General features: G+C 65.9%; 48 protein-coding genes, 3 rRNA genes and 1 pseudogene (2 of these 52 running past the window's edge). 33 read left to right on the plus strand and 19 right to left on the minus strand.

Features of this window, described 5'->3' with window-relative positions; genetic code table 11:
* From ACZLIB_RS01825 to rrf (ACZLIB_RS01835), 3 genes are all read left to right on the plus strand, one after another.
* Positions 1-2562: ribosomal RNA gene (locus ACZLIB_RS01825) — 23S ribosomal RNA — on the plus strand (it extends 318 nt beyond the left edge of the window).
* A 127-nt stretch (positions 2563-2689) separates the two neighbouring features.
* Positions 2690-2804: ribosomal RNA gene (rrf, locus tag ACZLIB_RS01830) — 5S ribosomal RNA — on the plus strand.
* Between the two features lie 135 nt (positions 2805-2939).
* Positions 2940-3054 (plus strand): 5S ribosomal RNA (gene rrf, locus ACZLIB_RS01835).
* Positions 3055-3667: 613 nt separating this feature from the next.
* On the opposite strand, the gene ACZLIB_RS01840 is transcribed toward rrf (ACZLIB_RS01835), so the two are convergent.
* Together ACZLIB_RS01840 and ACZLIB_RS01845 are read right to left on the minus strand one after the other, a co-directional pair.
* Positions 3668-5383, minus strand: coding sequence for a M28 family metallopeptidase (locus ACZLIB_RS01840; protein ID WP_478468995.1), 1716 nt, complete (start codon positions 5381-5383; stop codon positions 3668-3670).
* Between the two features lie 86 nt (positions 5384-5469).
* Positions 5470-6132, minus strand: coding sequence for a DUF4097 family beta strand repeat-containing protein (locus ACZLIB_RS01845; protein WP_032129713.1), 663 nt, complete (start codon positions 6130-6132; stop codon positions 5470-5472).
* A gap of 95 nt (positions 6133-6227) precedes the next feature.
* On the opposite strand from ACZLIB_RS01845, the gene ACZLIB_RS01850 reads away from it, so the two are divergent.
* Together ACZLIB_RS01850 and ACZLIB_RS01855 are read left to right on the plus strand one after the other, a co-directional pair.
* The gene (locus ACZLIB_RS01850; protein WP_478468997.1) at positions 6228-7526 is read left to right on the plus strand and encodes a murein hydrolase activator EnvC family protein; all 1299 of its coding nucleotides are present in this window, start codon (positions 6228-6230) and stop codon (positions 7524-7526) included.
* A 108-nt stretch (positions 7527-7634) separates the two neighbouring features.
* Complete coding sequence (locus ACZLIB_RS01855) at positions 7635-9155, plus strand: S41 family peptidase (protein ID WP_478468998.1); 1521 nt, start codon at positions 7635-7637, stop codon at positions 9153-9155.
* Between the two features lie 83 nt (positions 9156-9238).
* Here ACZLIB_RS01855 and ACZLIB_RS01860 read toward each other — a convergent pair whose 3' ends face one another.
* The gene (locus tag ACZLIB_RS01860; protein ID WP_019662230.1) at positions 9239-9931 is read right to left on the minus strand and encodes a rhomboid family intramembrane serine protease; all 693 of its coding nucleotides are present in this window, start codon (positions 9929-9931) and stop codon (positions 9239-9241) included.
* A 226-nt stretch (positions 9932-10157) separates the two neighbouring features.
* Here ACZLIB_RS01860 and ACZLIB_RS01865 point away from each other — a divergent pair, with 226 nt between their 5' ends.
* Together ACZLIB_RS01865 and pnuC are read left to right on the plus strand one after the other, a co-directional pair.
* On the plus strand, positions 10158-11507 hold the full coding sequence (locus ACZLIB_RS01865; RefSeq protein WP_032129717.1) for an outer membrane protein transport protein: 1350 nt from the start codon (positions 10158-10160) through the stop codon (positions 11505-11507).
* A 142-nt stretch (positions 11508-11649) separates the two neighbouring features.
* Positions 11650-12222, plus strand: a complete 573-nt coding sequence (gene pnuC, locus ACZLIB_RS01870; protein WP_032129718.1) for a nicotinamide riboside transporter PnuC — start codon at positions 11650-11652, stop codon at positions 12220-12222.
* A gap of 118 nt (positions 12223-12340) precedes the next feature.
* Here pnuC and putA read toward each other — a convergent pair whose 3' ends face one another.
* A complete protein-coding gene (gene putA / locus ACZLIB_RS01875; RefSeq protein ID WP_478468999.1) occupies positions 12341-15559 on the minus strand; it encodes a bifunctional proline dehydrogenase/L-glutamate gamma-semialdehyde dehydrogenase PutA in 3219 nt (1072 codons plus the stop codon).
* A 274-nt stretch (positions 15560-15833) separates the two neighbouring features.
* On the opposite strand from putA, the gene ACZLIB_RS01880 reads away from it, so the two are divergent.
* Genes ACZLIB_RS01880 through ACZLIB_RS01905 form a run of 6 tightly spaced genes read left to right on the plus strand, consistent with a single transcriptional unit; the run spans position 15834 to position 20664 of the window.
* A complete protein-coding gene (locus ACZLIB_RS01880) occupies positions 15834-16310 on the plus strand; it encodes a DUF2244 domain-containing protein (RefSeq protein WP_004153894.1) in 477 nt (158 codons plus the stop codon).
* 11 nt (positions 16311-16321) lie between these two features.
* The gene (gene coxB, locus ACZLIB_RS01885; RefSeq protein ID WP_032129720.1) at positions 16322-17275 is read left to right on the plus strand and encodes a cytochrome c oxidase subunit II; all 954 of its coding nucleotides are present in this window, start codon (positions 16322-16324) and stop codon (positions 17273-17275) included.
* Positions 17276-17334: 59 nt separating this feature from the next.
* On the plus strand, positions 17335-18942 hold the full coding sequence (gene ctaD / locus ACZLIB_RS01890) for a cytochrome c oxidase subunit I (RefSeq protein WP_004153896.1): 1608 nt from the start codon (positions 17335-17337) through the stop codon (positions 18940-18942).
* A gap of 8 nt (positions 18943-18950) precedes the next feature.
* Positions 18951-19187 carry a hypothetical protein gene (locus ACZLIB_RS01895; RefSeq protein WP_285302888.1) on the plus strand — a complete coding sequence of 79 codons (237 nt, stop codon included), beginning with the start codon at positions 18951-18953 and terminating at the stop codon, positions 19185-19187.
* Entirely contained in the window at positions 19184-19774 is a 591-nt protein-coding gene (locus ACZLIB_RS01900; protein WP_180868821.1) for a cytochrome c oxidase assembly protein, read from the plus strand. The genes ACZLIB_RS01895 and ACZLIB_RS01900 overlap by 4 nt, the downstream gene beginning before the upstream one ends.
* Positions 19775-19788: 14 nt before the next feature.
* A complete protein-coding gene (locus tag ACZLIB_RS01905) occupies positions 19789-20664 on the plus strand; it encodes a cytochrome c oxidase subunit 3 (protein WP_005412024.1) in 876 nt (291 codons plus the stop codon).
* Positions 20665-20684: 20 nt separating this feature from the next.
* Here ACZLIB_RS01905 and ACZLIB_RS01910 read toward each other — a convergent pair whose 3' ends face one another.
* Entirely contained in the window at positions 20685-20903 is a 219-nt protein-coding gene (locus tag ACZLIB_RS01910; RefSeq protein ID WP_005412025.1) for a twin transmembrane helix small protein, read from the minus strand.
* Positions 20904-20960: 57 nt separating this feature from the next.
* Between ACZLIB_RS01910 and ACZLIB_RS01915 the strand changes: the two genes are divergently transcribed.
* The 5 genes from ACZLIB_RS01915 (at position 20961) to ACZLIB_RS01935 (ending at position 25387) form a co-directional block, all read left to right on the plus strand.
* Complete coding sequence (locus tag ACZLIB_RS01915) at positions 20961-21677, plus strand: SURF1 family protein (protein WP_478469001.1); 717 nt, start codon at positions 20961-20963, stop codon at positions 21675-21677.
* 109 nt (positions 21678-21786) lie between these two features.
* On the plus strand, positions 21787-22356 hold the full coding sequence (locus tag ACZLIB_RS01920; protein ID WP_032129724.1) for a hypothetical protein: 570 nt from the start codon (positions 21787-21789) through the stop codon (positions 22354-22356).
* A gap of 10 nt (positions 22357-22366) precedes the next feature.
* Positions 22367-23530, plus strand: coding sequence for a COX15/CtaA family protein (locus ACZLIB_RS01925; protein ID WP_032129725.1), 1164 nt, complete (start codon positions 22367-22369; stop codon positions 23528-23530).
* 4 nt (positions 23531-23534) lie between these two features.
* Positions 23535-24428 (plus strand): heme o synthase, encoded by an 894-nt coding sequence (gene cyoE / locus ACZLIB_RS01930; RefSeq protein ID WP_010484229.1) that lies wholly within the window; start codon positions 23535-23537, stop codon positions 24426-24428.
* A gap of 152 nt (positions 24429-24580) precedes the next feature.
* Complete coding sequence (locus ACZLIB_RS01935) at positions 24581-25387, plus strand: calcium-binding protein (protein ID WP_478469002.1); 807 nt, start codon at positions 24581-24583, stop codon at positions 25385-25387.
* A gap of 81 nt (positions 25388-25468) precedes the next feature.
* Here ACZLIB_RS01935 and ACZLIB_RS01940 read toward each other — a convergent pair whose 3' ends face one another.
* The 6 genes from ACZLIB_RS01940 to rpsU all read right to left on the minus strand — a co-directional run bounded on the left by ACZLIB_RS01940 (position 25469) and on the right by rpsU (position 30640).
* Complete coding sequence (locus ACZLIB_RS01940; protein WP_049449416.1) at positions 25469-26440, minus strand: bile acid:sodium symporter family protein; 972 nt, start codon at positions 26438-26440, stop codon at positions 25469-25471.
* 31 nt (positions 26441-26471) lie between these two features.
* A complete protein-coding gene (locus ACZLIB_RS01945; protein WP_478469004.1) occupies positions 26472-26972 on the minus strand; it encodes a protein tyrosine phosphatase family protein in 501 nt (166 codons plus the stop codon).
* Positions 26973-27000: 28 nt separating this feature from the next.
* A complete protein-coding gene (dnaG, locus tag ACZLIB_RS01950; protein ID WP_012509841.1) occupies positions 27001-28740 on the minus strand; it encodes a DNA primase in 1740 nt (579 codons plus the stop codon).
* 59 nt (positions 28741-28799) lie between these two features.
* Entirely contained in the window at positions 28800-29744 is a 945-nt protein-coding gene (locus ACZLIB_RS01955; RefSeq protein ID WP_050509858.1) for a YihY/virulence factor BrkB family protein, read from the minus strand.
* A gap of 103 nt (positions 29745-29847) precedes the next feature.
* A complete protein-coding gene (locus ACZLIB_RS01960; RefSeq protein ID WP_004153909.1) occupies positions 29848-30291 on the minus strand; it encodes a GatB/YqeY domain-containing protein in 444 nt (147 codons plus the stop codon).
* Between the two features lie 133 nt (positions 30292-30424).
* Positions 30425-30640, minus strand: a complete 216-nt coding sequence (rpsU, locus tag ACZLIB_RS01965; protein ID WP_002808376.1) for a 30S ribosomal protein S21 — start codon at positions 30638-30640, stop codon at positions 30425-30427.
* A 166-nt stretch (positions 30641-30806) separates the two neighbouring features.
* On the opposite strand from rpsU, the pseudogene tsaD reads away from it, so the two are divergent.
* Positions 30807-31833 (plus strand): annotated as a pseudogene (tsaD, locus tag ACZLIB_RS01970) (tRNA (adenosine(37)-N6)-threonylcarbamoyltransferase complex transferase subunit TsaD).
* A 142-nt stretch (positions 31834-31975) separates the two neighbouring features.
* Here the strand turns inward: tsaD and ACZLIB_RS01975 are convergent.
* Positions 31976-32686 carry a hypothetical protein gene (locus ACZLIB_RS01975; protein ID WP_478469005.1) on the minus strand — a complete coding sequence of 237 codons (711 nt, stop codon included), beginning with the start codon at positions 32684-32686 and terminating at the stop codon, positions 31976-31978.
* A 308-nt stretch (positions 32687-32994) separates the two neighbouring features.
* On the opposite strand from ACZLIB_RS01975, the gene folB reads away from it, so the two are divergent.
* The 4 genes from folB to ACZLIB_RS01995 all read left to right on the plus strand — a co-directional run bounded on the left by folB (position 32995) and on the right by ACZLIB_RS01995 (position 37659).
* Positions 32995-33348 carry a dihydroneopterin aldolase gene (gene folB / locus ACZLIB_RS01980; RefSeq protein ID WP_025878255.1) on the plus strand — a complete coding sequence of 118 codons (354 nt, stop codon included), beginning with the start codon at positions 32995-32997 and terminating at the stop codon, positions 33346-33348.
* Positions 33349-33410: 62 nt separating this feature from the next.
* Complete coding sequence (locus ACZLIB_RS01985; RefSeq protein ID WP_149909062.1) at positions 33411-34682, plus strand: mechanosensitive ion channel family protein; 1272 nt, start codon at positions 33411-33413, stop codon at positions 34680-34682.
* 128 nt (positions 34683-34810) lie between these two features.
* Positions 34811-36985 carry a glycoside hydrolase family 3 N-terminal domain-containing protein gene (locus ACZLIB_RS01990; protein WP_478469006.1) on the plus strand — a complete coding sequence of 725 codons (2175 nt, stop codon included), beginning with the start codon at positions 34811-34813 and terminating at the stop codon, positions 36983-36985.
* Positions 36986-37116: 131 nt separating this feature from the next.
* On the plus strand, positions 37117-37659 hold the full coding sequence (locus ACZLIB_RS01995; RefSeq protein WP_049421185.1) for a hypothetical protein: 543 nt from the start codon (positions 37117-37119) through the stop codon (positions 37657-37659).
* Between the two features lie 70 nt (positions 37660-37729).
* On the opposite strand, the gene ACZLIB_RS02000 is transcribed toward ACZLIB_RS01995, so the two are convergent.
* A complete protein-coding gene (locus tag ACZLIB_RS02000) occupies positions 37730-38896 on the minus strand; it encodes a PQQ-dependent sugar dehydrogenase (protein ID WP_478469008.1) in 1167 nt (388 codons plus the stop codon).
* A 170-nt stretch (positions 38897-39066) separates the two neighbouring features.
* Here ACZLIB_RS02000 and yiaA point away from each other — a divergent pair, with 170 nt between their 5' ends.
* On the plus strand, positions 39067-39519 hold the full coding sequence (yiaA, locus tag ACZLIB_RS02005) for an inner membrane protein YiaA (RefSeq protein WP_285302899.1): 453 nt from the start codon (positions 39067-39069) through the stop codon (positions 39517-39519).
* Between the two features lie 52 nt (positions 39520-39571).
* On the opposite strand, the gene ACZLIB_RS02010 is transcribed toward yiaA, so the two are convergent.
* The 6 genes from ACZLIB_RS02010 to ACZLIB_RS02035 all read right to left on the minus strand — a co-directional run bounded on the left by ACZLIB_RS02010 (position 39572) and on the right by ACZLIB_RS02035 (position 46108).
* Positions 39572-39901 (minus strand): hypothetical protein, encoded by a 330-nt coding sequence (locus ACZLIB_RS02010; RefSeq protein ID WP_032130379.1) that lies wholly within the window; start codon positions 39899-39901, stop codon positions 39572-39574.
* Positions 39902-40042: 141 nt separating this feature from the next.
* On the minus strand, positions 40043-41338 hold the full coding sequence (locus ACZLIB_RS02015) for an APC family permease (RefSeq protein ID WP_032130380.1): 1296 nt from the start codon (positions 41336-41338) through the stop codon (positions 40043-40045).
* A complete protein-coding gene (locus ACZLIB_RS02020) occupies positions 41335-42096 on the minus strand; it encodes a L,D-transpeptidase family protein (protein WP_478469010.1) in 762 nt (253 codons plus the stop codon). The genes ACZLIB_RS02015 and ACZLIB_RS02020 overlap by 4 nt, the downstream gene beginning before the upstream one ends.
* 15 nt (positions 42097-42111) lie before the next feature.
* Positions 42112-42960 (minus strand): MurR/RpiR family transcriptional regulator, encoded by an 849-nt coding sequence (locus ACZLIB_RS02025; RefSeq protein WP_478469011.1) that lies wholly within the window; start codon positions 42958-42960, stop codon positions 42112-42114.
* A 616-nt stretch (positions 42961-43576) separates the two neighbouring features.
* Complete coding sequence (locus tag ACZLIB_RS02030) at positions 43577-44671, minus strand: dipeptide epimerase (RefSeq protein WP_032130035.1); 1095 nt, start codon at positions 44669-44671, stop codon at positions 43577-43579.
* On the minus strand, positions 44672-46108 hold the full coding sequence (locus ACZLIB_RS02035; protein ID WP_478469013.1) for an SH3 domain-containing protein: 1437 nt from the start codon (positions 46106-46108) through the stop codon (positions 44672-44674).
* Between the two features lie 132 nt (positions 46109-46240).
* On the opposite strand from ACZLIB_RS02035, the gene ACZLIB_RS02040 reads away from it, so the two are divergent.
* The 9 genes from ACZLIB_RS02040 to hglS form a co-directional block, all read left to right on the plus strand.
* Entirely contained in the window at positions 46241-47731 is a 1491-nt protein-coding gene (locus tag ACZLIB_RS02040; RefSeq protein ID WP_478469015.1) for a transglutaminase-like domain-containing protein, read from the plus strand.
* Between the two features lie 51 nt (positions 47732-47782).
* The gene (locus tag ACZLIB_RS02045; RefSeq protein WP_478469016.1) at positions 47783-50782 is read left to right on the plus strand and encodes a TonB-dependent receptor; all 3000 of its coding nucleotides are present in this window, start codon (positions 47783-47785) and stop codon (positions 50780-50782) included.
* A gap of 23 nt (positions 50783-50805) precedes the next feature.
* Positions 50806-52356 (plus strand): serine hydrolase domain-containing protein, encoded by a 1551-nt coding sequence (locus ACZLIB_RS02050; RefSeq protein ID WP_478469900.1) that lies wholly within the window; start codon positions 50806-50808, stop codon positions 52354-52356.
* Positions 52289-53002 carry a M15 family metallopeptidase gene (locus ACZLIB_RS02055; protein WP_164079975.1) on the plus strand — a complete coding sequence of 238 codons (714 nt, stop codon included), beginning with the start codon at positions 52289-52291 and terminating at the stop codon, positions 53000-53002. Before ACZLIB_RS02050 ends, ACZLIB_RS02055 begins: the two co-directional genes overlap by 68 nt.
* Positions 53003-53212: 210 nt before the next feature.
* Positions 53213-53584, plus strand: coding sequence for a hypothetical protein (locus tag ACZLIB_RS02060; protein WP_032968343.1), 372 nt, complete (start codon positions 53213-53215; stop codon positions 53582-53584).
* A gap of 232 nt (positions 53585-53816) precedes the next feature.
* Positions 53817-54227 (plus strand): EF-hand domain-containing protein, encoded by a 411-nt coding sequence (locus ACZLIB_RS02065; protein WP_004139214.1) that lies wholly within the window; start codon positions 53817-53819, stop codon positions 54225-54227.
* 95 nt (positions 54228-54322) lie between these two features.
* Positions 54323-55075 carry an HAD family hydrolase gene (locus tag ACZLIB_RS02070; RefSeq protein ID WP_032130030.1) on the plus strand — a complete coding sequence of 251 codons (753 nt, stop codon included), beginning with the start codon at positions 54323-54325 and terminating at the stop codon, positions 55073-55075.
* Positions 55076-55106: 31 nt separating this feature from the next.
* Positions 55107-55595 carry a hypothetical protein gene (locus tag ACZLIB_RS02075; RefSeq protein ID WP_049400073.1) on the plus strand — a complete coding sequence of 163 codons (489 nt, stop codon included), beginning with the start codon at positions 55107-55109 and terminating at the stop codon, positions 55593-55595.
* Between the two features lie 165 nt (positions 55596-55760).
* Positions 55761-57018, plus strand: the 5' portion of a protein-coding gene (gene hglS, locus ACZLIB_RS02080) for a 2-oxoadipate dioxygenase/decarboxylase HglS (RefSeq protein WP_478469018.1). Its footprint extends 107 nt past the window's final position; only the first 1258 of its 1365 coding nucleotides appear in the window; its start codon is at positions 55761-55763; its stop codon lies beyond the right edge, outside the window.

Below are 57018 nucleotides of genomic sequence, written 5' to 3' on the forward strand. Positions count from 1 at the left end.
ATAGCCCTGTATCTGAAAGGGCCATTTCAGTGAAGACGAGTAGGGCGGGGCACGTGAAACCCTGTCTGAACATGGGGGGACCATCCTCCAAGGCTAAATACTACTGACCGACCGATAGTGAACCAGTACCGTGAGGGAAAGGCGAAAAGAACCCCGGAGAGGGGAGTGAAATAGAACCTGAAACCGTGTGCGTACAAGCAGTAGGAGCTCCGCAAGGAGTGACTGCGTACCTTTTGTATAATGGGTCAGCGACTTACTGTTCGTGGCAAGCTTAACCGTATAGGGGAGGCGAAGGGAAACCGAGTCTGATAAGGGCGCATAGTCGCGGGCAGTAGACCCGAAACCGGGTGATCTAGTCATGCCCAGGGTGAAGGTGCGGTAACACGCACTGGAGGCCCGAACCCACTCCCGTTGCAAAGGTAGGGGATGAGGTGTGATTAGGAGTGAAAAGCTAATCGAACCCGGAGATAGCTGGTTCTCCTCGAAAGCTATTTAGGTAGCGCCTCATATGTATCCTCTCGGGGGTAGAGCACTGTTATGGCTAGGGGGTCATCGCGACTTACCAAACCATTGCAAACTCCGAATACCGAGACGGACTGTATGGGAGACACACGGCGGGTGCTAACGTCCGTCGTGAAAAGGGAAACAACCCAGACCCACAGCTAAGGTCCCAAATTCACTGCTAAGTGGAAAACCATGTGGAAAGGCACAGACAGCCAGGAGGTTGGCTTAGAAGCAGCCACCCTTTAAAGAAAGCGTAATAGCTCACTGGTCGAGTCGGTCTGCGGGGAAGATTTAACGGGGCTAAGCAGTGAACCGAAGCTTGGGGTGCATAACTTTGTTATGCGCGGTAGAGGAGCGTTCCGTAAGCCGTTGAAGGTGGATTGAGAAGTCTGCTGGAGGTATCGGAAGTGCGAATGCTGACATGAGTAACGATAATGCGGGTGAAAAACCCGCACGCCGAAAGCCCAAGGTTTCCTTGCGCAACGTTAATCGGCGCAGGGTGAGTCGGCCCCTAAGGCGAGGACGAAAGTCGTAGTCGATGGGAAGCAGGTTAATATTCCTGCACCTCGCGTAAGTGCGATGGAGGGACGGAGAAGGTTAGGTGTACCAGGCGTTGGTTGTCCTGGGGAAAGGCGGTAGGTTTGGATCTTTGGCAAATCCGGGATCCTTCAAGACCGAGCACCGAGACGAGCCTTTAAGGCGAAGTCACTGATACCACGCTTCCAGGAAAAGCTCCTAAGCTTCAGCTTACGCAGACCGTACCGTAAACCGACACAGGTGGGTAGGATGAGAATTCTCAGGCGCTTGAGAGAACTCGGGTGAAGGAACTAGGCAACATGGCACCGTAACTTCGGGAGAAGGTGCACCCTTTTTGGTGGCTCGTGCGAGCTATAGCTGAAGAGGGTCGCAGTAACCAGGCCGCTGCGACTGTTTATCAAAAACACAGCACTCTGCAAACACGAAAGTGGACGTATAGGGTGTGACGCCTGCCCGGTGCTGGAAGGTTAATTGATGGGGTCAGCCGCAAGGCGAAGCTCTTGATCGAAGCCCCAGTAAACGGCGGCCGTAACTATAACGGTCCTAAGGTAGCGAAATTCCTTGTCGGGTAAGTTCCGACCTGCACGAATGGCGTAACGACAGCGGCGCTGTCTCCACCCGAGACTCAGTGAAATTGAAATCGCTGTGAAGATGCAGCGTTCCCGTGGCAAGACGGAAAGACCCCGTGAACCTTTACTATAGCTTTACACTGAACGTTGAGTTCGTCTGTGTAGGATAGGTGGGAGGCTATGAAACTGTGGCGCTAGCTGCAGTGGAGCCATCCTTGAAATACCACCCTGTCGTGCTTGACGTTCTAACCTGGGCCCATTATCTGGGTCGGGGACCGTGTATGGTGGGTAGTTTGACTGGGGCGGTCTCCTCCTAAAGAGTAACGGAGGAGCTCGAAGGTACGCTCAGCGCGGTCGGACATCGCGCACTGTGTGCAAAGGCATAAGCGTGCTTGACTGCAAGATCGACGGATCAAGCAGGTAGGAAACTAGGACTTAGTGATCCGGTGGTTCTGTATGGAAGGGCCATCGCTCAACGGATAAAAGGTACTCCGGGGATAACAGGCTGATACCGCCCAAGAGTTCATATCGACGGCGGTGTTTGGCACCTCGATGTCGGCTCATCACATCCTGGGGCTGTAGTCGGTCCCAAGGGTATGGCTGTTCGCCATTTAAAGTGGTACGCGAGCTGGGTTCAGAACGTCGTGAGACAGTTCGGTCCCTATCTGCCATGGGCGTTGGAGATTTGAGAGGGGCTGCTCCTAGTACGAGAGGACCGGAGTGGACGAACCTCTGGTGTTCCGGTTGTCACGCCAGTGGCATTGCCGGGTAGCTATGTTCGGAAGCGATAACCGCTGAAAGCATCTAAGCGGGAAGCGCGCCTCAAGATGAGATCTCCCGGGGCACAAGCCCCCTGAAGGAACCATGTAGACTACGTGGTTGATAGGTCAGGTGTGTAAGTACAGCAATGTATTGAGCTAACTGATACTAATGATCCGAGAGGCTTGACCATATAACCTCAAGTTGCCTTGGCTTTACGACAGCGTCGTAAGAGCATCCAAGTGCACGCTACGTCACAAGAACTACGAGAGGCAGGCGCCTTATCCGGCTGTATCGGATGGCGACGCTCCAACCGCCTCCCTGGTGAAATTAGCGCTGTGGAACCACCCGATCCCATCCCGAACTCGGAAGTGAAACGCAGCTGCGCCGATGGTAGTGTGGCTCAAGCCATGCGAGAGTAGGTCATCGCCAGGGTTTATACCCAAAAAATCCCGCTGCTTACGCAGCGGGGTTTTTCTTATTAAGTGAAGGCACTGCATTTCCCGGGTGCCTTCCGCCCCAAGGGCAAGATCGCGAAGCTGGCGCTGCAAGCGCTGCTGCAACCGTCTCCCTGGTGAAATTAGCGCTGTGGAACCACCCGATCCCATCCCGAACTCGGAAGTGAAACGCAGCTGCGCCGATGGTAGTGTGGCTCAAGCCATGCGAGAGTAGGTCATCGCCAGGGTTTACACCCAAAACCCCGCTGCTTACGCAGCGGGGTTTTTCTTTGTGCGCGCGAAATGCGGGTAGTGCCGGCCGCTGGCCGGCACTGCCGTGGCTGCACACCGGCCGGTAGATCCACGCCATGCGTGGATGGCTGTCCCTGCGAAGAGCGGTGCCAACCCCCCGCAGCAGGTCCAGACAGTGCGCGTCGCTGTGATTGCCGGCCAGCGGCCGGCACTACCGGTAGATCCACGCCATGCGTGGATGCCCTCCGTGAGGAACCACGGCGCCAACCAAGGTTGGCAGCTACCAACAGCAGGCCCACACAGCGATCGTTTGCCGGCCAGCGGCCGACACTACAAGTAGATCCACGCCATGCGTGGAGGCCCTCTGCGAGGAACCATGGCGCCAACCAAGGTTGGCAGCTACCAACAGCAGGCCCACACGGCGATCGTTTGCCGGCCAGCGGCAGGCACTACAAGTAGATCCACGCCATGCGTGGATGCTCTCTGCATGGAACCACGGCGCCAACCAAGGTTGGCATCTACAACTGCAGGGCGATCACACACAAAAAAGCGGCGCCCTTGCGGGCGCCGCCTTGGCTTGCTTCAGTACTCAGTCGAGCAGGCTCGACGCTACTTCGCCGCAGCCGGGGCCTTGTCCTTCATCATCGCGTCGCGGGCTGCCTTGAACGGGTTGCCTTCGTACCAGTTCGGCCAGCGATCGCCGCCGGCCAGTTCCTTGCCGACGCCGTACATCAGCTGCAGGTCTTCGACAGTACCGTCCAGCTTCCAGGTGGCCGCATCGAACTCATCCTTCGGGCCGTGGTAGCGGTTGGCGCCGTAGTCGGCTGCAGCCTTGCGGCCCGCGTCCACGCCACCCTCGCGCAGGTCTTCGCCGCCATCGGCGTACAGGGCCGGCACACCGGCCTTGGCGAAGTTGAAGTGATCGGAACGGAAGTAGAAGCCACTCTGCACCGAGGTCTCGCCGTGCAGGGTACGGTCCTGGGCCGCGGCCAGCGGCTTGAGGATGTCTTCCAGCTCCGAGCTGCCGAAGCCGGTGACGGTAACGTCCTTGGCACGGCCAGCCACCGACATCGCATCGATGTTGATCACGCCGGCGATCTTGTCCAGCGGGAAGGTCGGATGGGCAACGTAGTACTTCGAACCCAGCAGGCCGGATTCTTCCAGGGTCACCGCCAGGAACACCACCGAACGTTCCGGCTTCGGATCCTGGTGGGCCATTGCTTCAGCCACCTCGAGGATGCCGGCCACGCCGGTCGCGTTGTCGACCGCGCCGTTGTAGATGTTGTCGCCGGTCTCGCCCTCGTGCTTGCCCAGGTGATCCCAGTGCGCCATGTACAGCACGGCCTCGTCGGCACGCTTGCTGCCCGGCAGTACGCCCACCACGTTGCGCGATTGCTTCTGCGCGATCTGGCTCTTCAGATCGACCGCAGCGGTGGCCTTCAGCGGCACCGGCTTGAAGCCGCGCTTGCTGGCGTCCTTGTAGGCCTGCGCCAGGTCCAGGCCGGCACCGGCGAACAGCGCCTTGGCAGCGTCGGCACTCAGCCAGCCCTGCACCGGAATGCGGGCTTCCGGGTCATCCTTGGCCGGCAGGTCGTACTGCGGGCCTGCCCAGGAGTTCTTCACCACATCCCAGCCGTAGGAAGCGCCGGCGGTGTCGTGCACGATCAGCGCGGCAGCGGCGCCCTTTCGCGCAGCCTCCTCGAACTTGTAGGTCCAGCGCCCGTAATAGGTCATGCGCTTGCCGTCGAACAGCTTCGCGTCATCGACATGGAAACCCGGGTCGTTGACGAACATGACGACCGTTTTGCCCTTCCAGTCCTGGCCGGCGTAGTCGTTCCACTTCTGCTCCGGCGCATCGACACCATAGCCGACGAACACCAGGTCGCTGGCATCGACCTTCACCTCGGCCTGGCCGGTACGGGTACCCACCACCATGTCGGTGCCGAACTTCAGCTCGGTGGTCTTGCCGCCCTGGGTGATCTTCAGCACGGTCGATTCGTCGGCCGTGGTCTCGGTCATCGGCACATCCTGGAACCAGCTGTCGCCGTTGCCGGGCTGCAGGCCGATGCGCTGCATCTGGTCGCGGATGTAGTTGACCGTCAGTTCCTCGCCCTTGCTGCCCGGGGCGCGGCCTTCGAATTCATCCGAAGCCAGCGTCTTGACCATCTCGGCGAAGTCGCCGGCGTTGATCTCCGGCGAGAACGCATGGGCCGCCGGCTTGGCAGTGGCGGTGTCGGTGGCCGGCGCGGGCGCCGGAGTGTCTTCGCCTTTGCAGGCACTGAGCGCGGCCGCAGCGGCCAGGCACAGGAGGAGTTTGCGGGGCATCGTCGATTCCTGGAAAACAAAGGGCGGCCGCACCACGTGTACGACCGGTAACAGCGAGTATCACCGAACCGATGGGCGCGGTGTGCTCAGTCCGCCGGAGCGGTTTCGGTGTCGAACGGGATCGGCTCGGCGCCGGTGACCGGGCCGATGCGGGCCGTGCGGTGCACGTACAGCACCACCTCGCGTTCGAACTGCAACGGGCCGTCCACCACGGCATTCGGACCGATGATCACGCGTGGCTTGCGGCTGGCGGTCAGCGAGACGCTGAAGTTCGGCTTGCGCACGTGCACACCGCCCTTGACCTGCGAACCGATGCCCACAGTGATGTCACCGTTGACGGTTTCCACGTCGTTGCCGACGCGGCTTTCGACCAGCCCGATGCCACCGTTCACGGTTTCAACGCCGCCTTCGATCTGGCTGCCGCGATCGCTGAAGATGCTGCCGTTGACGGTGCTGACGCTGCCGTGTGCGATCACTTCGCGGCCCAGGCGTACGCCGCCGTTGACCGTTTCGATCTTGCCGGTGCGCGCGCGATCGGCGACCTTGACCCCGCCGTTGACGGTGTCGATGCTGCCGGTCTCGACACCTTCGCCGACACGGATGCCGCCGTTGACGGTGTCCAGCTTGCCGTAGCGCTGGCCGGGTTCGGCGCTGATGCTGCCGTTGACCTTGCTGATGTTTTCCTGCGCTGCCACTGGCCCGGTGACCAGCAGTACGCCCAACAGCAGCGGAATGGAGAGAGCTTTCATGGGGACCTCGATGGATGTGCGGCTGGCAGGCCGCGTGCGGAGATGTCACCATTCCCCGGTACCCCCTGCAACTGCCTGAAGTCACTGGAAAGCCCTTGCGCAACAACGCCTTCCCATCACGCCGACATCACATCGCCGCCGCTCGCGGCGGGCGCTGCCTGCTGTTGGGGCTGGCCTTGGCACTGGCGTTGCCGCTGCCGGGGGCCGCGCAGACCACGCGCGAGACCGAGCGCAAGCTGCAGAAACTGCGCAGTGAACTGAAGGGCGTGGCGCAGGAGCGCCGGCAGATCGAGGGCCAGCGTGGCCAGGCCTCGCAGCAGCTGCGTGAGGCCGACGAGAAGGTGGCCCGCACCGGCCGCGCGCTTGCGCAGACGGAAACCGCGCTGCGCGAGCAGGGCCACGCCCTGGCCGAGGCCGAACAACGCCGCAGCACGCTGCAGGTCAACCTCGCCCAGCAGCATCGCGAGCTGGCCGGCCTGCTGCGTGCGGCCTACCAGCTGGGCAACCACGCACCATTGAAGCTGCTGCTGTCGCAGGACACGGTGGCCGATGCCAATCGCGCCCTGGCCTACCACCGCTACCTGCAGCGTGAGCGGGCCCAGCGCATCACTACGCTGACCGCCGACCTGAAGGAACTGGAAGCGCTGCAGGCGCAGATTGCCGAGCGCAAGCAGAAGCTGCAGGGGGCGCAGCAGGACCAGAAGCAGCAGGCAGCGGCGCTGGAAGCCGACCGCCGCGATCGTGCAAAGACCGTGGCCTCGCTGGACGAGCGCTTCAAGGACCAGCGCGAGAAGGAACAGGCGCTGGGCCAGGACGCCAAGGCGCTGGAAACACTGCTGGCCAATCTGCGTGCGGCCGCCGCCCGTGCCGAGGCCGAGCGTCGCGCGGCTGCACGTCGAGCTGCCGCCGAAAAGGCCGCTGCCGAACGAGCCGCACGCCAGGCTGCCGCGCAGGGCCGCCCGCCGCCGCCGACCAAGGTTCCGCCGGCGGTGGCGTCGGCACCGGCCCCGAAGGTAGGGGGCCTGGGATGGCCGTTGTCCGGCAACCTGCTGGCCCGCTACGGCAGCAAGCTGCCTGACGGGCGTACCAGCAGCGGCGTGCTGATCGGCGCACCGGCCGGCAGCACCGTCACCGCTGTGGCCGACGGTACCGTGGTGTTCTCCGACTGGATGACCGGCTACGGCATGATCCTGATCGTCGACCACGGCAATGGCTACATGAGCCTGTACGCCCACAACGACACCCTGCTCAAGGACGCCGGTGCACGGGTCAGCCGTGGCGATGCGGTGGCCAAGGTCGGCAACTCGGGGGGCCAAGGGGTCACCGCGCTGTACTTCGAGCTGCGTCGTGGCGGGCAACCGGTGAATCCGGACAGCTGGCTGCAGCGGCGCTGAATCCCGGCTCGCCACGTGCGGGCTGGATTCAACGGGAATTTAGCTGTGCTTCGCGCATAATCGGTGCATGTGCCTTGGGCACCATGCCACCGTCGACAGGAGTGATCCATGCGCGCAGCCCGTACCGCCACCCTCTTGCTGGCCCTGTTGCCAGCGCTGTCCTGGGCGCAGCAGACCGCGCCCGCCCCGAGCCAGGAAACCGGCGGGCAGGCAGCGAGCAGCGAGGAGGCGGTGACCTCGAAGGTGCCGCTGGAGGACATCCGCCGCTTCGTGGCCGTCTACAACGCAGTGCGGGCCGCCTACGTCGATCCGGTCGATGACAAGAAGCTGATGCAGGCAGCGGTGCGTGGCCTGCTGCTCGACCTCGACCCGCACAGCACCTACTTCAACAAGGAAGACGCGCAGGCCTTCGACGAACAGGCCAGCGGCGCCTACGAAGGCATCGGCGTGGAGCTGCAGCAGCAGCCAGACAACGCCAGCATGAAGGTGATCTCGCCGATCGACGACACGCCGGCGGCCAAGGCCGGCATCCTCGCCGGTGACCTGATCATCGCCATCGACGGCAAGCCGATCAGCGCGATCGATGCCAGCGAACCGCTGCGCGGCCCGGCCGGCAGCAAGGTGGTGCTGACCATCGTGCGCGAAGGCAAGCCCAAGCCGTTCGATGTCAACCTCACCCGCCAGACCATCCGCGTGACCAGCGTGCGCAGCCGCCTGCTGGAACCGGGCTATGGCTACATCCGCCTGAGTACGTTCCAGGCCGACACCGGTTCGGACTTCCAGAAGCACGTGCAGCAGCTGCAGAAGCAGTCCGGTGGCCAGCTCAAGGGCCTGGTGCTGGATCTGCGCAGCAACCCGGGTGGCTTGCTGACTGCTGCCGTGCAGGTGGCCGACGACCTGCTCGACAAGGGCAACATCGTCAGTACCCGCGGCCGCATCAGCATCAGCGATGCACGTTTCGATGCAACGCCGGGCGATCTGTTGAAGGGCGCACCGGTGGTGGTGCTGGTCGACGCCGGTTCGGCCAGTGCCTCGGAAGTGCTGGCCGGCGCACTGCGCGACAACAAGCGCGCCCGGGTGGTTGGCAGCCGCACCTTCGGCAAGGGCTCGGTGCAGACCGTGCTGCCGCTGGACAACGGTGACTCGGTGAAGCTGACCACCGCGCGCTATTACACGCCCAGCGGCAAGTCGATCCAGGCCACGGGCATCGTGCCGGAGGTCGAACTGAAGCCGGCCGCTACGCCGGCCGAGGATGCACTGCCGGCCAGCCTGAGCGATTACAGCGAAGCGACCCTGCCGGGTCATCTGCGCGGTGACGACGAGGGCACCGAGGGCTATCACGCCGGTGCGGTACTGCCGGGCGATGGCCCGATCAACGACGCGCTGGCCGAGCTGAAGAACCCGGGTTCGGTGGCTGCACGCTTGAAGGCCGAAGCGGCAAAAGCGGATGCGGCCAAGGCTGCGAAGGCCGCTGCCGCGAAGCCGGAGGCGAAGGTAGAAGCGAAGCCAGAAGCGAAGCCAGAAGCGAAGCCAGAAGCGAAGCCAGAAGCGAAGCCAGAAGCGAAGCCAGAAGCGAAGCCAGAAGCGAAGCCGGAAGCGAAGCCCGCACCCGTCCCGGCCAAGCCCTGATTCTGTAGAGTCGAGCCGTGCTCGACTGATCCACGAACGAGCGGGTGCGCATGGAGCCGGCCAGCGGCCGGCACTACCAGGGGTCAGAAGCCGTGGCGCTTGCGCAGGCGGCGGGCGATGGCCGCCCGCACGTAGACCCCGTACACCACGCCGAACACGAAGCCGCCGATGTGCGCCCACCAGGCCACCATGCCGAAGCTTGGGCCGATATGGGCGAACACCACCTGCAGGGCGGCCCAGACGCCGATCAGCAGGTAGGCCGGGGCGCGCACGAACTCCAGGAACAGGCCGAGCGGAATGACCACGCCCAGCCGGGCGCCCGGGAACAGGGCCAGATAGGCGCCGATCAGTGCGGACACCGCGCCGCTGGCACCGATGATGATCTGGTCGGGGCTGCCCATGGTGTAGATCGCCACCAGGTTGGACACCGCGCCTCCGACCAGGAACAGCAGCAGCAGCCGCCACGGGCCCAGCACCCGCTCAGCAGGCAGGCCGAAGATCAGCAGGAATACCAGGTTGCCCAGCAGGTGTGACCAGTCCGCGTGCAGGAACAGGGCCGTGAACAGCCGCAGCACGCTGCCGTCCTGCAGGGTCGCCCACCAGTCCAGCGGGTGGGTCAGGCCGGTGGACAGGGCGCCCCAGTCCAGCCAGAGGCTGCCCCGGGCGTCGTCCGGACGCGAGATCGACCACAGGAACGCCAGCCACAGTGCCGCAAACAGCACGGGCGTGGCCCAGCGCAGGGCCGCCTTCTTGCGCGACGGGAGGGAGACGAACATGGGCAATAGCCTAGCGTGCGGGCGCTTACGGCGGGGATTGTCCTGTTCAGCTTCTGGGACGAAAAAAGCGCCTGCGCTGTTATTGTTTCATTAACAGCTCTGGGTAATACTCGCATACGGCGTCGTATGTCGGGAGGGGAATCCGGCGCGCTCCGAAGGGCCCCAAGGCCTGCCGGGCGCAGGCGCACTCAGAGCACCATCACCGCTTACCGGAGAGAGAACTACGATGCAAACCGCTTCCACCATTGCCCGTCTGACCCTGCTGGCCGTCGGCGTTGCCGGTGCGCTGGCCGCCGCCGACGCCAACGCTGCTGCCTTCCAGCTGAAGGAAAACAGCGCCAAGGGCCTCGGCCGCGCGTTCGCCGGTTCCGGCAGCGCCGAAGGCGACGCCTCCATCATCGCCGTCAACCCGGCCGGCATGCGCCAGCTGGAAGGCACGATGGTCCAGGGCGACCTGAGCGCCATCAGCTTCAAGGCCGAGTTCAAGGGCCAGGGCCGCAATGCGGCAGGCCGCCCGCAGACCGGTGGTGACGGCGGCGACGCCGGCATGATCGCTCCGGTCCCGGCTGCGTACTTCCACATGCCGATCGGCGAGAAGGCCCACTTCGGTGTGTCGCTGACCGCACCGTTCGGCTTCAAGACTGAATACGACAACGGTTGGGTCGGTCGTTACAGCGGCCTCAAGACCGATCTGAAGGCCATCGACCTTGGCTTCGCCGCGTCGTATGACGTCAACCCGTACGTGTCGTTCGGCGCGTCGGTGTTCGTCGAGCACCTGACCATCGAGCTGAGCAACGCCGTCGACTACGGCAGCATCCTGGCCGGCGCCGGCGCTCCGGGCTTCGCCCCGGGCAGCGCGGATGGCACCCTGAAGATCGAGGGTGACAACAATGCCGTGGGCTGGACCGTCGGTGGCCTGTTCTCGATCGACGAGAACACCCACATCGGCCTGAGCTACCGTTCGAAGGTCGAGCACAAGATCACCGGTGGTGATGCGACCTTCAGCGGCGCCGACCGCGCACGTTCACTGCTGACCAACTCGCCGCGTACCCGCGGTTGGTTCATGGACACCAGCGGCAAGGCCACGGTGACCATGCCGGCCTCGGCCACCCTGAGCGTGACCCACAAGGTCAACGACCGCTGGACCGTGATGGGCGACGTGACCCGTACCGCCTGGTCGACCGCCTTTGACAGCGTCACCGTCGACTACGCGTCGCCGCAGGCGGACTCGGTCCTGGAGTTCGGCTACCGTGACACCACCTTCGTGTCGCTGGGCGCCGACTACAAGCTGAGCGACACCGTCACCCTGCGCGGTGGTGTTGCGCTGGACCAGACCCCGACCACCGACGCCCACCGCGACGTGCGCGTGCCGGATACCAGCCGCAAGTGGCTGTCGCTGGGCGTGGGCTGGACCCCGTCGGCAAACACCGAGTACAACTTTGGCTACACCCACCTGTTCACCAGCGATCCGAACGTGAACGTGCGTGCGACCACTGCCAACCAGGGCAACTCGCTGTCGGGCAAGTACAAGGTCCGTGGCGACGTGCTGGCGGCTTCGTTCCAGTACAAGTTCTGATTCGGGCCTCGGCCTGACGCAGCACACGGAAGGCCCCGCGCAAGCGGGGCTTTCTTTTTCTGTGGCCACGGGCCATCCACGCGTGGCGTGGATCTACTGAAGAGCGCAGCCATCCACGGCGTGGATCCACGACAATAGCGCCATGAACCTGTCCGATCCGAACTTCCAGCTGGAGCTGGCTGCCAACATCGCCGTCGCCGGCTCGATCCTGCTGGCCGGCCGCAACAACGTGCACACCTGGTGGCTGGGCATCGTCGGCTGTGCGCTGTTTGCCGCGGTGTTCGAGCGCTCGCATCTGTACGCGGACATGGTGCTGCAGTTCTTCTTCATTGCCATCAGCGTGCTGGGCTGGTGGCAGTGGCTGCGTGGCGATCACGGCGCGCCGCTGCCGATCACCTCATTGCGACCGCGTGCATGGGCCTGGCTGGCGCCGCTGGCGGTGGTGGCCACGTTCGGCTACGGCTGGATGCTGACCCGCCTGACCAACGCCTACGCGCCCTACATCGATTCGGCGGTACTGGTGCTGAGCGTGATCGCGCAGATCCTGATGATGCGGCGCAAGCTGGAATCGTGGTGGGTGTGGCTGTTGGTGAACACCGTGGCAGTGCCGCTGTACTACAGCCGTGGCCTGCACCTGACCTCGATCCTGTATGTGGGCTTCTGGATCAACGCGCTGGTGGCGTTGCGTCATTGGCGCGGCCTGATGCGGGTGTAGCGCCGAGCCCACGCTCGGCTGCACCGTGCAAGCCGAGCATGGGCTCGGCACTACAGGAAAAAAGGCACAAAAAACCCCGCTTTCGCGGGGTTTTTCGTTCACCGCATCAACCGGGCGATCAGTCGCCCAGGGTCAGCAGCGAGGCGTTGCCGCCGGCAGCGGTGGTGTTCACCGTCACCGTCTTTTCGGTGGCAAAGCGCAGCAGGTAGTGCGGGCCGCCGGCCTTCGGACCGGTGCCGGACAGGCCCTGGCCGCCGAACGGCTGCACGCCGACCACCGCACCGATCTGGTTGCGGTTGACGTAGACGTTGCCGACGTGGACGCCGTTGCTGATGCGGTCGACGGTCTCGTCAATGCGCGAATGCACGCCCAGGGTCAGGCCGTAGCCGGTGGCGTTGATCTGGTCGATCACCGCGTCGAGCTGGTCGCCCTTCCAGCGGATCACGTGCAGGACCGGACCGAACACTTCCTTCTGCAGCTGGCCCAGGTCCTTCAGTTCGTACGCACGCGGTGCGAAGAAGGTGCCATTGACGGCTTCGGTGGACAGTTCGGCGGCAGCAATCAGGCGCGCTTCGCGGTCCATGCGCTCAGCGTGGTCCTGCAGGATCTTCAGCGCATCGGCGTCGATCACCGGGCCGACGTCGGTGGACAGCAAGCCGGGGTTGCCGACCTTCAGTTCCTTCATCGCACCGGCCAGCATGGTCATCACCTTGTCGGCGATGTCGTCCTGCACGAACAGCACGCGCGCGGCCGAGCAACGCTGGCCGGCGGAGGTGAAGGCCGAACCGATCGCGTCCTTGACCAGCTGTTCCGGCAGTGCCGAGGAGTCGGCGATGAAGGCGTTCTGGCCACCGGTCTCGGCAATCAGCACGCCGATGGCCGCGTCACGTGCGGCCATGGCGCGGTTGATCGCACGGGCGGTGTCGGTGGAGCCGGTGAAGGCCACGCCGGCCACGCGCGGGTCGGCGGTCAGTGCGGCACCGACGGTGGCACCGCCGCCCGGCAGGAACTGCACCACCTCGGCCGGCACGCCGGCGTCGTGCAGCAGCTTCACCGCGTAGTAGCCAATCAGGTTGGTCTGCTCGGCCGGCTTGGCGATGACGCTGTTGCCGGCGGCCAGGGCGGCAGCGACCTGGCCCAGGAAGATCGCCAGCGGGAAGTTCCACGGGCTGATGCAGACGAACACGCCACGGCCGTGCAGTTGCAGCTCGTTGGACTCACCGGTCGGGCTCGGCAGCTTCTCGGCGTGGCTGAACTGCTCGCGTGCCTGCTTGGCGTAGTAGCGCAGGAAATCCACGGCTTCGCGCACTTCGGCGATGCTGTCGGGCAGGCTCTTGCCGGCTTCCTTCACGCACAGCGCCATGAACTCCGGCATGCGCGCTTCCAGCTGGTCGGCGGCGTGCTCGAGGATGGCGGCGCGGCTGGCGGCCGGGGTGCGGTTCCAGGCCGGCTGCGCGGCCACGGCGTTGGCCAGGGCCTTCTGCACGGTGGCGGCATCGGCGGCCAGCCACTGGCCGACCACTTCGCGGGTGTCGGCCGGGTTGGTCACCGGCAGCGCGGCGCCGGCAGGGTTCGCACCCGGCACCAGCGGGGCGGCCTGCCACGGCTTCACTGCAGCGTTGATCTGCTCGGCGAGGGCGCGCAGTTCGTTGTCGTTGGCGAGGTTGGCGCCCATGGAGTTCTTCCTGTCGTGGTTCTGGCTGCGCAGCAGGTCAACCGGCAGCGGGATCTTGGGATGCGGAATCGATTCGAACGAAGCAACCATCTCGACCGGATCGCGGATCAGGTCGGCGATCGGCACGCGCTCGTCGGTGATGCGGTTGACGAAGCTGGAGTTGGCGCCGTTTTCCAGCAGGCGGCGCACCAGGTACGGCAGCAGGTCTTCATGCGAACCGACCGGCGCATACACGCGGCAGGGCAGGTTCAAGCGATCGGCCGGCACTACTTCGGCGTACAGGTCGTCGCCCATGCCGTGCAGCTTCTGGTGCTCGTACACGCCGCCATTGGCGATGCTGCGCACGGCCGCGATGGTGTGCGCGTTGTGCGTGGCGAACATCGGGTAGATCGCGTCGGCATGCGTGAACAGGCGCTTGGCGCAGGCCAGGTAGGAGACATCGGTGTTCTGCTTGCGGGTGAACACCGGGTAGCCCGGGTAGCCTTCGATCTGCGCGCGTTTGATCTCGGCGTCCCAGTAGGCGCCCTTGACCAGGCGCACCTGCAGGCGGCGACCGGCGCGGCGCGCCATGTCGGCCAGGTGGTCGATCGTGTACGGCGTGCGCTTCTGGTAGGCCTGCACGACCACACCAAAGCCATCCCAGCCGGCCAGCGAGGCGTCGGAGAAGACCTGCTCGATGATGTCCAGCGACAGTTCCAGGCGGTCGGACTCTTCGGCGTCGACGGTGCAGCCGATGCCGTAGCTCTTGGCCAGTTGTGCCAGTTCCAGCACGCCCGGCACCAGGTCCTTCAGCACGCGCTCGCGCTTGGCGTGCTCGTAGCGCGGGTACAGCGCCGACAGCTTGATCGAGATGCCCGGCGCGTTGTTGACGTCGCCGTCCGGACGGCCGCCGCGTGCCTTGTGGTCGCCGCCGATGGCGTGGATCGCACGACGGTAGTCTTCCAGGTAGCGCAGCGCGTCCTTCATGGTCAGCGCGCCTTCGCCCAGCATGTCGAACGAGTAGCGGTAATTCGCGTTGTCGCCCTTGTGCGAGCGCGACAGCGCTTCGCTGATGGTGCGGCCCATGACGAACTGGTGGCCCATGATCTTCATCGCCTGGCGCACGGCCAGGCGCACCACCGGCTCACCCACGCGGCCGACCAGGCGCTTGAACGCGCTGGGCGCATCGGCACGGGTGGCGTCGTTCATCTGCACCAGCTTGCCGGTCAGCATCAGGCCCCAGGTGGAGGCGTTGACCAGCACGGAGTCGCTGCCGCCCAGGTGCTTTTCCCAGTCGGCATCGGCCAGCTTGTCGCGGATCAGCTTGTCGGCGGTGTCCTGGTCCGGAATGCGCAGCAGCGCCTCGGCCACGCACATCAGCAGCACGCCTTCCTCGCTGCCCAGGTCGTACTGGCGCATGAAGGCTTCGATCGCGCCCTGGTCCTTGGCACGCACGCGCACGCGGCCGACCAGGTCGGCGGCCAGCGCCTGCACCTTGGCCTGCTCTTCGGCGGGCAGGCGGGCCTGCGCCAGCAGCTCGCGCACGTGGCTGGCCTCGTCCTTCAACCAGCCATCGGTGATGGCCTGGCGGAACGGGTTGGGGGGCGCCGGCAGTTCCGGCGACAGCAGCGCGCCGGGACGCGGAGCGTCGTGGGCGGCAGGGGAGGAGGAAGGTGCGTTCATGCCGGTCCGGCCAGTGGAAAACTTGGCGATTTTAATCATTTTTGCGGGTTGCGGAAGTGCCCATCAGCCACCTTCGTGAAGCGCTGATAGCCCGTAGCTGCGGTGGATTCAGCGTGTTCAGCAAGCTCGGCAGAGTTTGTGCTGAATTCGTCATTCGTGCCGCCGACCTCATGCTGTGTTGCAGCATGGTAAAAAGTGTGAATGCACCCTTGCTACCGGCGAGAGGGCGGGGCTACCATCGAGACGTTTCCCGCGGCAGGAACGCGGTTGCGACATGATCGAGGTGCTTCCAGCTCCGGATGGGTCAGGTACGCAGCTGCGGCTGCGTCCCCCACGGGCGCTCGATGCCCGGCAGTTCGTCCTGTTGTTCACCGTGTTGTCGGGTGCGATGTGGCTGGTGTCCGCCCTCGGGTGGTTGGCCGGCAATGCATTCGCCCCCCTGTTCGCGCTGCTGTACAGCCTGGTGCTGGCGGCGGCACTGCGTGCCTTGTGGCGCAGTGGTGAACGGCAGGAGGAGATCCGGGTAGTGCCGGCGTACGTGGAGGTCATCCCCGTACCCGGTGGATCGCCGGTGTTCCGGGCCCACCCCCACTGGGTGCGCCTGCTCACCGACGACGAGAGGGTCCGGCTGGCATCCAGCGGCCGGCAGGTGGAGGTGGGGAGTTTCCTCGCGCCGGCCGAACGTCAGACGCTCGCAGAGACACTTGAAAGCTTGCTCGCCGCCAGCGATGGCGGCAACCGACGACGCTAAGGGTCTAGGCAATGAAGCAAAGCAGCAGGTGGGGCACGAAGTGCGTTGCAGCGGTCGCCGCCATGGTGGCCGGGGGACTGATGCCGGCGTTGGCCTGGGCCCAGGCGGCCGATCCCAAGCCGTGGCAGCTGAACATGGGCAAGGGGGTGACCCAGACCTCGCGCCTGGCCTGGGAATCGAACAATCTCTCGTTGATCATCTGCACGGTGATCGGCGTCATCGTGTTCGGGGCGATGGCCTACGCCATCTTCAAGTTCCGCAAATCCAAGGGCGCGGTCGCCGCCACCTTCAGCCACAACACCAAGGCCGAGATCATCTGGACGGTGATCCCGGTGATCATCCTGATCGTGATGGCATGGCCGGCCACGGCCAACCTGATCAAGATGTACGACACCCGCGATGCCGAGATGACGGTGAAGGTCACCGGCTACCAGTGGATGTGGAAGTACGAATATCTCGGCGAGAACGTCACCTTCACCAGCCGCCTGGACCGCGAGTCCGACCGCGTGCGGCAAAGTGGCATCGTGCCGACCCGCGAGACTCACCCGCATTACCTGCTGGATGTCGACAACCGCCTGGTGCTGCCGGTCGATACCAAGGTGCGCTTCGTCATCACCTCCGACGACGTGATCCACGCCTGGTGGGTGCCGGCGCTGGGCTGGAAGCAGGACGCCATCCCCGGTTTCATCAATGAAGCCTGGACCAGCATCGAGCAGCCCGGCGTCTACCGCGGCCAGTGCGCCGAGCTGTGCGGCAAGGACCATGGCTTCATGCCGATCGTGGTCGAGGCGGTGTCCAAGGAAGAGTTCAAGCAGTGGCTGGCGCAGCGCAAGCCGGCGCCGCCCGCCGAGCCGGCAACGCCGGCGGCACCTGCCGAACCGACTGCACCGACGGGAGAGGCACCTGCAGCGCCTGCCGCTGCTGAAGCCGGCAGCGCGCCTGCCACCGCGGCCAGCGGAGCGTGATGTAAAGCCCGCGGCCGTTCGCGGCCGTGGTGACAACCGATTCTGAGAGGTGTTTTGCAATGGCGCACTCGGCAGTTGGGCACGACGATCACCATCACCAGCAGAGTTTCTTCGAGCGTTGGTTCTTCTCGACCAACCACAAGGACATCGGCACGCTGTACCTGGGTTTCAGCTTCATCATGTTCATCATCGGTGCGGCGATGAGCGTGGTGATCCGCGCCGAGCTGGCACAGCCGGGCCTGCAGTTCGTCAAGCCCGAGTTCTTCAACCAGATGACCACCGTGCATGCGCTGGTGATGATCTTCGGCGGCGTGATGCCGGCCTTCGTCGGCCTGGCCAACTGGATGATCCCGCTGCAGATCGGCGCGCCGGACATGGCGCTGCCGCGCATGAACAACTGGTCGTTCTGGCTGCTGCCGGTGGCCTTCAGCCTGCTGCTGCTGACCCTGTTCCTGCCCGGTGGTGCGCCGGCCGGTGGCTGGACGTTGTACCCGCCGCTGTCGCTGCAGGGCGGCTACAACGTCGCCTTCAGCGTGTTCGCGATCCACGTGGCCGGCATCAGTTCGATCATGGGCGCGATCAACATCATCGCCACCGTGCTCAACATGCGCGCGCCGGGTATCGACCTGCTGAAGATGCCGATCTTCTGCTGGGCCTGGCTCATCACTGCCTTCCTGCTGATCGCGGTGATGCCGGTGCTGGCCGGTGCGGTGACCATGCTGCTGACCGACAAGTTCTTCGGCACCAGCTTCTTCAACGCCGCCGGTGGCGGTGACCCGGTGATGTACCAGCACATCTTCTGGTTCTTCGGGCACCCCGAGGTCTACATCATGATCCTGCCCGCCTTCGGCGTGGTCAGCGAGATCATCCCGACCTTCAGCCGCAAGCCGCTGTTCGGCTACCAGGCGATGGTGTACGCCACCGCCGCGATCGCGTTCCTGTCGTTCATCGTCTGGGCCCACCACATGTTCACCGTGGGCATGCCGCTGGGCGGCGAGATCTACTTCATGTTCGCCACCATGCTGATCTCGATCCCGACCGGGGTGAAGGTGTTCAACTGGGTCAGCACCATGTGGCGTGGCTCGCTGACGTTCGAGGCGCCGATGCTGTGGTCGGTGGCCTTCGTCATCCTGTTCACCATCGGTGGCTTCTCCGGCCTGATGCTGGCCATCGTGGCGGCTGACTTCCAGTACCACGACACCTACTTCGTGGTCGCGCACTTCCACTACGTGCTGGTGACCGGCGCGGTGTTCGCGCTGATCGCGGCGGTGTACTACTGGTGGCCGAAGTGGACCGGGCGGATGTACAGCGAGAAGTGGGCCAAGGTGCACTTCTGGTGGTCGATCGTGTTCGTCAACCTGCTGTTCTTCCCGCAGCACTTCCTCGGCCTGGCCGGCATGCCGCGCCGCATTCCCGATTACAGCGTGGCCTTCGCCGACTGGAACCTGATCAGCTCGATCGGCGCGTTCGGCATGTTCGTCACCCCGTTCATGATGGCCGCGATCCTGCTGTCCTCGCTGCGCAACGGCGAGAAGGCCGAGGCCCGATCGTGGGAAGGTGCGCGCGGCCTGGAATGGACGCTGCCGTCGCCGGCACCGGCGCATACGTTCACCACGCCGCCGACCATCCGCCCGGGGGATCTGGCGCATGACGACATCACGCATTGAGGTGGGGCATGCATAACGAAAGCCCGCTCCCGATCGGTAGAGTCGAGCCATGCTCGACTGACGAAAAGCAGCCGACCAACGGTCGGCTCTACAACAGCGAAGCGCAGCCGACCAGCGGTCGGCTCTACCAGGGTGGAAGCATCGACCAGCAACGCCAGCGCGCCAGGCGCACGGCGATGTGGGTCGGCGCCATCGCCGTGCTGGTCTACGTCGGTTTCATCCTCAGCGGGGTGATCGGCCGATGAGCGAGGCGCCGGCCAGCACACCGTCACGCAGTGCGGGGCTGCCGCGCCTGATCGGCGTGGCGGTGGCGGTGTTCCTGCTCACGTTCTCGCTGGTACCGCTGTACCGCATCGCCTGCGAAAAGGTGTTCGGCGTGCGCCTGGAACGCGGTCCCGGCAGCGAGGCCAGTACCGGCGCGGCGGCCGGCAAGCGCACCGTGCGCGTGGAATTCGATGGCGGGGTCAACTCACGGCTGCCATGGTCGTTCCATCCCGAGCAGCTGACCATGGACGTGGTGCCCGGCGAACTCAACGAAGCGCTGTACTTCGCCCGCAATGACAGCCAGCAGGCAGTGGTCGGCAGCGCGGTGCCTTCGGTGGCACCGGCGCGTGCGTCGGGCTTCTTCAGCAAGACCGAGTGCTTCTGTTTCACCGCGCAGACGCTGCAGGCCGGCGAGAAGCGCGACATGCCGGTGCGCTTCATCGTCGATCCGGACCTGCCACCGGAGATCAAGACGATCACGCTGTCCTACACCTTCTACCGCAACGACGCGCTGTCCGATCGGCTGGCTCCGGCCGCCACCTCGGAAGGCGCGCACGCTGCACCCTGACCCCGGATACCGACATGGCCCAGACACCGACCGACGCCAACGTGTACTTCGTCCCGGCCCAGAGCAAATGGCCGTTCGTGGGTTCCATCGCGATGATGGTGACCATGGTCGGTGTGGCCAGCTGGCTCAACGATGCCAGCTGGGGACGCTGGACGTTCTACATCGGCATCGCGATGCTGGTGCTGACCCTGTTCTGGTGGTTCAGCGACGTGGTGCGCGAATCGCAGGCCGGCAACTACAACCATCAGGTCGATGGCTCGTTCCGGATGGGGATGATCTGGTTCATCTTCTCCGAAGTGATGTTCTTCGGTGCGTTCTTCGGCGCGCTGTTCTACACCCGCAACCTGGGCCTGTCGTGGCTCAGCGGCGAAGGCCGCGGGGTGATGACCAACGAGCTGCTCTGGCAGGGCTATTCCGCCGGATGGCCGACCAATGGCCCGGCGGCGATCGGTGGTGCGTTCCAGACCATTCCGGCCTGGGGCCTGCCGCTGATCAACACGCTGATCCTGTTGACCTCAGGCGTGACCCTGACCATCGCCCATCACGCGCTGAAGGCCGGCAACCGCCGCCAGCTGCTGATCTGGCTGGGCCTGACCGTGGTGCTCGGCCTCGGCTTCCTGACCCTGCAGGCGGAGGAGTACATCCACGCCTACAAGGAACTGAACCTGACGCTCGGTTCGGGCATCTACGGTTCAACGTTCTTCATGCTGACCGGCTTCCACGGCGCGCACGTGCTGCTGGGCACGATCATGCTGATCGTGATGTGGCTGCGATCGGCCAAGGGGCACTTCACCCGCGACAACCATTTCGGTTTCGAAGCCGCCGCGTGGTACTGGCACTTCGTCGACGTGGTGTGGCTGATGCTCTTCATGTTCGTCTACGTGCTTTGACCGCGCACGTATCGGTGGCCTCAGCCGCCGATGCCGTGCGGTTTGATCCAGCCCATGTAGATGCTCACGATCACCAGCAGGATCAACGCCACCGACACCGCGATGCGGCGGGTCAGTGCGTTGACCGTGCGCTTGGTCTGGCCGCGGTCGACCAGCAGGTAATACAGGCCGGCGCCCAGATTCCAGACGATGACGATCAGAAACGCGATTACCAGCAGGGTCTTCAGCGAATCACTCATGCGCGGCTCGAGGGCAGGGTGGATGTGCCTATCTGACCGCGTTTGCGCGGACTTGTCATGATGCGCCAGCACACGCGCCTGATCGGCTGGCTGTTGGCGCTGCTGGCGATGGCTGCTTTCACCGCGTTGGGGCTGTGGCAGCTGCAGCGCATGCATGCCAAACAGGCAATGTTGGATGCACAAGGTCCAGCCGTGGCACAGGCGCTGCCACTGGCGCAGGCTCTGGCGGCGCCCGGCGCGTTGCACGGCGTGGCCGACCACGGCCGCTTCCTGCCCGGCGTGGTGCTGCTGGACAACCAGACCCGGCATGGTCGCGCCGGGGTGAAGATCTATCGTCCGTTCCGCAGTGACGGAGGCAGCGTGCTGCTGGTCGACCTCGGCTGGCGCGCGCTGCCGCCGGATCGCACGCTGCCGGATGTGCCGGCGCCGCCTTCGCCGGTGGCGGTGCGTGGGTTGTTGGCGCCGCCGCCGTCGGCGGGACTGGCACTGGGCGCGGCGTTCTCCGCTACCGATGAGGCCGGGCGTTGGCTGGCCAGCCGTTTGCCCGCCGAAGGCCTGGCGCGCGCGCTGGGGCTGCAGGCGTTACCCGAACGCGTCCTGCGCCTGGACCCGGCACTGCCATTCGGCGACGAACGCGATCTGGACCTGCTGCCGAACACGCTGCCGCCGCAGCGTCACCTGGGCTACGCCGTGCAGTGGTTCGGCCTGGCCCTGACCGTGCTGGTGGTCGCGCTGGTGCTGGAGTGGCGCAGGAGACGTGCCGTGGCCCGGTAGTGCCGGCCGCTGGCCGGCATCCCCTCGGATTCCTGGATGCCGGCCAGCGGCCGGCACTACCGGGGCACCACACCCGCATCCCTTACCCAACCATGAGAAAATGCCCCGCATGAACACTGCTACGTCCCCGCAGGCGCGCGGCTCCGGCCGCCGGACCCTGGTGCTGCTGTTTGCCGTGTTCTTCGGTGCGATGGCACTGGCCGCCGTGCTGCGCTTCTCCGGCTGGCAACCGACCGGGCACCGCAATGCCGGCCAGCTGCTGAAGCCGCCGGTGGACCTGCGCCAGCAGGCGCCGACCCTGGCCAGCGGCCAGCCCTACGCCTGGAACCCCGAGGCCCGTACCTGGCGCCTGCTGGTGGCGCCGGCCGGAGCCTGCGACGCGCAGTGCGTCACTTTGTCGCAGGGACTGGGCAAGGTGTGGCAGCTGTTCGGCCATAACGCCGATAATGTCGAAATCCTGTGGCTGGGAACGCCACCGGCGTCGATCGCCTCGCTGCCCGCGCTGCGGCCGCTGGCTCCGTCGCCAGCACTGCGCGCGGCCCTGCCCGGCGTCGACGATCCGGCTGGCCTGCCGGTCTACGTGATCGATCCGAACGGCTTCGTGATCATGCGTCATGCCCCGGGCACCGACCTGGGTGGCCTGCGCAAGGACATGGCCACGTTGCTGAAACTGAAGTGAGTCCCGTTTGATGAGCCTTTCCGCGCGTCCGGCGCTGCACCGCAATTTCCACCGCCTGGCGTGGTTCGCCATGATCATGACCGCGAGCACGATCATGTTCGGCGCGTTCGTGCGCCTGTCCGATGCCGGCCTGAGCTGCCCGGACTGGCCGACCTGCTATGGCCAGGCCACCTGGCCGCAGCACGTGGAAGAGACCATCGGCCACCCGGCGGCGGAGATCCGCCCGCTGGAGACCCACAAGGCCTGGCGTGAGCAGGTGCACCGCTTCCTGGCTGGCGCGCTGGGCATCGAGATCCTGACCCTGGCCCTGTTGGCCACGCGCAAGCGGCGATTCGGAAGCACGGCGGTGGTGACCGCCTGCGTGCTGGTGGCCGCCGGCATACCGCTGTACATGATGGGCTGGCATGGCACGGCCAGCGTGCTGGCGTTGATCGGTGAGGCGATCCTGCTGATCGCCGCGCTGCGCTGGAGCAACATCGACCTGGCGCGCGCTGCATTGCTGACCCTGGCGGTGGTGATCTTCCAGGCCTTGCTGGGCATGTGGACGGTGACCCTGCTGCTCAAACCCATCGTAGTGATGGGCCATCTGCTCGGTGGCATGCTGATGTTCGGCCTGCTGGTGTGGATGGCCTGGCGCGCGACGCACATGCCGATCACGCTGGCCGAGGCGCCGAAGCTGAAGTGGCTGCTGCGCATCGGCGTAGCGGTGCTGGTCACCCAGATCGCGCTGGGGGGCTGGGTCAGCGCCAATTACGCGGCGCTGGCCTGCGGCGGTGGCAGCGCCTCGCTGGACAACTTCCCGCGCTGCGCCAACCAGTGGTGGCCGCAGCACAACTTCGTCGAAGGCTTCACCCTGTGGCGTGGCATCGGCGTGGACTACGAAGGCGGCGTGCTGGATGGCGCCTCGCGTATCGCCATCCAGATGGCGCACCGCCTGTTCGCGGTGGTGGTGGCTGTCTACCTGCTGTGGCTGGGCGTGCGCCTGTTCCGGTTGCCGAGCATGCGTGGCTGGGCCAGCGCGTTGATCGCGCTGCTGGTGCTGCAGGTCACCCTCGGCATCCTCAATGTGAAGCTGGCGCTGCCGCTGGAAGTGGCGGTGGCCCACAACGGCGTGGCCGTTGCCCTGTTGTTCGTGCTGGTCAGCCTGCTGGCCCGCCTGCGTGCCCCGGACTGATTCCATGTTTTCCAATTACCGCCAGTACTGGGACCTGACCAAGCCCAAGGTCGTTGCCCTCATTGTCTTCACCGCCCTGGTCGGCATGGTCCTGGCCATCCCCGGCGTGCCCAGCTGGGAGCAGGTGCGCGCAGGCGTGCTCGGCTTCCTCGGTATCTGGCTGGCCGCTTCGGCCGCCGCCGCGATCAACCAGTTGCTGGATGCGCACATCGATGCGCAGATGGCGCGCACATCGTGGCGTCCGCTGGTGGTGGGCAAGGTCAAGCCGTGGCAGGTGCTGGTGTTCGCCGGCGTGCTGATCGTGTTGTCGATGGTCATCCTGGTGCTGTGGGTGAACCTGATCACCGCCGTGCTGACCTTTGCCTCGCTGATCGGCTACGCGGTGATCTACACCGTGTACCTCAAGCGTGCGACCTCGCAGAACATCGTCATCGGTGGCCTGGCCGGCGCAATGCCGCCGATGCTGGGCTGGGCCGCGGTGACCGGCATGCAGGGCTCGTCGGACTGGGCGTACTCGTCGCTGCTGGTGCTGATCATCTTCATCTGGACCCCGCCGCACTTCTGGGCGCTGGCGATCTTCCGCCGCGAGGATTACGCCAAGGCGGAGATCCCGATGCTGCCGGTGACCCATGGCGTGGTGCACACCCGCAAGCAGATCATGGTGTATTCGGTGGTGCTGGCGCTGGTCTGCCTGCTGCCGTACCTGGTGGGCATGAGCGGTGCGTTCTACCTGGGCGGCGCGATCGTGCTCAACGCCGTGTTCCTCTGGTACGCCTGGCGCATGCTCAATCCGCCGGACGAACTGTTCTCGATGAAGATGTTCTATTACTCCATCGTCTACCTGATGGCGCTGTTCGCCTTCCTGCTGGTGGACCATTGGATCCTGCCCTGGCTGTAGAGTCGAGCCATGCTCGACTCGGGGGCGGATCCCCGTCGGGGCTCTGACCCGGTCTGATGGTGGGCGCATCCACGCATGGCGTGGATCTACTTGAACCGCGGTTGCTGTGTCGCCATTGCTGTTCCTGACCTCAAGGAAAGGAAGGCGCAGGGATGCATTCGATCTTCCGCTGGACTGCGGCGCTGCTGCTGACGCTGGGCATGGCCCTTAGTGCGCATGCCGACGACACCGCCGTGCAGATCCGCCAGCACGCCGGTGAGCATCGCCTGCTGGTGCTGGGTGAATTTCACGGTACCCGCGAGACACCGCTGCTGGTACGCCAGCTGGTGGACGACTACAGCCGCACCGGCCCGGTCGTGCTGGCGCTGGAACTGCCATGCGGCGAAACCCCCACGTTACGCGATTACCTGGCTTCCGATGGCGGCGAGCAGGCGCGCCAGCAGCTGCGCAGGCGTGCCTTCTGGAGCGTGCGCGACGACCAGCACGATGGCCGTCGCAGCCGCGACATGCTGGCGATGATCGAAAGCCTGCGCGTGCTGAAGTCGCAGGGGCGTGTGATCGAAGTCGTTGGCTATGACGTCAATGCCAGCAAGGGCGGCAACCAGGCACGCGATGACCGCATGGCTACCGAGTTGCGGCGCCTGTACCGGCGCCTGCCGGCTGACGCACGCATGCTGGTGCTGACCGGTAACGTGCACGCCATGCTGCAGCGGCCGGGCGGTGCGCCGCCGGAAATGCAGACCCGGCCGATGGCATCGGCGTTGCGTGATCTGGACATCTACAGTGTGCGGCTGGGAGCACAGCGTGGTGAGACTTGGGCGTGCCTTGACCGATGCTCGGCCAGGCCATTGCCGGAACAGGCGGCGCGAGGGCCGCGGGTGGATACTCATGCGGGCCGGCAATACGACCTGTGGGTGTGGATGCCGCAGCTGAGCGTCGGCACGCTGGCAGAACCGTGAATCCACGCGTGGCCAATCATCAGCCGAGCTTGGGCGGCTCTACAGTAGATCCACGCCATGCGTGGATGATTTCCCCGATGGTCAGGGCTTGCGCCGCGCGTAACGCTGCGCGATCACACCGCAGACGATCAGCTGGATCTGGTGGTAGATCATCACCGGCAGCACGATCGCGCCGAGGCTTCCACCGGCGAACAGCACCTTGGCGATCGGCACACCGGTGGCCAGGCTCTTCTTCGAGCCGCAGAAGACGATGGCGATCTCGTCCTCGCGGTTGAAGCGCAGGCGACGCGCGATGAAGGTGATCAGCGGCATGGCGATGCCCAGCAGCACGGCGGCGACCACCGCCACGGCCAGCAGCGACAGCAGCGGTGTCTTGCTCCACAGCCCTTCGGTCACCGCTTCGCCGAACGCGGAGTACACCACCAGCAGGATGGTGGCTTGGTCGGTGTAGCGCAGCAGCGCGCGCTGCTTCTCCACCCAGCCGGCAATCCACGGCCGCAGCAGGTGGCCGGCCACGAACGGCACCAGCAGCTGCAGCATGATGCCGCCGATCGCGTGCAGCGGGTCGTGCACGCCGCCGGAGGTACCGGCCAGCGCGGTCAGCAGCAGCGGGGTCAGGAACACACCGAGGATGCTCGACAGCGAGGCGCTGCATACCGCGGCAGGCACGTTGCCGCGTGCCATCGAGGTGAACGCGATGGACGACTGCACGGTGGAGGGCAGGGTGCACAGGAACAGCACGCCCAGGTACAGCTCCGGGGTCAGCAGCCAGCCCGACAGTGGCTTGAACATCAGCCCCAGCAGCGGGAACAGGATGAAGGTGCAGGCCAGGATGGTCAGGTGCAGCCGCCAGTGCAGCATGCCGCCGATGATCGACTCGCGCGGCAGGCGCGCGCCATGCAGGAAGAACAGCGCGGCGATGGCGACGGTGGTGACATCATCGAGCACGATGGCGGCGGCGCCCTTCATCGGCAGCAGCGAGGCCAGGCCGACGGTGCACAGCAGGGCGAGGGTGAAGTTGTCCGGTCGCAGGCGCGACCACCAGCGGGTCATGGTGGGCAGAGTCCTTGGTGCGGAGGGTTCTTCAGGGCGAGGTGACCGGCGTGGCCAGGCGCTGGCGGGTGGCGGCTTCCAGCGACTTCAGGCCAGCACGCTGGCCCAGCTGAAGGGCCTGTTCGGGGCTGGCATGTTCGTAGCGTGCATTGACCAGGCCGAGCACGGCACCGGCGCGGTTGCCGGACGCACAGTGCAGCAGCACCGGCCCCTGGCTCTGCTGCAGGGCCTGGTGCACGGCGCGCACGTTGGCGGCATCGAGCCCCTCGGCGCCGGCCACCGGAATGCGCACGTAGCGCAGGCCCAGTGATTCGGCCACGCGGGTTTCGTCGAAACCCCGGTCCTCGCCGGGCTGGCGCAGGTCGATCACGGTGCGCACGCCCTGCGCGGCCAGGGCCTGCAGCTGTGTGGCGCTGGGTTGGCCGCCGGCATACAGGCCGGGGCGGACTTCGTTCAGGGGCGCGTCTTCGGCCAGGGCCGTCAGCGGCAGGCAGAGCGACAACAACAGCAGGCAGGTCAGGCGCAGCAGCATGGTCCTCTCCGTGAAAACGTTCTGCCCGCTACAGGCGCAGTCCGGCCCGCGCTTTCAGCAGCTCGCGCAGTTCGTATTTGTCAGTATCGTCCAGACCCTGTTGGCGCTGCTTTGCCAACAACTCCTCCAGACGTTGCACCAGCAGCTGTTTCTCCAGCTGGGCCACGGCATCGTGCAGTTCCTGGGTCCACATCGCGTCGTCGCCGGGCATCGTCTGCGCGGCCAGCGTGTGCAGTGACGCCTGCTCCTCACGCCCGTCGAAGTGCTCCAGCAGTGCGCCGGTGCTGATGTCCGGACGTTGCTCGACCAGGTCCAGCAGCTCCAGCAGCAGCTCCACGCCCGGCAGGCGCAGGCCCTGGAAGTGGTGCTTGCCGCCCAGCGTCAGCGCCAGCGACGGCTGCTGCAGCAGTACGGCGATCGCGCCGCGCACCAGGCTGCGCTTGGCCACGGGCTGGATCGCTCGCGAGGGCTGGCGTTGCGGCATCGGTGCGCGCGCTGCCTGGGCATTGCCGCCAAGGCCGGTCAGCTGCGCCAGCTGCTGCTTCATCAGGTCGCCGAAGGCGCCGTCGGGAATCTGCGCCAGCATCGGCTTTGCGCGCTCGGCCAGGCGCGCCTTGCCGTCCAGCGTGCCCAGGTTGATTTCGCGGGTGAGCTCGTCGAAGAAGAACTGCGACAGCGGCGTGGCCTGTTTCAGGCGTTCGTTGAAGGCCTCGGCGCCTTCCTTGCGCACGATGGTGTCCGGGTCCTCGCCATCGGGCAGGAACAGGAAGAAGGCCTGGCGGCCATCCTTCATGCGCGGCAGCACCGACTCCAGCGCCTTCCAGCCGGCGCGGCGGCCGGCGGCGTCGCCATCGAAGCAGAAGAACACATCCGGTGCGTTGCGGAACAGCAGCTCGGCATGGTCCGGCGTGGTTGCGGTACCCAGCGTCGCCACCGCCTGGGTGACCCCGAACTGGAACAGCGAGACCACGTCCATGTAGCCCTCGACCACGATCAGCCGCTCGATCTTCTGGTTGGCCTGGCGCACCTGCCACAGGCCGTACAGTTCGCGGCCCTTGTGGAACAGCGCGGTCTCGGGCGAGTTGAGGTACTTGGGGCCGTCGTCCTTCTCGAACACGCGGCCACCGAAAGCGATGACCCGGCCGCGGCGGTCGAAGATCGGGAACATCACCCGGTCGCGGAACTTGTCGTAGACGTGACCGCGATCGTTCTTGGAGAACAGGCCGGCGCGGTCGAGCAGCTTCATCCGCCGCTCGTCCTTGCCCAACGCATCGCGCAGGCCGCTGTAGCCATCCGGCGCGTAGCCGATCTGGAAGCGCGCGCGGTTCTCTTCATCCACACCGCGGCCATCCAGGTAGCTGCGGGCCTTGTCGCTGCCCTGCAGGTTGCTCTGGAAAAACTTCGTGGCCGCCTCAAGCGCCGAGTACAGCTCGCGGCTGTCGTCCTGCTGCTGGGGGCTGCGCGGATTCTCGCTGCGCGGCACTTCCATGCCTGCGCGCTTGGCCAGTTCATCCACCGCGTCGAGGAATTCGAGGCGGTCGTAGTTCATCAGGAAGCTGATCGCGGTGCCGTGCGCGCCACAGCCGAAGCAGTGATAGAACTGCTTGGTGGGCGAGACCGTGAACGACGCCGAGCGCTCGTCATGGAACGGGCAACGCGCTGCGTATTCCTTGCCCTGTCGCTTCAACGGCACGCGGCTGCCCACCACCTCGACGATGTCGGAGCGGGCGAGCAGATCGTCGATGAAAGCGTCGGGGATACGGGCCATGGGCAACAGAACGGGGCGCGGCCGCAGGGCGCGCAGCAGGGGCGGCAGGTTCCCCTAGTTTACTCGCTGGCGGTGCCGGGGCTGGCCTGTTCCGCATCGGCCCCGGCCCTGGCCAGTTGCGCCCGTGCATGCTGCCGTTCGTCGATCACCGCGGTCATCAACGCACCGACGAAGAACACGGCGGTGGCGTAGTAGATCCAGACCAGCGAGATCACCAGCGCGCCCATCGAACCGTAGGCGCTACCCGGGGCCACCGTGGCGATGTAGACGCCGATGCCATAGCGGCCGAGGGTGAACAGCACCGAGGTGATGGCACCGCCGATGAAGGCCTGGCGCCAGGCCACGCGGCGGTCCGGCAGGTAGTGGTAGAGGAAGGCGAAGGCCAGCGTGTACAGCAGCAGCGAGGTCAGGTAGCCGATCGCCGGCAGCACCGAGGGCAGCTGCGCGAACACCACCTGCAGTGCGGTGGTGGCGGTCATCGACAGGATCAGCAGGAAGCCCAGCGCCAGCACCACGCCGAATGAGAACACGCGTTTGCGCAGCCAGGCCTTGATGCCTTCCAGACGCTGGCCGCTGGTGTGGAAGATCCGGTTCAGCGCGTTCTGCAGCTGGGCGAACACGGCGGTGGCGCCGATGAACAGCAGCAGCGTGCTCCACAGCCCGGCCAATGAACCGACGCTGGGCTGGCTGTTGGCGTTGTGCAGCACGGTGTCGGCGACGCTGGCCACGCTGCTGCCGGCCACCGAACCGATCTGGCTGATCAACGTCTGTTGTGCCGGTGGGTACAGCGAGGCGGTCAGCCACAGCAGCAGCACCAGCAGCGGTGCCATCGACAGCAGGGCATAGAAGGAGACCGAGGCGGCCTGGGTCAGCACGTCGATTTCGACGAAGCGCTTGGCGACGGCCATCGGGAAGCTGTCCTGCAGGCGATCGGCGTAGTGGCGAAGCCGTGCGGGAATGCCGTGGGGACGCGTGTCGGCGGGGGAGTGCGATTGCTCGACCATGGGGATGTTGTAGCAGCCGGGGGTCGAAGGTGCGGTGAAGCGGGTGCATCAATGGGGTCAGAGCCCTTCCGCGATGCGAAAGGGATCCGACCCCGGCAATGGCTTACGCCAGCTGCTGCTTGACCAGCTTGGAGACCAGACCCATGTCGGCCTGGCCAGCGAGCTTGGGCTTCAATGCGCCCATCAGCTTGCCCATGTCGGCCGGACCGGAAGCGCCGGTCTCGGCGATGGCGGCCTGGATCGCGGCGACGATCTCGGCTTCGCCCATCTTGGCCGGCAGGTAGGCTTCGATGACCACGATCTCGGCGCGCTCGATCTCCGCCAGGTCCTCGCGGTTGGCGGCTTCGAACTGGCTGACCGAGTCCTTGCGCTGCTTGACCATCTTGTCGAGCACGGCGATCACGGCGGTGTCATCCAGCTCGATGCGCTCGTCCACTTCGCGCTGCTTGATGGCGGCGTTGATCAGGCGGATCACGCCCAGCTTGTGCTTCTCGCCCGCCTTCATGGCGGCCTTCATGTCTTCGGTGAGCTGCTGCTTCATGCTCATGAGGAACCTCGTGGTGGTAGGTGGGGCGGGGCGGATGCCCGAACCCGGAAACGCAAAAAGCCGGCGACGCTCGCGCGTGCCGGCTTCGGCTCCATCGCGACAGGCAAGCCCATCGCAATGAAGATGCGTCCGATCAGTACAGGCGCTGACGCTTGGTAACGTCGCGCGACGAGCGGCGCAGCTGACGCTTCACAGCAGCGGCGGCCTTGCGCTTGCGCTCCTGGGTCGGCTTTTCGTAGAACTCGCGCTTGCGGGTTTCGGCCAGCACACCGGCCTTTTCGCAAGTGCGCTTGAAGCGGCGAAGAGCAAACTCGAAGGGCTCGTTCTCGCGGACTTTGACGCTGGGCATGGAATCTCCGGGACACAGTAGAACCGGGTCACGCCCGGCGAGCCGCACATTATAGCGGCGAATAGACAAACTGCAAGCGGCCAACCCTGAATACGGGCCAGAGGTTCGAAAGCAGTGAGACCTGCACGTCCCCCGAGGGGGCGGCAGGGGCGTCATAATAGCAGGCATGCGAGTCCTTGGCATCGAATCTTCCTGTGATGAGACCGGCGTGGCGGTGTATGACACCGACCTGGCCGGCAGCGCGGCCCTGCGCGCCCATGCGGTCTACAGCCAGATCGCCCTGCACGCCGAATACGGTGGTGTGGTGCCCGAACTGGCCAGCCGCGACCACGTCCGCAAGCTGCTGCCGCTGGTGCGCCAGACCCTGGCCGACGCCGGCCTGGGTGTAGGTGATATCGACGGCGTGTCCTATACGGCCGGTCCCGGCCTGGTCGGCGCACTGCTGGTCGGCGCGGGCGTGGCGCGTTCGCTGGCCTGGGCGCTGGAGGTGCCGGCGGTGGGCGTACACCATATGGAAGGCCACCTGCTGGCCCCTGTTGATGGAAGACGACCCACCGGAAGCGCCGTTCGTGGCGCTGCTGGTGTCCGGTGGGCATACCCAGCTGGTGGCGGTGGACGCGATCGGCCAGTACCGCCTGCTGGGCGAGACCTTGGACGATGCGGCCGGCGAGGCCTTCGACAAGACCGCCAAGCTGATGGGCCTGCCGTACCCGGGCGGCCCGCAGCTGGCCAGGCTGGCCGAGCAGGGCACGCCGGGGGCCTACCGCTTCGCGCGGCCGATGACCGACCGCCCGGGGCTGGATTTCAGCTTCTCCGGCCTGAAGACCCAGGTTCTGATGGCCTGGCGCGACAGCGACCAGAGCGAGCAGACCCGCGCCGACATCGCCCGGGGCTTCGAAGACGCCGTGGTCGAGACCCTGTCGATCAAGTGCGAGCGCGCGCTGGAAGCGGCCGGGACCAATGTGATCGTGGTGGCCGGCGGTGTCGGTGCCAACAAGCGCCTGCGCGCCCGCCTGCAGCAGATGGCCGAGCGCCTCGGCGGACGGGCCTGTTTCCCGCGGCCGGCACTGTGCACCGACAACGGCGCGATGATCGCCTTCGCCGGCGCGCTGCGGCTGCAGGCCGGCCAGCACAGCCCGCCGAAGGTGGACGTCACCCCGCGCTGGGACATGGCGACCCTGCCGGCGGTGTGAGCCCCCGGCCGCGCGAACCGCTCGATCGGCGTTTGTAGAGTCGAGCTTGCTCGACTGGGCGCAATGACGAACACAGAGCAGTCGAGCAAGCTCGACTCTACAGGCAGGCCTCCGTAGCGCCGGGCCACGTCCGGCGAACGTATTACCGGCGCTCTGCCAACGGCGACGCCGCCAATACCGTCGTTGCCCGCTCATGGCGTTGCAACCAGCCCAGCGTATGCGGGCAGCGCGCATGGATCAGCCGCCCGATCGCAGCCAGGTCGGCACCGATGTCGCGTTCCAGGATGGGTTCGTGGTGGGCGATCCGATTGCGCAGGAGGCGGATGCGGTCGAGGTCGGCATGGATGGACCGACGCAGGACGGACAGCGGCACCGAGGGTGCGTGTGGCAGCGCCAGGCCCATGGTCCCGGCCCAGATCGAATGCTCGAACCGTCGAGCGAACAATTGCTGCCAGAAGCCGAATCGCAGTTTGGCGATGACCTCCGGTACATCCCGTGGAGCTCCGGCGCTGCCGCGGACATCGCATAGCGAGGCAAGGGCGCCTTCGGCAGGAAGGCTGCGCAGCAGCGCTGGATGCCAGGGCCAGCATCGACCATAGCGATGCACCAGCGCCGTAGCTGCTGCATTGCGGATCACGACTTCACAGATGTGCAACGGTGGCAGGAGAGCAGCACACATCTGCATGTTCCAGGCATAGAGCGTGGCTGGATCGGCTACGCAACGAGAAGCGATGCGCTCGTAGGTCGACCATCTCTGCCTGGATAGAGCTGCCTGCAGGATCCTGCTTTCCTTCATCAACTCACTCCCAGGGAACGTGGTTTCACCTTGACCCTGGGAACGATGCAGGAACATCAGAAAACGGCATCATGATCGTCAGTGTTCTTTCGTGGATCGGCTCGGTTTTTCACCCGGTCGTCTGCCGTGACGCATTTGCCAATTGACTGGTCAGGGGGGCACTCCTAACCTTGCGGCGTGTGCTCCGGGACTCGCGGCTGAATTCCAGCTTCCCCTGGGGACGTTGAGAGGTACCAAAGGGCCCCGCTAGCAGGGCCCTTTGTCTTTTCTGGAGCCGCGTTCCTGCCGGCCACCCACCGCCCGTTCCGGGCAGGCTCACCGCCGTGCCGTTACCATGGCCCCCTGTATTCGGGCTGGTAAGCGCAATGGACAAGGTTTTCATCGAGGGGCTGACGATCGACGCCCTGATCGGTATCTACGATTGGGAACGACGGATCCGCCAGGACCTGGTGTTCGACCTGGAAATGGGCTTTGACAACCGTCGTCCCGCGGCCTCCGACGACATCGCCCATACCCTGAACTACAAGGCGGTGAGCAAGCGCCTGGAGCAGTTCGTGCGCGAGTCGGAATTCGGCCTGGTGGAAACCCTGGCCGAGCGCTGCGCACAGATCGTGCTGGACGAATTCGACGTGAAGTGGCTGCGCCTGAAACTGAGCAAGCCGGGCGCGGTGCGCGGCGCGCGCGCGGTGGGCGTGATCATCGAGCGCTCGCGGGACTGATCCGGTAGTGCCGGCCGCTGGCCGGCACCCCCAACAACAACGACAACGCAAGGAGACAACTGATGGTGGACGCGGTGGTGGCGGTACAGTGGCTGGAAAAGCTGCAGAACACACTGGAACCCTATCCCGGCGCCTACCTGGCGTTGATGATCTCAGCCCTGCTGATCGCTGCGGGCTTGGCCAACTGGGTGACCAAACGCATCCTGGTGCGTGGCCTGCGGCGCCTGCTGCAGCGCCTGCCGGGTGCCGAGTCCGGGCGTGGCAGCCATTTGATGCGGGTCATCTCGCGCCTGTCCAACGTGGTGCCCAGCCAGGTGATCGCCTCGGGCATCACCCTCATTCCCGACCTGCCGCCCAGCCTGGTCAACGTCATCATCAAGCTGTGCATCGTGTGGGCCGTGCTGACGGTGTCGATGGCGTTCTCGCATGCGCTGGACGCGGCCAACAGCCTGTACGAGCGCAAGCCCGATGCGCGCAACAAGCCGATCAAGGGCTACCTGCAGGTGGTCAAGATCGTGGTGTTCGTGGCCGCTGGCCTGTCCATCGTCGCCACCCTGCTGGGGGTGAAGCTGGGGCCGCTGGTGACCGGCCTGGGCGCGGCCACGGCGGTGCTGATGCTGATCTTCCAGGACACCATCCTGTCGCTGGTGGCCAGCGTGCAGATCAGTGGCGATGGCCGCGTGCGCATCGGCGACTGGATCGAAATGCCCAGCCAGAACGCCGACGGTGACGTCATCGATATCGCGCTGCACACCGTCACCGTGCAGAACTTCGACAAGACCATCACCACCATCCCGACCAAGAAGCTGGTGACCGAGTCGTTCAAGAACTGGCGCGGCATGCAGGAGGCCGGTGGCCGCCGCATCAAGCGCGCGCTGTACCTGGACCAGCACAGCGTCGGTTTCCTGGACGAGGGTGATCTGGCCTTCCTCGGCGAATTCGCGCTGCTGCGCGACTACCTGCAGGCCAAGGAGCAGGAGCTGGGCCAGTGGAACGGGCGCCTGCGCGAGCAGGGCGTGGCCGAGGTCAACAGCCGCCGGGTGACCAACCTGGGCACCTTCCGTGCGTACGTGGAGCGCTATCTGCGCAGTCACCCGGGCATCCATACCGACATGACCCTGCTGGTGCGGCAGCTGCAGCCGACCACCGAGGGCCTGCCGCTGGAGCTGTACTGCTTCACCCGCAGCACCGCCTGGGGTGAATACGAGGCGGTGCAGTCGGACATCTTCGACCACCTGCTGGCGATCCTGCCGGCGTTCGGCCTGCGCGTGTTCCAGGCCTCCAGCGACGCCATGTTGATGGCCGGGCAGCGCCAGTTGGCCGGCTCGGAGTAAGCTGCGGTGCCCCCGGCGGGGCCATACGGACCCCGCTGGTGGCTGAAACTGAATGAAGAAACCTCTCGCCAAATCGCCCGGGATCGCTAGAATGCCGGGCTTGTAAACGTTTTCATCAAGGACTGCCGGTGGCCTCCGATCGCATCGAATCCCTCATTGCCCAGATGACCGTCGAGGAAAAGGTCGGCCAGCTGGGTGTCTTCGCGGACATGGTCCGCCCGTTCGCCCCGGACGTGAACCCGGAAGCCAACGTGCGCAATGCCGACCAGGTGCTGCAGCAGGTGCGCGAGGGCAAGGTCGGCTCGCTGTTCAATGGCGTGGGCGCCGAGCTGGGCCGCCGCATCCAGCAGGTCGCCACCGAAGAGAGCCGTCTGGGCATCCCGGTGATCCTGGCCGCCGACGTCATCCACGGCATGCGCACCGTGTTCCCGATCCCGCTGGGCGAGGCCGCCAGCTTCGAGCCGGAGCTGGCCGAGCGCACCGCACGCGCCACCGCCATCGAAGCCACCGCTGCTGGCCTGCACTGGACCTATGCTCCGGCCGTGGACATCGCCCGCGACCAGCGCTGGGGCCGTGGCGCCGAAGGTGCCGGTGAGGACGTGGTGCTGGGGTGTGCGTTCGCCGCCGCCCGCGTGCGCGGCTTCCAGGGCAGCGACCTGCGCGCTGCCGATTCGCTGCTGGCCACGCCGAAGCACTTCGCCGCCTACGGTGCGGTGATGGCCGGCATGGAATACAACATGGTGGACATCTCGCCGCAGACCCTGCGCGACGTGCACCTGCCGCCGTTCAAGGCCGCCTTCGATGCGGGCGCGATCACCGTGATGTCCTCGTTCAACGACATCAACGGCGTGCCGGCCAGCGCCAACGCCGAACTGCTGACCGACATCCTGCGCGGTGAGTGGAAGTTCCCGGGCGTGGTGATCTCCGATTACACCGCCGACATGGAACTGGTCGCGCACGGTTATGCCGCCGACGACCGCGATGCCACCGCCAAGGCGTTCACCGCCGGCCTCGACCTGAGCATGCAGAGCGGCTTCTACGCCGAGCACCTGCCGGGCCTGGTCGAGAGCGGCGAGGTGCCGATGGCGGTGCTGGATGAAGGCGTGCGCCGCATCCTGTGGCTGAAGGAAACCATCGGCCTGTTCGACGACCCGTACCGTTCGCTGGATCCGGCGCGCGAAGCCGACACCTCGCACATTGCCGCACATGACGCGCTGTCGCGCGATGCGGCGCGTCGCTCGATCGTGCTGCTGAACAACCGTGACAGCGTGCTGCCGCTGCAGAAGACCGGGCAGAAGATCGCGCTGATTGGCCCGTTCGTGCAGGACCGCGAGAACATTGAAGGCTGCTGGACGCTGTTCGGCGACAAGCAGCGCTACGTGGACCTGGAAACCGGCGTTCGCGCCGCCATCGGCGATGAATCGCTGCTGGAAATCGTGCCGGGCTGCGAACTGGAAGTGGCCATCCCCGGTGGCACCGAAGCGGCCGTGGCCGCTGCGCTGCGCGCCGACGTGGTGGTGCTGGCGCTGGGCGAGCCGCAGCGTTACAGCGGCGAAGCGCAGTCGCGCGTCGAGATCACCCTGCCGCCGGCACAGCAGGCGCTGGCCGAAGCCGTGGCGATGACCGGCAAGCCGCTGGTGGTGCTGCTGCGCAATGGTCGCGCGCTGGCCTTGCAGGGCGCCGTGCGTAATGCGCAGGCGGTGGCGGTGACCTGGTACCTGGGCACGCAGACCGGCCATGCCGTGGCCGATGTGCTGTTCGGCGACTACAGCCCGTCGGGCCGCCTGCCGGTCAGCTTCCCGCAGGTGTCCGGCCAACAGCCGTACTTCTACAACCACCCGCGTACCGGCCGCCCGGAACTGCCGACCATGTCGGAGTTCAAGGCCCGCTGGCGCGAGATTCCGAATGAACCGCTGTACCCGTTCGGGCATGGCATCGGCTACACCACCTTCGCCTACGGTGCGCCGCAGCTGAGTGCGGCGCAGCTTGGCTGGGACGACAGCCTGACCATCACCACCACGCTGACCAACAGCGGCGACGTGGCCGGCGAGGAAGTGGTGCAGCTGTACATCCACGACCGCGTGGCCAGCCGCGTACGTCCGGTGCGCGAACTGAAGGACTTCCGCAAGGTGGCGCTGCAGCCGGGCGAGTCGACCGAAGTGGTGTTCACCCTGACCCGCGAGCAGCTGGCGTTCACCGGCCGCGACGGCGTGCTGCGTGCCGAGCCGGGCCAGTTCGACCTGTGGGTCTGCGCCTCGTCGGCAGCAGGCGAAGCCGTGCAGTTCGAGCTGCTGAAGGCCTGATCGAGAAAAAGGGGACGGAGGGGATTAAGTCGTTAGTGGCACAAACGACTTAATCCCCTCCGTCCCCTTTTTTGTTGTCCTCACTGCGGCGGCGCTACCATCGGTGTTCTTGAACCGATGGATGCCCGCGCATGCGCACGATCGCTGTGTTGATTCCCGCCCTGTTGCTGGCGGCCTGTTCGCAGCCGGCACCGCCGGCCGAGCCTGCGGTGGACGCACCGCCGCCGATGGAGGCCAGTGCTGCGGCGACGCCTGCGGCTGAACCGGCGAAGGCTGCTGCCGAGCCGGCCGGCGCCGCACCGGCGGATGTGCCCGCGGAAGACGCGCGTGCGCGTATCGAGACCCTGCTCGGTGATGCCGCGCAGTACGAGAAGGTGTTCAACGCGTTCAAGACCGCGGTGGTCGGCGGTGATCGCGCTGCGGTGGTGGAGGAAGTGCGCTTCCCGCTGAATATCGCTAACGGAAGGAAGATCACCGGCCCCGGTGAGTTCCAGCGCAACTACGAGAAGATCATCACCCCGGCGGTGGTCAAGGCGGTGTCCGAACAGGACTTCGGCAAGGTCTTCGTCAATCAGCAGGGTGTGATGATCGGTGACGGGCAGGTGTGGTTGAACGGGCACTGCCTGGACCAGGCCTGCACGAAGACCGAGGTAAAGGTCATCACCATCCAATGAACGCAGACGGCCCCGCGTGCGGGGCCGTTGCGGGAAAACGTGCCGGCCAGCGGCCGGCACTACCATCCTGTCAGGTTTTCGGGGTGAGCTTCAGCAGGCGCGCCTTGTTGCCGTCTTCCAGCAGCCACAGTGCGCCATCCGGCCCCTGTTCCACTTCGCGGATGCGTTCGCCCATGTTGAAGCGTTCGGCTTCGCGCGCGCTGTCACCATCGAAGGCCACGCGCACCAGCGAGGTGGAGGACAGGCCACCGATGAAGCCGCTGCCCTTCCACTGCGGGAACAGGGTGCCGCTGTAGATCACGAAGCCGGCCGGCGAGATCACCGGCGTCCAGGTCACCTTCGGGGCGGCGAATTCCGGGCGGGTGCTGTGGTCGGGAATCGGGCGGCCGTCGTAATGGTCACCATTGGAGACGATCGGGTAGCCGTAGTTGGCGCCGCGCACGATCAGGTTCAGTTCGTCGCCGCCGGCTGGGCCCATCTCGTGCGCCCACAGCTTGCCGTTGGCGTCGAAGGCCATGCCGAGGATGTTGCGGTGGCCCAGCGACCACACCTGCGCAGCAACACCGCCCTGCGAGGCGAACGGGTTGTCGGCGGGCAGGCTGCCATCGTCGTTGAGGCGGATGATCTTGCCGAGGTTGCTGCCCATGTCCTGCGCCGGATCGAATTTCTGGCGCTCGCTGGAGCTGATCCACAGCTTGCCGTCCGGGCCGAAGACGAGGCGGTGGCCGTAGTGGCCCTCACCATTGACCTTGGGGCTCTGCCGCCAGATCACCTTCAGGCCCTTCAGCTCACCGCCACCGTTGGCGTCCAGCGCCAGCGTGGCCCGGGCCACGGCGGCACCGCGGGTGTCCAGCGTGCCTTCCTCGGCGTAGCTGACGTAAACGACATGATTCCGGGCGAAGTTCGGGTGCAGGATGATGTCGCCGAAACCACCCTGGCCACCGTAGGCGACCTTCGGAACGCCGGTGATCTCGTGTTTCTGGCCGCCGGCCAGGTCCAGATGCTGCAGCTTGCCGCGCTTTTCGGTGACCAGCAGGCTGCCATCGGGCAGGAAGGTCATTGCCCACGGCTGGTCGAAACGACTGATTTCGGATGCGGTGAACGGTCGCTGGTCGGCAGCGTCTGTGCTGGCAGCGGCAGCTTTCTGCCCACTGGCATCGGGGCCGGCGGCACTGCAGGCCGTGGTGGCGAGGATCGGCAACAGGCCGAGGGCGAGCAGCAGGGGCGTGCGGGTCATGGGTATCTCCAGCGGAAGGGGATGCGGATGGCCAGGCTCTCCCTTGTATACCACCGGGGCGGTGACGGTCTTGGCCCGAAGGTCCTGTTTCCCCCTGTGCGGCGGCGGCGGGATCGTCTAGGGTGGGTTCGCCCGGGCAAAGCATGCCCGCCTGACTGCAAGGAACCGCAATGAACGCACCGATCATCCATCGACCCTCGCCGGCCTTCATTGCCGCCTCCTGGGTGGCCCTGCTGCTCGGCGCGGTGGCCTACCTGATAGGCCTGTTCAATGCCGAGATGCCGCTGAACGAGAAGGGCTACTACCTCACCCTGCTCCTGTTTGGCCTGTTCGCAGCGGTGTCGCTGCAGAAGAGCGTGCGCGACCGTGTCGAGGGCATTCCGGTCAGTGGCCTGTACTACGCGCTGTGCTGGTTTGCATTGCTGTCGGCGCTGCTGCTGCTTCTGGTTGGCCTGTGGAACGCCACCCTGGTGCTGAGCGAGAAGGGCTTCTACGGCATGGCCTTCGCGCTGTCGCTGTTCGGTGCGGTGGCGGTGCAGAAGAACACCCGCGACCTGATCGCCGCCGGTGGCGGCGAGAGCAAGCGCAGCACGATCGTGCCGCCGCTGCCGGAACAGGAATGATGCAGCAACGGTAGCGCCGGGCCATGCCCGGCGTTGCCGCATATCGGGTTCGTCAGGGGCCGCGTGCCAGGCGCGGTTCCACCTGCTGCGCTTCCTCCCAGCCACGGCGCACGGCACTGCGTGCCTGCGCCCAGTCCAGGCGGCTGCGGCCTCGTTCACTGGCCCAGCGTGATTCCAGCTCGCGTTCCACTTCCTCGTAGGCGCGGATCATGTCCTGCGCACGTGCGGCGTGGCCGATGCGGTAGGCCGGCTCGTAGTCCTCGAAGAACAGCTGGTCGTCGTAGTACGGCTCGGCCGTGTAGCGTTCGCGCCAGTAGTTACTGACCGCATCGCGCGGTGTGCTGTCGTCCGGTACGCGGCCGGGGATCTGGTACTCGGTCATGGAAGGGCTCCGTTGTGGACGAAACCTGATCGTGCCTGCGAGGCGGTTAACGGCCGGGGCCGGCAGCGTGAAGGGCGAGTCTGTAGAGTCGAACCATGCTCGACTCATGCACCCCAAATCCCAGTCGAGCATGGCTCGACTCTACAGTTCGGGCTTTCGCGGCAGCTTGTAGATCACCGCGCCGATGGCGAACGCGACCAGCGCGGCGGCAATGTTCTGCCAGCTCGCACTGGCGAACAGGGCAACACATAGCAGCAGCGCCAATACCGGAATCAGTGGGCCGCCCGGCAGCTTCAACGCACCAGGGCGATCGGCATAGCGCTTGGCCAGCACCAGTACTGCAGCGGCAGTACCGATGTAGGCGAACAGGCGCGTGGTCATCGACAGCAGCGCCAGCTGAACGAACGAACCGGACAGCGCCAGGCCGAGTGCGATCAGGCCCTGGCACAGGATCGATGCGGCCGGCGTATGGAAGCGCGGATGCACCTGCGCCAGGATCTTCGGCCCGTAGCCATCGCGCGCCAGCGCGAACAGGAAGCGCGGGCCCATCATCATCGTGTTGCTGTTGGTGCCGAGGATGGAAATGGTCGCGCCCACGGTCAGGATCAGCGCGAGTGCCTCACCACCGAAGCCTGCGGCGGCGTCGGCCAGCGGCGTGGCCGAACTGGACAGCCCGGCCAGCGTGCCCTGCGCCACCACCTGCACCGCTCCATAGATGACGGTGACGGTGATGATCATGGTGATCAGCGCGAACGGAATATCGCGGCGCGGATTGCGGTACTCGCCCGCAGCTGCCGGGATGTTCTCGAAGCCGGCGTAGGCGTACAGCAGCAGCAAGGCGGCTTCGCCCATGCGCTGCAGGTCATGCGGGTCAGGGCGCTGGCCGGAGAAGGCCAGCTGCGGATCGATGTAGAACGCACCGATGGCCACGAACAGCAGCAGCGGCAGCATCTTGCCGATCACCAGCACCACGCCGGTACGCGCAGCCGAGCGCACGCCGATGATGTTGACGCCGGTGAGGAAGCCCAGCGACACCACGATCACTGCGATGCGGCCCATGCCGGCGCCGGCCCACGGCCAGAAGCGCGCGACCGCATCGGCCAGTGCATTGCTCAATGCGGCCGCCGAGCTGATGCGGGTCAACCAGATCATCCAGCCGATCTCGAACCCGGCGAATCGCCCGAACGCCTCACGGGCATACAGGTAGCTGCCACCGGGTTCATCGAAGTAGCTGGCGGCCTGCGCGTAGCACAGCACCAGCAGGGCAACGACGATGCCGGCGGCGACCACGCCCCACAGGCTGAAGGGGCCGAGCAGGGCGACGGTGGCGGCCGGCAGCAGGTAGATGCCGCTGCCGATCACATCGTTGATCGACAGGCCGACGATCTGCCAGCGGCTGACCGCGCGCTGCAGCTGCGGTTCGTCCTGCGCGCTCAACGGGCGTCTCCGCTCAGTGCGGGGAGCTGCCACTGGGCCTGCAGGCGCGTGTACTCGGCGCGCGGCAGCAGCACGAAGCGCGGCGTATCCTGCGGGCGCAACCAGTCCAGCAGGGCCTGCATGCGCGCCTGCGGCATGGCGGTGCAGCCAGCCGTGGCCTCGCCGGGCTGGCGCCACAGGTGGGCGAAGATGCAGCTGCCCTTGCCGGGCTGGTTGTCCGGGTTGTGGGCGATGACGAAGCCTTCCCGGTAGCGCACGTCGCCCTTGTTGTGCAGGTCCAGCCGCATCGGCTCGGTGGAGCCCTTGACCGCTGCACTGCCGATCTTCTTTTCATCCACGATGCGGTTGTAGAACGGAGAGCCGGGCACATCCATGCAGTAGCTGCTCTCCAGCATCGGCTGGTAGGGCATGGCGGTGCCGGGGCGTGTAACGGCATAGCCGAACGCGCTGCCCAGCGCGAACACGCCGGCCGGGCTGCGGCCATCGCCTTCCTGTTTCTGCGGGCCGTCGGCCTGTACCGGATGCAGGCCCAGCCCCCAGGCGCTGCCGGTACTGCCGAGCGCCACCGGGAACGCCTGCCCATGCGCATGCCAGCCGTTGCCGTCGCGTACATAGGCCTGCAGCTGCCCCTGGGTGCTGTCCCAGTTGTCGCTGGTAACCACGATCAGCTGGCGTGCACCATCGAGCGGCGCGGCGTGGACGGACACCGCAGCGGCAAGCAGCAGCGCAGTGGTGGCGAGACGGGCCAGCGATTTCATCAACGTGCGCTCCGGTCAGGAATCCAGCAGGTGGTCGATCCGCTCCAGGTTCACCGCGAGCTGCTGCTGGCGGTCCGGATTGGCGTGGCAGAGCAGCACGATCAGGAAATCGAGCAGCGCGTGCATGGCGCTACGGTACAGCAGCTGCGCGACCTGCGGCGTGCGGTCGTGCGCACACACCACCAGTGTTGCATCAGCATGCGCGCGCAGCGGGTTGGCGGTGTGGCGGGTGATGGAAATCACCTTGCCACCCATGTCCTGGAACTGCCGCGACAACTGTGAAAGCTGCGGCAGGTTGCCGAATTCGGAGAACACCAGCAGCGCATCGCCGGGACGTGCGGCCGACAGGTTGGCCAGCATCAGGATCGGGTCGGTATGCGGCACCACCAGCAGGCCGAGCAGCGACAATCGCATGGCGAACTCACGCGCGTACAGGCCGTCATCACCCAGGCCGTACACGAACAGCTTCGGCGCGCCGTCGATCAGCTGCACGATGCGCTCGATTTCCTCGCGTGGATTGGCCTGGCGGGTTTCCTCTTCGGCTTGTGCCTTGCTGCGACGCAGGGCCTCGCCCAGGCGCAGGTAGTCATCGCCGCTGTCGGGTTCGCTGGGCGCCTGCTGCGGGTCGGCACCGGCGCGAGCCACATCCTGGCCGATCGAGTACTTCAGGTCCGGGTAGCCCTTGAAGCCGAGCTTCTGGCTGAACTTCACCACGCTGGACTGGCTGATGCCCAGCGCGCTGGCCAGCTGCTGGGACGAGTAGTCGCGCAGCAGGTGAGCGTTGTCGAGGATGAAGTCGGCGATACGGCGTTCAATGGCCGACATCTGCCCGCGCTCGGAACGGATCTTCAGCAGGGGCGGCATGCGGGGAGTCCGGGCATGTGTAGGCGCATTGCGGTTGGTCGCGTAGAGCGTGTCATGGAGTGGGTCGGGCGGGTGGGGTTTGCAGGGGACGCCGTGATTCCGTCCATGGAGGCTTGGCCGCGCTTGCTCGTTTGCGCTGTCCTGCGCAAACGGCAAGACCGGGGTTGGGCGTCCTGCCCAACCCGCCCGAGGCATGCCTCGGGCCCATGGCGCGGACACCCCTGCAAGCCCCACCCGCCCGACCCCGGACACATCGCGCGCGTGCCAGCCGCGAAGGGGTTACGGGGTAGGGCAGAAGCAAGAGAAGGTGCATCCACGCGTGGCATGGATTTACTGGGTGCAGCTGTTGCTTTGGACGTTGAGTCCGCCTTGTAGCGAGCCGAGCACCGCAGGTCCGGCGAGGGCGAACAGGCGCGGGTGTCTGAGCGCAGCGAGTTCCGCGCCGTCCCTCGGCGGGCCGAGGAGCGCAGGGCACCGACGTGCGCAGCACGTCGGCTCGCGGCCGGCGGAGCGTTTCTTTTGGTTACTTTTCTTTCCGCAGAAAGAAAAGTAACGCCCGACCAAGCATCAGATACGCACGGCCCTTGTAGAGTCGAGCCATGCTCGACTGCGCGGTTCAACCCAGCATCTCCAGCCCACGCACTTCGGTAATGCCCAGCCCCGGTACGTCGCTGATGCTGATCTCCGATTCGTTGAAGTGCACGCCGCCACTGACCGGGTCGAACTGGCCCAGCGAGGGGCCGTCGAGGTCGACCTTGGTGATCACATCGCTCTTGGCCACCGCCAGGTGCACGGCCGCGGCCACGCTGATGCTCGATTCGATCATGCAGCCGATCATGCAGGGCACGCCGTAGATACCGGCGATGTCGGCGATGCGGATCGCGTTGGACAGGCCGCCGGTCTTCATCAGCTTGATGTTGATGATGTCGGCCGCGCGCTGCTGGATCAGGTCCATCACCTGGCTCGGGCTGAACACGCTTTCGTCGGCCATCACCGGCGTGTTGACGCGGTCGGTCACGTACTTCAGGCCACTGATGTCGGCCGCCTTTACCGGCTGCTCCAGCAGTTCCAGCACCACACCGGCCTCTTCCAGCGTGCGCATCGCATGCACCGCCTGCTTGGCAGTCCAGCCTTGGTTGGCATCCAGCCGCAGCAGTGCGCGGCCTTCCACAGCGGCGTGGATCGCCTTGACCCGTTCGATGTCCAGGCCGATGTCCTTGCCGACCTTGATCTTCAGCGACTCGAAGCCGCGCTCGATCGCCGACAGCGAATCGGCCACCATCTTGTCGATGTAGTCCACGCTGATGGTGATGTCGGTGGTGATCACCGGGTCGCCGCCGCCCAGCATCTGGTACAGCGGCGCGCCATGCAGCTGTGCCCACAAGTCGTACAGCGCGATCTCCACCGCCGCCTTGGCGCTGGTGTTGCGCTCCATCGCGGTCTGCACCAGACCGCACAGGCGATTGAGGTTGGCCACGTCCTGGCCGATCAGGCGCGGCGCGATGAAGTGACGGATCGCTTCGATGATCGAGCCGTGGGTATCACCGGTGATCACCGCGGTGGCCGGCGCTTCGCCGTAGCCGGTGTGGCCGGTGTCGGTGCGGATCAGCACCACTACGTCTTCCACGGTTTCCACCGTGCGCAGGGCGGTCTTGAACGGTGTTTTCAGCGGCACGCGCAGCATGCCCAGTTCGATGGCAGTGATCTTCATTCAGGGGGTCTTGGCACGCAGGCGTTGGATGTTGGTGATGCGGTCGATGTAGCGGACGTTGTCGCTGGCCATCATCGGCTCCAGCGGGGTGACCGAAACACCATTGAGATGGGCCTGCACACGCTTGCCGTCAGCACCGAACCAGCTGCCGCCCGCCGTATCGTGGATCACCCAGGTGCGGCCGTCGACGTGGCCGATGGCCATCATCACGTGGCCGGGGATGTAGACCAGATCGCCCACCTGCAGATCGGTGACGGCGCGGTCGCGCACGGCCTTGCCGTCCTTGCCGGTGAATGGCACGCGGTCCAGCGCCGGGCTGACCGCCTGCGCGCTGGTATTGCGCGGTAGGAGCACGCCGAAGCTGCGGTAGATCTCGGAAACGAAACCGCTGCAGTCGCGGGTGTCGTAGTCGTGGCCCCAACCGTAGCGCTCGCCGAGGAACTTGAAGGCCTGCTGCAGCAGCAGGCGTGGGGTCAGCGGCAGGTAGTCAGGGGCGGTGTCCTGCGAGCGCGGCAGCAGCGCCGGCACCAGCTTCAACCGGCCATCGGCTTCGCGTACCGGCAACTGCACCACCCACGCGGCGTGCGCCTGCTGGCCGTTCACCGGCTCTGACGCCGGCCAGTCGGCCAGCACCGGCAGGCGCACGCCCATGTCCAGCTGCAGGCGCGAGACGCGCGGTTCTTCCGGGGTGTAGGCGGTCTGTGCGGTGGCGCCGGTGACGATCCGGTACGGTCCCTTCGCGCCGTAGCCGAGCACGGTGGCTTTGTCGCCGCTGGCGATGGCATCGGCCTCGATCCATGCGACGTAGCGCTCGCTGTGCACGAACAGCCAGCGGCCGTCGGCGCTGCGATGGACCACGGCGACCTTGTCACCGGGGAACAGTGCCGATTCCTGGAAGCGGTCGATGTCGGTGTCGCCGACGGTGCTGAAGACGCGCTCGCGGGTGGGGAAAGTACGCAATGCAGCGCGCTTCACCACCAGCCCGTATTGCGGTGTCGCCTGCGCGGGAATGGACTGCAGGCCCAGATTGGCTTCGGTCGCGCTGCGCAGTGCCGGCGCAACGGCCTGGCCCTTGTCGTTGTACAGAGTGCGGGTGGGCCAGCTCGACAGCGAGGTGATGCTGGCGCGCACCGCCGCCGCATCAAGCTGCTCGGGCAGTGCGGCGATGTCCTGGATGTGGCTGTCCTGTGACCGCATCCGTGCGTTCTGTGCCTCGATCTGGCTGCGGTCCAGGATCGGCACGTCTGCGTTGTCCAGGCGCGCGGTCCAGTACTGCGGGGTGAGGTAGGCCTCGTGCAGGCCGATCACATAGGGCAGCGGCGCGCCCGGGTCGGGCGGCGGGGCCGCCTGTGCAAAGGCCGGTGCGGCCAGCAGGCACAGGGCCAGGGTCAAGCGGCGTGGCCAATGCCGATGCCGTTCGCGGGAAGCCAGGATCATGCGCTGCACACCCTCCTCGAATGCCTGTTGGAATATTTATTCCTTTTGGCATCGAAAGCAAGAATAAATTATTGACCAGCATCCCGGCCCGTGTTACACAGCCGTTACCACCCGCGCTGGGGAAGTGTCGCTGTGGATCCTGCCGTTCGCAAACCACGTCTGCCTGCCACTGCCGGCCTGTGTGCCGCGCTGCTGCTGTGGGCGTGGTCGGCGGGAGCGGAGCCGCCACCCTCGGCCATCCAGTTTGCGCGGGTCGTGCAGATGATCGACGCGGGACGGTTCTCCGAAGCCGGCAGCGAACTGAACACCTGGTCGGCTGCGGACGCGGCGGAGCCTGGCGTCAGTTTCGACGACATCGCGTTCCAGGAAGAGCGCATGCGCCGCATCCGCCTGGATTTTTCCCTCGACGAAGCCGCCGCCAAGTCTGCCGTGCGCCGCTGGATTCCCGACCTGACCGACGAGGAATTCGCACGCTGGGACCAGCTTGGCCTGATTGAGCATCTCGACATCGATGGCACGCGTTGGTATTTCAAGCGCGCACCGTCGAACCTGTTCCTGCTCAGCGATGAGGCTCGCGCACGCCGCCGCGCGGATGCACCGATGTCACCGCCGGGACCGAACGAGGTACTCAACGCGCACCACGCACGCGTGCTTGCCGCAGCGGAACAAAGTGGCCAGGCGTCGGTACTGCCGCAGCGCATTGAATTCACCCAGTCGCTCACGGTGAAAGCCGATGCGGTGCCGGCCGGCGAGACCGTACGCGCCTGGATTCCGTACCCGCGCGAGATACCCGGCCAGCAGGAGCAGGTGCAGTGGCTGGGCAGCACCCCGGGCAAGGCGCGCGTGGCACCAGCCAGCACCCTGCAGCGTACCGCCTATCTGGAAGCCAAAGCGGTGGCCGGGCAGCCGACCCGCTTCGAGGTCCGCTATGCGGTCACGATCCTGGCCCGGCATACCGCGATCGATCCGGCCAAGGTGCAGCCGACACCGGCCGATCCGGCACTGAAACCCTACCTGGCCGAGCAGCTGCCGCACGTGCGCTTCACGCCGGCGCTGAAGCTGTTCTCCGACCAGGTGCTGCAGGGGGAAACCCGCCCGTATGAAGTGGTGCGCAAGCTGTTTGCTGCCGTGGATCGCATTCCATGGGCCGGTGCGCGCGAATACTCCACGATCAGCAACATCAGCGATTACGCGCTGCATGCCGGGCATGCCGACTGTGGGCAGCAGACCCTGCTGTTGATCGCGCTGCTGCGCCTGAACGGCATTCCCGCACGCTGGCAGTCGGGCATGGTGTTCTCCGGCGATGGCAGTGGTTACAACAACCTGCATGACTGGGGGCAGGTCTACCTGGCGCCGTATGGATGGCTGCCGATGGACGTGACCACCGGCGCACTGGCCAGCGACGTGCCGGCCCTGCGCGATTTCTACCTGGGTGGCCTCGACGGCTACCGCATCGCCTTCAACGACGATTTCGGCCAGGCCCTGGTGCCGGCCAAGCAGCACTTCCGCTCGGAAACGGTCGACTCGCAGCGCGGCGAGGCCGAGTGGGCTGGCGGCAACCTGTACTTCGACCAATGGAACTACGACTTCCAGTGGCGGGTACTGCCAGCCAGGCAACGCTAGCGCGACACATCGCACTCCACACCATTCAATTCTTGCAGGAGAGAGCAGGGGATGAAGGCTTACAGCATCAAGCGGGCGGCGTTGTGCGTCGCCCTTGGGGCGTGTCTGGGCATGATCGCGCCCAGCGCATTCGCACAGGATGGTTCGGTGGTTGGCCGGCTGGTGAGCGATGCAGGCCAAGTACCGGCCGGTGCCACGGTCTCCGTACGCAACCCCGCCACGGGGTTTGTCCGATCGGTGCAGGCCGACGCCAATGGCAGCTACCGCATCCCGTTGCTGCCGGTCGGTACCTACGAGATGGACGTAAGCCTGCCGGGCGGAGCGGCCAGCCGTGTTGGTCAGGTCACCGTCAGCCTTGGCAGTGCGACCACGGTGAATGTGCCGCTGGGTGTGGTCAGCACGCTGGGAACGGTCGAGGTACGTGCACCGCAGGTGGTGTCGATGGTGGATGTCAAGTCCACCGAATCGGCCACGAACATCACCCGCGAAGAGCTTTCGCGCCTGCCGGTGGACCGTGACATCACCGCCGTGGCACTGCTCGCGCCCGGCGCGGTGAAGGGCAAGGGCTCGTTGGGCGGCCAGGGCATTTCCTTCGGTGGTTCGTCCGTGGCCGAGAACACCGTCTACATCAACGGCCTGAACGTTACCGACTTCTACAACCGGGTCGGCTTCTCGTCGGTACCGTTCTCGTTCTACCAGGAATTCCAGGTCAAGACAGGCGGTTACTCGGTGGAGTTCGGGCGCAGCACCGGCGGTGTCATCAACGCAGTCACCCGCTCGGGCAGCAACGAGTTCAAGGCGGGCGCCGAGCTGGTGTTCGAACCGCGCGCGTGGCAATCGCAGGCACGCGACCGCTACGACGGCAGCGGCAGCCGCTACATCACCGCGAGCCGCGACGACTACAGTCGCAGTGCGCTGAACGTATTCGCGTCCGGTGCGTTGGTGCAGGACCGCTTGTTCTTCTTCGGCATGTACGAAGCTCGCGACTACCGGCCGACATCGACCAACGACGCTGGCACCCGCCTGAGCCAGGGCAAGGCCGATGATCCGTTCTGGGGCGGAAAGATCGACTGGCAGATCACCGACAACCAGATGTTGTCGCTGTTCGGCTTCTCGGACAAGAGCAAGACGCTCACCGATGTCTACGATTACGACTACGCTACGGGACAGGCTGCAGGTGAGCGCAGCAACCAGATCTACAACACGGTGGGCGGCAAGAACTGGTCCGGTACCTATAGCTGGCAGGTCAACAACGACCTGACCATGAAGCTGATGTATGGCGAGAACAAGCGCAACCGCATGCAGAGCTCGTTGATGGACGAGAACTGCAACCGTGTGTTCGACAACCGAACGGCCAGCCAAGGCGTGCCACCATTGCTGCAGGGTGACCGCAGCTGCACCAGCAGCTCGCAGCTGGAATCAGCATTGGACACCCGCAAGGCCGCCCGCGCCGATTTCGAATGGACACTGGGCAATCACCTGCTGCGCTTCGGCATGGACCGCGAGGAAAACACCTCCGACTACAGCCGTGCCTACCCCGGCCCGGGTGGCCTGCGCTACGACGTCTATGCGCGTACACCGGGAAGCTCACTCAACGGTGGCGTGGTGCCGGCCAGCGGCCTGGTGGCGCGTACGCGCCGCTATGAGGTGGAGGGCGCGTTTGAAACCATCAACTCGGCCTACTACCTGGAAGACAACTGGCAGGTGACGCCGAATCTGCTGCTGAACATGGGCGTGCGCCTGGAAGCCTTCGACAACAAGGCCGGCGATGGCAGCAGCTACATCAAGATCGATGACATGGTGGCGCCACGTCTCGGCTTCTCGTGGGACGTGCGCGGCGATGGCACCACCAAGGTGTTCGGCAACCTGGGGCGCTACTTCCTGCCAGTGGCGAACGTCATCAACATCAAGCAGGCCGGTGGCTTCCTCGACGAACGCACCTGGTATGAGTTCCTGGGCTACAGCGGCGCGGCCAACAATGTCCCCGTGCTGGGCGCGCAGATCGGGCCGGTGGACAACTCGCAGGGCGATGGCAGCGTGCCGGACCTGCGTGCCGAAGTGAACCGGGATATGGATCCGGTCTACCAGGATGAAGCGATCCTGGGCTTCCAGCAGATGATCAACGAGGCTTGGTCGGTTGGCGCCAGCGTCACTTACCGCCGCCTGCACAATGCCATCGATGACATGAACATCACCGCCACCGGCCAATGCGGTGCCATCGACGGGGTGTGGATCATGGGCAACCCGGGCCGCACCAACACTGTATGGGGTGACACCAACTGTGATGGCACCAATGATGGCTGGATCAGCATCGACACATCCAAGGAAGGCTGGGCGCTGTACGACGATGATGGCAACTACGTGGGGCAACGCGGCTGGGTGAAGCCCAAGCGCGACTACAAGGCGCTGGAACTGCAGGTCGACCGGGCCTGGGACGGCAAGTGGGGCTTCAATGCGTCGTACACCCTGGCCTATGGCCGCGGCAACGCCGAAGGCCCGGTGAATTCCGATACCGACTTCGCCGATGCCGGCCGCACCGAGAACTTCGACAACCCGTGGGTCAACTACCGGGGATATGGTTACCTCGCCAACGACCGCCGCCACCAGCTCAAGTTCCGTGGCAGCTACGCGTTGACCGAGAACCTGAGCGTGGCCGCGACCCTGGGCGTGCAGTCGGGTAGCCCGATCACCCGCTTCGGCGCTGGCAACCCGTTCGACGACACCGACTTCCACAGCTACTACGTGTGCGTGTCCAACTGCCAGTCGACGGTGCCGTCCGAGCGCGTGTTCGTGCATTCGCCGCGCGGTGGCGACGGCCGCACGCCGTGGACCTACGACCTGGATGTGAGCCTGTCCTACAAGGTGCCGATTCCCACCGACCTGCGCCTGAAGTTGGCGGTGTACAACGTTCTGAACCAGCAGCGCGTGGTGACCGTGGACCAGGATTACGAGCCGCAGGACAGCATCGGCACGCCGAACCCGCTGTACCGCTACGGCACGGGCTTCCAGTCTCCGCGCTACGCGCAGCTGACCGTCACCTGGGCCTACTGAGGCCCGGTGCCGGGGGCGTGAGCATGCAAGGCCTCTGGATCCTGGCCGCACTGGCCGCCTCTTCGGCGTCGGCGACCGACACCGCCCCCCTCGATGCCAATGTCGCCGCCGTGGTTCAGCACGAGCACCTGCCCGGGCTGGCCATGGCGGTGATCGAGAATGGGCGCGTGGTCTATCGCCATGCCGAGGGCGCGCGTGGCGATGGCGGCCGCATCGACGAGGACACGCTGTTCAAGATCGCCTCCAACAGCAAGGCGATGACCGGCGCGTTGCTGGCGCGGCTGGTGCAGCAGGGCAAGCTGCGCTGGGATGATCCGGTGCGGCGGCACCTGCCCGGTTTCCGCATGCACGACGCATGGGTGGGCCAGCAGATGCAGGTGCGCGACCTGCTGATCCACAACAGCGGTCTCGGCCTGGGTGCCGGCGACCTGATGCTGTGGCCGGAACCGAACTCGTTCACCCGCGCCGACATCATTGCCGGACTGGCGCACTTGAAGCCGGTCAGCAGCTTCCGCAGCCACTACGCCTACGACAACCTGATGTACGTGGTGGCCGGCGAAGTGGCCGCTGCGGCCGGCGGCAAACCGTACGACCAGTTGATGCGCGAGCAGGTGTTTGAACCACTCGGCATGACGCGCTGCCAGGTGGGGGCCTGGTCGGTGAAGCGCGTAGGCAACGTCGCGCAGCCACATGCCTGGCGCCGTGATCGCAATGAGGTGGTGAACGCTGACGGTGCCATCAGCCCGGACCTGCCGTCCATGGCTGCCGGAGGCATCCGCTGTTCGCTGCGCGACATGACGCGCTGGATGCAGGTACTGCTTGATCCTGCCGTGGTGCCGGATTGGTTGGACAGTGAACATCGCCGCACGTTGTGGACATTACACATGCCGATGCCGCTGGGTGAGCGCCAGCGGCGCTGGGACAACGCGCATTTTTACGGCTACGGCTATGGCTGGCGCGTTTCTGACATGGATGGGCAGTGGAAGGTGGCACACACCGGCACGCTGTCAGGGATGTACTCGTCACTGGCGCTGCTGCCCGACCGCAAGGTGGGCGTGGTGATGCTGATCAACGGTGAAGGTGAGGATGCACGTACAGCGCTGATGCAGGCTGCGCTGAAGCGCTTCACCGCAGCGGACGATGCGCGGCCTGCGATGGAGTATCTGGCCGAATTGAAGGCAGACCAGGCAACGCGGGCGGCGACCGGCCATTCGCGGCCGTCCACCGTTGCGGCGCAGGAGACGAGCCGCACGGATCTGCCGCATTGGCAGGGCCGTTACCGCGATCCGTGGCTGGGCCCGGCCTCACTGTGCCCGGGCGCGGATGGCCTGCGCTTCAGCGTGGACAAGTCGCCCCGGCTGCAGGCCACGGTGCTGCAGTTGCAGGGGCGTTGGCTGCTGCGCTGGGATACGCTGGGCGAAGACGCACAGGCCTGGCTGCAGCCCGGTGACGGTGCGCCGCCCACACTGGACCTGCGTGCCATCGACCCGGACATCGACTTCAGCTATGACTTCCAGGACCTGCATTTCACTCGTACTGGCGACTGCCCTGGCAGCGAGCGCCAGCGCCGCTGAGCCGCCGCGTGTTTCGCCGGCCACCGATGCCGCCAGCGCCGGATTCGTGGAGATCCGCACGTTGTCGCCAGGCATCGAGATGGACATCCGCTACGCCGGCGCCAACAACTTCACCGGCGCGCGCGTGCCGGGTTACGAGGCGCCGTCCTGTTACCTGCTGGCGCCGGTGGCGAAGGCACTGGCACAGGTGGAACAGGACCTGCGCGCGGATGGCTTTGGCCTGCGCCTCTACGACTGCTACCGGCCGGTGCGTTCGGTGCAGGCCTTCATGGCCTGGGTGAACGATCCGCGCGAGCGCTCGCGCAAGGCTTTGCAGTACCCGGATCTGGACAAGCCACGGCTGCTGGCCGACGGCTACATCGCCGAGCGCTCCGGCCACAGTCGCGGTGCCACGGTGGATCTGGGGCTGCTGGATTGCGGCAGTGGTGCATGTAGGCCGATGGACATGGGTACCGACTTCGATTTCTTCGGGCCACGCGCGCATACGCAGACGAGCGGGCTGAGCGCTGCGCAGCAGGCGAACCGCAAGCAGCTGGTGCAGGCGATGGCACGCCGTGGTTTCGTCAACTATCCGCAGGAGTGGTGGCACTACACCCTGCAGCCCGAACCGGACCCGGGCACCGCATACGACGTCCCCGTGCGGTAGTGACATCGGCAGAGGGGCGCTGCTGTTGGTAGGTGTCGACCTTGGTCGACACGGTAGATCCATTCCATGCGTGGATGCTCTTCGTTCAATCATCGGAGTATTCGATTTCGATGGGGATTCATCCACGCATGGCGTGGATCTACCGTGGCCACCAGATCGGGTCCGGGGCAGATCCCTTACACTGGCCGCCATCCCACCGTTGCCCACCCGATGAACCTTCCCCTGCACTTCGGCCTGCTCGGTACCCTCGAAGCGGGCGCCATCGCCCTGCTGGTCGGGCTGCTGGTGTACTTCCTGTGGTCGCAGCTGTGCCGGCTCCTGCACTGGACGGTCGGCCACGCGATCGGCTGGTCCTGCGTCATCGCCGTGATCATCTCCGCCGGCATCGATGCCTGGAAGCTGTTCTACATGGGCATCGTGCGTCTGGAGTCGCCGCTGTATGCGCGTCTTTTCCTCGCCACCATCCACGATCCGAACGAACTCGGCAGCCGCGTGGTGCTGGAAATCGCCGGCGCGCTCGCTGGTGTTGCCCTCGGCTGGGTGGTGTTCAGTTCGCGGTCATCGGCTCAGAACGTCGACTGACGCAGGTTTTTCGTTCGCTGCCGGTTAAATCAGGCAGCGCTGAATGCGCAGCTTATGAGCCACTCACTTCATGCTAACCACCGCGCTAAAGCATGCGCGTAGGCGAGTGGTTAATCGTGCGTGTTGACGCCGGTCGCGGGGCAAAATCGATTCAGAAAGGCGGTGGCAGGGTAGGTGCCGTGCGGAGACAACACGCCGCGCAACACCACCCAATTGGTAGGAGACACCCCTGATGACTATTCGCAACCGCAAGCCCCTGATCGCCCTGATCGTCGCCGCCGGCAGCGTGCTGGCCATTCCGGCGATGGCCCAGTCGGCCAAGCAGCAGGCCGCGCAGGCACAGAACGAGGCCGCGCAGGCGCAGCAGTCGGCGGCACAGGCAGGGCAGGCGGCTGACCAGGCGACCAACGCGGCCGCAGCGGCTTCGGCACAGGCCAATGGCGGTGGCCAGACCTGGGCCAGCATCGATACCGATGGCAACGGCACCATCAGCAAGACCGAGGCGCAGGTGAACGCTGGCCTGGCCCAGGTGTTCGACCAGGCCGATACCAACAAGGACGGCGAGCTGAGCGCCGATGAGTACAAGGCCTACGTGGCCGCCCAGCAGGCCGGTGCAGGTGCCGGCGCGGCGCAGGGCCGCTGATCCACGCCTGATTCGGGAAGACCGGTGCATGGGGACCCGGGCGGCTGCGGCCGCCCGGGTTTTTATCGTCACCAGCACCCCTGTATCCTTGTGCGATGAACACCCCCACGCCTGCGCCGTCGCGCGCCATCGGCCTGGTCGGTTTTGACGGTGACGATACGCTGTGGAAGAGCGAGGACTACTACCGCAAGGCCGAGCAGGATTATCTTGACCTGCTGTCGCGCTACGTCGACGTGCATGACACGCAGACCGCGCGCCACCTGCTGGAAGTGCAGCAGCGCCACCTGGGCACCTTCGGTTACGGCGTGAAGAGCATGACGCTGTCGATGATCGAAGCGGCCATCGACATCACCGGCCAGCGCATCGAGGCCAAGGACATCCAGCGCATCCTGGACATCGGCCACGACACCCTGCGCCACCCGGTCGAACTGATCGACGGTGTGCGCGAAGCGGTGGCGGCCATCGCCGAGCACTACCCGGTGGTGCTGATCACCAAGGGCGACCTGTTCCACCAGGAAGCCAAGATCAAGGTCGCCAACCTGGCCGAGTTGTTCCCGCGCATCGAGATCGTCTCCGAGAAGGACCCGGAGACCTACGCCCGCGTGCTGGCCGAGTTTGACCTGCCGATGCAGCGCTTCGTGATGGTCGGCAACTCGCTGCGCTCGGACATCGAGCCGGTGGTGACCCTGGGCGGCTGGGGCGTGCATACCCCGTATGCAGTGACCTGGGCCCACGAGACCCAGCACGGCGTGGCCGACGACGAACCGCGCATGGTCACCGCCGACACTGCCCACGATTGGCCGGCCGCACTGGCGGCGATCGAGGCCAAGGCCTCGGCGGCGGCCTGACAGGACCCGGCGGCTGCGGCAGAATCGGGGCATGAACGTCCGACTGCGCGCGCTGTTGTTGTCCTTGCTGCTGGTGCCGGCCACCGTGCTGGCCCAGCAGACCGCCGAGCGTTCGGCGGCCTACACGGTGGAAACCGGTGACCGTTGGGTCGATGCCCAGCTGCAGGACATCAACCACTACGCCGAACGCTACCCCGACGCCTTCCTCGACGAGGTGTCGCGCTATGCCGAGGTGCCGCGCGGTTACATCAGCGCGCTGTTCACCACCCATGGCTGGCAGGCCGGGGATATCTACTTCGCCTGCTTCTGGGCCAAGGCCAGCGGCCAGACCTGCCGCGACAGCGTGCGCGCCTTCAGCCAGGACCCGGAGGGCGGCTGGGAGGCGGTGGTGAAGCGCATGCCGGCCAAGCCGGACAACCTGCATTACCGCGCCGTGCGCCATGCCATCGTGGCCAGCTACCAGCACTGGGACCGGCCGATCACCCTGGATGCCACCCTGAGGCGCCAGCTCAAGCGGTAGTGCCGCCCGCTGGCCGGCAGCTGCACCCTTCCAGGCATCCCGAGGTTGCCGGCCAGCGGCCGGCACTACCGATTTCCTTCATGTTGCTCTGCATATCGCCGCGGCCCCGCGCTCCGGCGACAATACGGGTTCGAGCTGTTCCCCGTTCCCGTAATCGAGTGACTGATGAGCGCCTCTTTCGTTTCGCCTGATGTGATCCGCCGCCTGTTCGCGCAGGCCATGTCCCGCATGTACCGCACCGAAGTGCCGCTGTACGGCACGCTGGTGGAACTGGTGGAGCGGATCAACGCGCAGGTGCTTGACCAGGACCCTGCGCTGGCCGCGCAGCTGCAGCGCAACGACGAGCGCGCGCGCCTGGATGAAGAGCGCCACGGCGCGATCCGGGTCGGCACCGTGCAGGAACTGGCCACGCTGCGCCGCCTGTTCGCGGTGATGGGCATGTACCCGGTGGGCTACTACGACCTGTCTGTGGCTGGCGTGCCGGTGCACTCAACCGCGTTCCGCCCGCTCACCGGCGCCGCGCTGGCGCAGAACCCGTTCCGCGTGTTCACCTCGCTGCTGCGCCTGGAGCTGATCGAAGACGAAGCGCTGCGTGCCGAATCGGCAAAGATCCTTGCACGTCGCCGCATCTTCACCGAGGGCGCGCTGGCGCTGATCGAGCAGGCCGAGCGTGACGGCGGCCTGTCGCAGGCCGATGCCGGGCGCTTCGTCGATGAAGCACTGGAAACCTTCCGCTGGCACGGCGATGCCACCGTCGATCTGCCGACCTACCACGCGCTGCACAACGCGCATCGCCTGGTGGCCGACGTGGTCAGTTTCCGTGGCCCGCACATCAACCACCTGACCCCGCGCACGCTGGATATCGACGCGGCGCAGGCGGCGATGATCGAGCATGGCATGGCCGCCAAGGCGGTGATCGAAGGCCCGCCGCGCCGTGCCTGCCCGATCCTGTTGCGGCAGACCAGCTTCAAGGCACTGGAAGAAGCCGTGCATTTCCCGGACAGCGAGGGTGGCGATGCCGGCACCCACACCGCGCGCTTCGGCGAGATCGAACAGCGTGGCCTTGCGCTGACCCCGAAGGGCCGCGCGCTCTACGACCAGCTGCTGTCGCAGGCACGCGATGCCGGTGGCGAAGGCAGCACCGGCGGCGACTACGGCCAGCGCCTGCAGGCGGTGTTCGCCAGCTTCCCGGATGACCATGACACGCTGCGCCAGGAAGGCCTGGGCTATTACCGCTACCAGCTGACCGATGCCGGCCGCGCCGCGCCGGAGCGCGTGGCCGATCTGCCGGCTGAAGTACTGGTGGCCGCGGGCCTGGCCACGGCCGACCCGATCGTCTACGAGGATTTCCTGCCGGTCAGCGCCGCAGGCATCTTCCAGTCGAACCTGGGCGGTGAAGAACAGCGTGCCTATGCCGCGCATG

Source organism: Stenotrophomonas sp. 220_Sma, from assembly GCF_056487375.1.

Coding starts and splice junctions, on each gene's coding strand:
- ACZLIB_RS01840 (WP_478468995.1), bottom strand. CDS start 5,383: ATGCCCCGCAAACTCCTCCTGTGCCTGGCCGCTGCGGCCGCGCTCAGT.
- ACZLIB_RS01845 (WP_032129713.1), bottom strand. CDS start 6,132: ATGAAAGCTCTCTCCATTCCGCTGCTGTTGGGCGTACTGCTGGTCACC.
- ACZLIB_RS01855 (WP_478468998.1), top strand. CDS start 7,635: ATGCGCGCAGCCCGTACCGCCACCCTCTTGCTGGCCCTGTTGCCAGCG.
- ACZLIB_RS01860 (WP_019662230.1), bottom strand. CDS start 9,931: ATGTTCGTCTCCCTCCCGTCGCGCAAGAAGGCGGCCCTGCGCTGGGCC.
- ACZLIB_RS01865 (WP_032129717.1), top strand. CDS start 10,158: ATGCAAACCGCTTCCACCATTGCCCGTCTGACCCTGCTGGCCGTCGGC.
- pnuC (WP_032129718.1), top strand. CDS start 11,650: ATGAACCTGTCCGATCCGAACTTCCAGCTGGAGCTGGCTGCCAACATC.
- putA (WP_478468999.1), bottom strand. CDS start 15,559: ATGAACGCACCTTCCTCCTCCCCTGCCGCCCACGACGCTCCGCGTCCC.
- ACZLIB_RS01880 (WP_004153894.1), top strand. CDS start 15,834: ATGATCGAGGTGCTTCCAGCTCCGGATGGGTCAGGTACGCAGCTGCGG.
- coxB (WP_032129720.1), top strand. CDS start 16,322: ATGAAGCAAAGCAGCAGGTGGGGCACGAAGTGCGTTGCAGCGGTCGCC.
- ctaD (WP_004153896.1), top strand. CDS start 17,335: ATGGCGCACTCGGCAGTTGGGCACGACGATCACCATCACCAGCAGAGT.
- ACZLIB_RS01895 (WP_285302888.1), top strand. CDS start 18,951: ATGCATAACGAAAGCCCGCTCCCGATCGGTAGAGTCGAGCCATGCTCG.
- ACZLIB_RS01900 (WP_180868821.1), top strand. CDS start 19,184: ATGAGCGAGGCGCCGGCCAGCACACCGTCACGCAGTGCGGGGCTGCCG.
- ACZLIB_RS01905 (WP_005412024.1), top strand. CDS start 19,789: ATGGCCCAGACACCGACCGACGCCAACGTGTACTTCGTCCCGGCCCAG.
- ACZLIB_RS01910 (WP_005412025.1), bottom strand. CDS start 20,903: ATGAGTGATTCGCTGAAGACCCTGCTGGTAATCGCGTTTCTGATCGTC.
- ACZLIB_RS01915 (WP_478469001.1), top strand. CDS start 20,961: ATGATGCGCCAGCACACGCGCCTGATCGGCTGGCTGTTGGCGCTGCTG.
- ACZLIB_RS01920 (WP_032129724.1), top strand. CDS start 21,787: ATGAACACTGCTACGTCCCCGCAGGCGCGCGGCTCCGGCCGCCGGACC.
- ACZLIB_RS01925 (WP_032129725.1), top strand. CDS start 22,367: ATGAGCCTTTCCGCGCGTCCGGCGCTGCACCGCAATTTCCACCGCCTG.
- cyoE (WP_010484229.1), top strand. CDS start 23,535: ATGTTTTCCAATTACCGCCAGTACTGGGACCTGACCAAGCCCAAGGTC.
- ACZLIB_RS01935 (WP_478469002.1), top strand. CDS start 24,581: ATGCATTCGATCTTCCGCTGGACTGCGGCGCTGCTGCTGACGCTGGGC.
- ACZLIB_RS01940 (WP_049449416.1), bottom strand. CDS start 26,440: ATGACCCGCTGGTGGTCGCGCCTGCGACCGGACAACTTCACCCTCGCC.
- ACZLIB_RS01945 (WP_478469004.1), bottom strand. CDS start 26,972: ATGCTGCTGCGCCTGACCTGCCTGCTGTTGTTGTCGCTCTGCCTGCCG.
- dnaG (WP_012509841.1), bottom strand. CDS start 28,740: ATGGCCCGTATCCCCGACGCTTTCATCGACGATCTGCTCGCCCGCTCC.
- ACZLIB_RS01955 (WP_050509858.1), bottom strand. CDS start 29,744: ATGGTCGAGCAATCGCACTCCCCCGCCGACACGCGTCCCCACGGCATT.
- ACZLIB_RS01960 (WP_004153909.1), bottom strand. CDS start 30,291: ATGAGCATGAAGCAGCAGCTCACCGAAGACATGAAGGCCGCCATGAAG.
- rpsU (WP_002808376.1), bottom strand. CDS start 30,640: ATGCCCAGCGTCAAAGTCCGCGAGAACGAGCCCTTCGAGTTTGCTCTT.
- ACZLIB_RS01975 (WP_478469005.1), bottom strand. CDS start 32,686: ATGTTCCTGCATCGTTCCCAGGGTCAAGGTGAAACCACGTTCCCTGGG.
- folB (WP_025878255.1), top strand. CDS start 32,995: ATGGACAAGGTTTTCATCGAGGGGCTGACGATCGACGCCCTGATCGGT.
- ACZLIB_RS01985 (WP_149909062.1), top strand. CDS start 33,411: ATGGTGGACGCGGTGGTGGCGGTACAGTGGCTGGAAAAGCTGCAGAAC.
- ACZLIB_RS01995 (WP_049421185.1), top strand. CDS start 37,117: ATGCGCACGATCGCTGTGTTGATTCCCGCCCTGTTGCTGGCGGCCTGT.
- ACZLIB_RS02000 (WP_478469008.1), bottom strand. CDS start 38,896: ATGACCCGCACGCCCCTGCTGCTCGCCCTCGGCCTGTTGCCGATCCTC.
- yiaA (WP_285302899.1), top strand. CDS start 39,067: ATGAACGCACCGATCATCCATCGACCCTCGCCGGCCTTCATTGCCGCC.
- ACZLIB_RS02010 (WP_032130379.1), bottom strand. CDS start 39,901: ATGACCGAGTACCAGATCCCCGGCCGCGTACCGGACGACAGCACACCG.
- ACZLIB_RS02020 (WP_478469010.1), bottom strand. CDS start 42,096: ATGAAATCGCTGGCCCGTCTCGCCACCACTGCGCTGCTGCTTGCCGCT.
- ACZLIB_RS02025 (WP_478469011.1), bottom strand. CDS start 42,960: ATGCCGCCCCTGCTGAAGATCCGTTCCGAGCGCGGGCAGATGTCGGCC.
- ACZLIB_RS02030 (WP_032130035.1), bottom strand. CDS start 44,671: ATGAAGATCACTGCCATCGAACTGGGCATGCTGCGCGTGCCGCTGAAA.
- ACZLIB_RS02035 (WP_478469013.1), bottom strand. CDS start 46,108: ATGATCCTGGCTTCCCGCGAACGGCATCGGCATTGGCCACGCCGCTTG.
- ACZLIB_RS02045 (WP_478469016.1), top strand. CDS start 47,783: ATGAAGGCTTACAGCATCAAGCGGGCGGCGTTGTGCGTCGCCCTTGGG.
- ACZLIB_RS02050 (WP_478469900.1), top strand. CDS start 50,806: ATGCAAGGCCTCTGGATCCTGGCCGCACTGGCCGCCTCTTCGGCGTCG.
- ACZLIB_RS02055 (WP_164079975.1), top strand. CDS start 52,289: ATGACTTCCAGGACCTGCATTTCACTCGTACTGGCGACTGCCCTGGCA.
- ACZLIB_RS02060 (WP_032968343.1), top strand. CDS start 53,213: ATGAACCTTCCCCTGCACTTCGGCCTGCTCGGTACCCTCGAAGCGGGC.
- ACZLIB_RS02065 (WP_004139214.1), top strand. CDS start 53,817: ATGACTATTCGCAACCGCAAGCCCCTGATCGCCCTGATCGTCGCCGCC.
- ACZLIB_RS02070 (WP_032130030.1), top strand. CDS start 54,323: ATGAACACCCCCACGCCTGCGCCGTCGCGCGCCATCGGCCTGGTCGGT.
- ACZLIB_RS02075 (WP_049400073.1), top strand. CDS start 55,107: ATGAACGTCCGACTGCGCGCGCTGTTGTTGTCCTTGCTGCTGGTGCCG.